The organism is Enterovibrio litoreus, from assembly GCF_045679545.1.
Taxonomy (GTDB): domain Bacteria; phylum Pseudomonadota; class Gammaproteobacteria; order Enterobacterales; family Vibrionaceae; genus Enterovibrio.
Map to the genome: position 1 here is coordinate 3055788 of NZ_CP166194.1, position 57671 is coordinate 3113458.

52 protein-coding genes and 1 other RNA gene (1 of these 53 only partly in view) are annotated in these 57671 nt (G+C 48.6%); 17 read left to right on the top strand and 36 right to left on the bottom strand.

Going from position 1 to position 57671, the window contains the following annotated elements:
• A protein-coding gene (locus tag AB8599_RS13605) for a patatin-like phospholipase family protein (protein WP_407331431.1) crosses the window boundary here: on the bottom strand, positions 1 to 987 show its 5' portion. Its footprint begins 1284 nt before the window's first position; 987 of the gene's 2271 nt are visible here — the first part of the coding sequence; it begins with the start codon at positions 985 to 987; its stop codon lies off the left edge, out of view.
• Positions 988 to 1065: 78 nt separating this feature from the next.
• Between AB8599_RS13605 and AB8599_RS13610 the strand changes: the two genes are divergently transcribed.
• Positions 1066 to 2979 (top strand): methyl-accepting chemotaxis protein, encoded by a 1914-nt coding sequence (locus AB8599_RS13610; RefSeq protein ID WP_407331432.1) that lies wholly within the window; start codon positions 1066 to 1068, stop codon positions 2977 to 2979.
• Positions 2980 to 3074: 95 nt separating this feature from the next.
• Here the strand turns inward: AB8599_RS13610 and AB8599_RS13615 are convergent, their stop codons facing one another.
• From AB8599_RS13615 to ampD, 6 genes are all read right to left on the bottom strand, one after another.
• Positions 3075 to 4718, bottom strand: coding sequence for a methyl-accepting chemotaxis protein (locus tag AB8599_RS13615; protein WP_407331433.1), 1644 nt, complete (start codon positions 4716 to 4718; stop codon positions 3075 to 3077).
• A gap of 403 nt (positions 4719 to 5121) precedes the next feature.
• Positions 5122 to 6552, bottom strand: coding sequence for a dihydrolipoyl dehydrogenase (gene lpdA, locus AB8599_RS13620; RefSeq protein WP_407331434.1), 1431 nt, complete (start codon positions 6550 to 6552; stop codon positions 5122 to 5124).
• Positions 6553 to 6793: 241 nt separating this feature from the next.
• On the bottom strand, positions 6794 to 8695 hold the full coding sequence (aceF, locus tag AB8599_RS13625) for a pyruvate dehydrogenase complex dihydrolipoyllysine-residue acetyltransferase (protein ID WP_407331435.1): 1902 nt from the start codon (positions 8693 to 8695) through the stop codon (positions 6794 to 6796).
• 13 nt (positions 8696 to 8708) lie between these two features.
• Positions 8709 to 11372 carry a pyruvate dehydrogenase (acetyl-transferring), homodimeric type gene (aceE, locus tag AB8599_RS13630; protein ID WP_407331436.1) on the bottom strand — a complete coding sequence of 888 codons (2664 nt, stop codon included), beginning with the start codon at positions 11370 to 11372 and terminating at the stop codon, positions 8709 to 8711.
• Between the two features lie 128 nt (positions 11373 to 11500).
• Entirely contained in the window at positions 11501 to 12274 is a 774-nt protein-coding gene (gene pdhR, locus AB8599_RS13635; protein WP_407331437.1) for a pyruvate dehydrogenase complex transcriptional repressor PdhR, read from the bottom strand.
• Positions 12275 to 12574: 300 nt separating this feature from the next.
• A complete protein-coding gene (gene ampD / locus AB8599_RS13640) occupies positions 12575 to 13126 on the bottom strand; it encodes a 1,6-anhydro-N-acetylmuramyl-L-alanine amidase AmpD (RefSeq protein ID WP_407331438.1) in 552 nt (183 codons plus the stop codon).
• Positions 13127 to 13320: 194 nt separating this feature from the next.
• Between ampD and nadC the strand changes: the two genes are divergently transcribed.
• From nadC to yacG, 8 genes are all read left to right on the top strand, one after another.
• Positions 13321 to 14226 carry a carboxylating nicotinate-nucleotide diphosphorylase gene (gene nadC / locus AB8599_RS13645; RefSeq protein ID WP_407331439.1) on the top strand — a complete coding sequence of 302 codons (906 nt, stop codon included), beginning with the start codon at positions 13321 to 13323 and terminating at the stop codon, positions 14224 to 14226.
• 230 nt (positions 14227 to 14456) lie between these two features.
• Positions 14457 to 14894: a prepilin-type N-terminal cleavage/methylation domain-containing protein gene (locus AB8599_RS13650; protein ID WP_407331440.1), complete on the top strand. Its 438-nt coding sequence runs from the start codon at positions 14457 to 14459 to the stop codon at positions 14892 to 14894.
• Between the two features lie 23 nt (positions 14895 to 14917).
• On the top strand, positions 14918 to 16612 hold the full coding sequence (gene pilB, locus AB8599_RS13655; protein ID WP_407331441.1) for a type IV-A pilus assembly ATPase PilB: 1695 nt from the start codon (positions 14918 to 14920) through the stop codon (positions 16610 to 16612).
• An 11-nt stretch (positions 16613 to 16623) separates the two neighbouring features.
• Complete coding sequence (locus tag AB8599_RS13660) at positions 16624 to 17847, top strand: type II secretion system F family protein (protein WP_407331442.1); 1224 nt, start codon at positions 16624 to 16626, stop codon at positions 17845 to 17847.
• Between the two features lie 139 nt (positions 17848 to 17986).
• A complete protein-coding gene (locus tag AB8599_RS13665; protein ID WP_407331443.1) occupies positions 17987 to 18859 on the top strand; it encodes a prepilin peptidase in 873 nt (290 codons plus the stop codon).
• Positions 18860 to 19480, top strand: coding sequence for a dephospho-CoA kinase (gene coaE / locus AB8599_RS13670; RefSeq protein ID WP_407331444.1), 621 nt, complete (start codon positions 18860 to 18862; stop codon positions 19478 to 19480).
• Positions 19473 to 20213, top strand: coding sequence for a cell division protein ZapD (gene zapD, locus AB8599_RS13675; RefSeq protein WP_407331445.1), 741 nt, complete (start codon positions 19473 to 19475; stop codon positions 20211 to 20213). The genes coaE and zapD overlap by 8 nt, the downstream gene beginning before the upstream one ends.
• 69 nt (positions 20214 to 20282) lie before the next feature.
• Positions 20283 to 20435 (top strand): DNA gyrase inhibitor YacG, encoded by a 153-nt coding sequence (gene yacG, locus AB8599_RS13680; RefSeq protein ID WP_407333228.1) that lies wholly within the window; start codon positions 20283 to 20285, stop codon positions 20433 to 20435.
• Between the two features lie 87 nt (positions 20436 to 20522).
• On the opposite strand, the gene mutT is transcribed toward yacG, so the two are convergent.
• The 17 genes from mutT to mraZ all read right to left on the bottom strand — a co-directional run bounded on the left by mutT (position 20523) and on the right by mraZ (position 41251).
• Positions 20523 to 20927 (bottom strand): 8-oxo-dGTP diphosphatase MutT, encoded by a 405-nt coding sequence (mutT, locus tag AB8599_RS13685; RefSeq protein WP_407331446.1) that lies wholly within the window; start codon positions 20925 to 20927, stop codon positions 20523 to 20525.
• 84 nt (positions 20928 to 21011) lie between these two features.
• Entirely contained in the window at positions 21012 to 23732 is a 2721-nt protein-coding gene (secA, locus tag AB8599_RS13690) for a preprotein translocase subunit SecA (protein WP_407331447.1), read from the bottom strand.
• Between the two features lie 526 nt (positions 23733 to 24258).
• Positions 24259 to 25176, bottom strand: coding sequence for a UDP-3-O-acyl-N-acetylglucosamine deacetylase (gene lpxC / locus AB8599_RS13695; protein ID WP_407331448.1), 918 nt, complete (start codon positions 25174 to 25176; stop codon positions 24259 to 24261).
• Between the two features lie 118 nt (positions 25177 to 25294).
• Positions 25295 to 26473, bottom strand: coding sequence for a cell division protein FtsZ (gene ftsZ, locus AB8599_RS13700; protein WP_407331449.1), 1179 nt, complete (start codon positions 26471 to 26473; stop codon positions 25295 to 25297).
• A 33-nt stretch (positions 26474 to 26506) separates the two neighbouring features.
• Entirely contained in the window at positions 26507 to 27763 is a 1257-nt protein-coding gene (gene ftsA, locus AB8599_RS13705; RefSeq protein ID WP_407331450.1) for a cell division protein FtsA, read from the bottom strand.
• A gap of 17 nt (positions 27764 to 27780) precedes the next feature.
• On the bottom strand, positions 27781 to 28551 hold the full coding sequence (locus tag AB8599_RS13710) for a cell division protein FtsQ/DivIB (RefSeq protein WP_407331451.1): 771 nt from the start codon (positions 28549 to 28551) through the stop codon (positions 27781 to 27783).
• A 207-nt stretch (positions 28552 to 28758) separates the two neighbouring features.
• Positions 28759 to 30222: a UDP-N-acetylmuramate--L-alanine ligase gene (murC, locus tag AB8599_RS13715; protein WP_407331452.1), complete on the bottom strand. Its 1464-nt coding sequence runs from the start codon at positions 30220 to 30222 to the stop codon at positions 28759 to 28761.
• 12 nt (positions 30223 to 30234) lie between these two features.
• Complete coding sequence (murG, locus tag AB8599_RS13720) at positions 30235 to 31305, bottom strand: undecaprenyldiphospho-muramoylpentapeptide beta-N-acetylglucosaminyltransferase (RefSeq protein ID WP_407331453.1); 1071 nt, start codon at positions 31303 to 31305, stop codon at positions 30235 to 30237.
• Positions 31277 to 32488 (bottom strand): cell division protein FtsW, encoded by a 1212-nt coding sequence (gene ftsW / locus AB8599_RS13725; RefSeq protein WP_407331454.1) that lies wholly within the window; start codon positions 32486 to 32488, stop codon positions 31277 to 31279. Before ftsW ends, murG begins: the two co-directional genes overlap by 29 nt.
• On the bottom strand, positions 32485 to 33843 hold the full coding sequence (murD, locus tag AB8599_RS13730) for a UDP-N-acetylmuramoyl-L-alanine--D-glutamate ligase (RefSeq protein WP_407331455.1): 1359 nt from the start codon (positions 33841 to 33843) through the stop codon (positions 32485 to 32487). The genes ftsW and murD overlap by 4 nt, the downstream gene beginning before the upstream one ends.
• Entirely contained in the window at positions 33844 to 34926 is a 1083-nt protein-coding gene (mraY, locus tag AB8599_RS13735) for a phospho-N-acetylmuramoyl-pentapeptide-transferase (protein WP_407331456.1), read from the bottom strand.
• On the bottom strand, positions 34920 to 36281 hold the full coding sequence (gene murF, locus AB8599_RS13740; protein WP_407331457.1) for a UDP-N-acetylmuramoyl-tripeptide--D-alanyl-D-alanine ligase: 1362 nt from the start codon (positions 36279 to 36281) through the stop codon (positions 34920 to 34922). Before murF ends, mraY begins: the two co-directional genes overlap by 7 nt.
• Positions 36278 to 37765: a UDP-N-acetylmuramoyl-L-alanyl-D-glutamate--2,6-diaminopimelate ligase gene (gene murE, locus AB8599_RS13745; protein WP_407331458.1), complete on the bottom strand. Its 1488-nt coding sequence runs from the start codon at positions 37763 to 37765 to the stop codon at positions 36278 to 36280. The genes murF and murE overlap by 4 nt, the downstream gene beginning before the upstream one ends.
• Positions 37765 to 39516 (bottom strand): penicillin-binding transpeptidase domain-containing protein, encoded by a 1752-nt coding sequence (locus AB8599_RS13750; protein ID WP_407331459.1) that lies wholly within the window; start codon positions 39514 to 39516, stop codon positions 37765 to 37767. Before AB8599_RS13750 ends, murE begins: the two co-directional genes overlap by 1 nt.
• Positions 39516 to 39827, bottom strand: a complete 312-nt coding sequence (ftsL, locus tag AB8599_RS13755) for a cell division protein FtsL (RefSeq protein WP_407331460.1) — start codon at positions 39825 to 39827, stop codon at positions 39516 to 39518. The genes AB8599_RS13750 and ftsL overlap by 1 nt, the downstream gene beginning before the upstream one ends.
• Entirely contained in the window at positions 39827 to 40780 is a 954-nt protein-coding gene (rsmH, locus tag AB8599_RS13760; RefSeq protein ID WP_407331461.1) for a 16S rRNA (cytosine(1402)-N(4))-methyltransferase RsmH, read from the bottom strand. The genes ftsL and rsmH overlap by 1 nt, the downstream gene beginning before the upstream one ends.
• Before the next feature lie 12 nt (positions 40781 to 40792).
• Positions 40793 to 41251 carry a division/cell wall cluster transcriptional repressor MraZ gene (gene mraZ, locus AB8599_RS13765; protein ID WP_407331462.1) on the bottom strand — a complete coding sequence of 153 codons (459 nt, stop codon included), beginning with the start codon at positions 41249 to 41251 and terminating at the stop codon, positions 40793 to 40795.
• A gap of 123 nt (positions 41252 to 41374) precedes the next feature.
• Between mraZ and AB8599_RS13770 the strand changes: the two genes are divergently transcribed.
• On the top strand, positions 41375 to 41623 hold the full coding sequence (locus AB8599_RS13770; RefSeq protein ID WP_407331463.1) for a hypothetical protein: 249 nt from the start codon (positions 41375 to 41377) through the stop codon (positions 41621 to 41623).
• Here the strand turns inward: AB8599_RS13770 and rnpB are convergent.
• Positions 41617 to 42015: RNase P RNA component class A (gene rnpB / locus AB8599_RS13775), an RNA gene on the bottom strand. The two genes, AB8599_RS13770 and rnpB, sit on opposite strands and share 7 nt — an antisense overlap.
• Before the next feature lie 52 nt (positions 42016 to 42067).
• On the bottom strand, positions 42068 to 42931 hold the full coding sequence (gene rsmI / locus AB8599_RS13780) for a 16S rRNA (cytidine(1402)-2'-O)-methyltransferase (RefSeq protein WP_407331464.1): 864 nt from the start codon (positions 42929 to 42931) through the stop codon (positions 42068 to 42070).
• Between the two features lie 55 nt (positions 42932 to 42986).
• On the opposite strand from rsmI, the gene AB8599_RS13785 reads away from it, so the two are divergent.
• From AB8599_RS13785 to AB8599_RS13800, 4 genes are read left to right on the top strand one after another with little or no spacing between them, the layout of a single operon-like run.
• The gene (locus tag AB8599_RS13785) at positions 42987 to 44828 is read left to right on the top strand and encodes a penicillin-binding protein activator (RefSeq protein WP_407331465.1); all 1842 of its coding nucleotides are present in this window, start codon (positions 42987 to 42989) and stop codon (positions 44826 to 44828) included.
• Positions 44812 to 45180, top strand: coding sequence for a YraN family protein (locus AB8599_RS13790; protein ID WP_407331466.1), 369 nt, complete (start codon positions 44812 to 44814; stop codon positions 45178 to 45180). Before AB8599_RS13785 ends, AB8599_RS13790 begins: the two co-directional genes overlap by 17 nt.
• A 3-nt stretch (positions 45181 to 45183) precedes the next feature.
• Complete coding sequence (locus AB8599_RS13795) at positions 45184 to 45774, top strand: phosphoheptose isomerase (protein ID WP_407331467.1); 591 nt, start codon at positions 45184 to 45186, stop codon at positions 45772 to 45774.
• 3 nt (positions 45775 to 45777) lie between these two features.
• Positions 45778 to 46332 carry a BON domain-containing protein gene (locus AB8599_RS13800; protein WP_407331468.1) on the top strand — a complete coding sequence of 185 codons (555 nt, stop codon included), beginning with the start codon at positions 45778 to 45780 and terminating at the stop codon, positions 46330 to 46332.
• A 47-nt stretch (positions 46333 to 46379) separates the two neighbouring features.
• On the opposite strand, the gene sspB is transcribed toward AB8599_RS13800, so the two are convergent.
• From sspB to zapE, 8 genes are all read right to left on the bottom strand, one after another.
• Positions 46380 to 46874 carry a ClpXP protease specificity-enhancing factor gene (sspB, locus tag AB8599_RS13805; RefSeq protein ID WP_407331469.1) on the bottom strand — a complete coding sequence of 165 codons (495 nt, stop codon included), beginning with the start codon at positions 46872 to 46874 and terminating at the stop codon, positions 46380 to 46382.
• Complete coding sequence (gene sspA, locus AB8599_RS13810; protein ID WP_407331470.1) at positions 46874 to 47509, bottom strand: stringent starvation protein SspA; 636 nt, start codon at positions 47507 to 47509, stop codon at positions 46874 to 46876. The genes sspB and sspA overlap by 1 nt, the downstream gene beginning before the upstream one ends.
• An 86-nt stretch (positions 47510 to 47595) precedes the next feature.
• The gene (locus AB8599_RS13815) at positions 47596 to 48333 is read right to left on the bottom strand and encodes a cytochrome c1 (protein ID WP_407331471.1); all 738 of its coding nucleotides are present in this window, start codon (positions 48331 to 48333) and stop codon (positions 47596 to 47598) included.
• Entirely contained in the window at positions 48333 to 49595 is a 1263-nt protein-coding gene (locus AB8599_RS13820; RefSeq protein WP_407331472.1) for a cytochrome bc complex cytochrome b subunit, read from the bottom strand. The genes AB8599_RS13815 and AB8599_RS13820 overlap by 1 nt, the downstream gene beginning before the upstream one ends.
• A complete protein-coding gene (gene petA, locus AB8599_RS13825; protein WP_407331473.1) occupies positions 49595 to 50185 on the bottom strand; it encodes a ubiquinol-cytochrome c reductase iron-sulfur subunit in 591 nt (196 codons plus the stop codon). The genes AB8599_RS13820 and petA overlap by 1 nt, the downstream gene beginning before the upstream one ends.
• A gap of 407 nt (positions 50186 to 50592) precedes the next feature.
• Positions 50593 to 50982: a 30S ribosomal protein S9 gene (gene rpsI, locus AB8599_RS13830; protein ID WP_407331474.1), complete on the bottom strand. Its 390-nt coding sequence runs from the start codon at positions 50980 to 50982 to the stop codon at positions 50593 to 50595.
• A 12-nt stretch (positions 50983 to 50994) separates the two neighbouring features.
• Positions 50995 to 51423, bottom strand: a complete 429-nt coding sequence (gene rplM, locus AB8599_RS13835; RefSeq protein ID WP_407331475.1) for a 50S ribosomal protein L13 — start codon at positions 51421 to 51423, stop codon at positions 50995 to 50997.
• Between the two features lie 233 nt (positions 51424 to 51656).
• Positions 51657 to 52760 carry a cell division protein ZapE gene (zapE, locus tag AB8599_RS13840; RefSeq protein WP_407331476.1) on the bottom strand — a complete coding sequence of 368 codons (1104 nt, stop codon included), beginning with the start codon at positions 52758 to 52760 and terminating at the stop codon, positions 51657 to 51659.
• A gap of 183 nt (positions 52761 to 52943) precedes the next feature.
• Between zapE and zapG the strand changes: the two genes are divergently transcribed.
• The 3 genes from zapG to degS all read left to right on the top strand — a co-directional run bounded on the left by zapG (position 52944) and on the right by degS (position 56008).
• Positions 52944 to 53360 carry a Z-ring associated protein ZapG gene (gene zapG / locus AB8599_RS13845; RefSeq protein WP_407331477.1) on the top strand — a complete coding sequence of 139 codons (417 nt, stop codon included), beginning with the start codon at positions 52944 to 52946 and terminating at the stop codon, positions 53358 to 53360.
• A gap of 86 nt (positions 53361 to 53446) precedes the next feature.
• Positions 53447 to 54814, top strand: a complete 1368-nt coding sequence (locus tag AB8599_RS13850; protein ID WP_407331478.1) for a Do family serine endopeptidase — start codon at positions 53447 to 53449, stop codon at positions 54812 to 54814.
• Between the two features lie 129 nt (positions 54815 to 54943).
• A complete protein-coding gene (gene degS / locus AB8599_RS13855; RefSeq protein WP_407331479.1) occupies positions 54944 to 56008 on the top strand; it encodes an outer membrane-stress sensor serine endopeptidase DegS in 1065 nt (354 codons plus the stop codon).
• Between the two features lie 130 nt (positions 56009 to 56138).
• Here degS and murA read toward each other — a convergent pair whose 3' ends face one another.
• Both murA and AB8599_RS13865 read right to left on the bottom strand, forming a co-directional pair.
• Positions 56139 to 57395: a UDP-N-acetylglucosamine 1-carboxyvinyltransferase gene (gene murA, locus AB8599_RS13860; protein WP_407331480.1), complete on the bottom strand. Its 1257-nt coding sequence runs from the start codon at positions 57393 to 57395 to the stop codon at positions 56139 to 56141.
• Positions 57396 to 57411: 16 nt separating this feature from the next.
• Positions 57412 to 57645 (bottom strand): BolA family protein, encoded by a 234-nt coding sequence (locus tag AB8599_RS13865; protein ID WP_407333229.1) that lies wholly within the window; start codon positions 57643 to 57645, stop codon positions 57412 to 57414.
• Positions 57646 to 57671 lie beyond the last annotated feature (26 nt).

Genomic DNA, 57671 nt, shown 5'->3' on the forward strand with positions numbered 1-57671 from the left:
GTATTGGCCCGAGGTTAACCCCAACTGTTTTAGGGCGTCTTTATGTTCAAATGCCACTAAATAGCCTTTCTCGTAGGCTTCCGGCATACGGTCAAATTCAGTGGTTTCCATGTCTCCGACTTGGGGAGTCAGCAGAATGTCCTCATCACTCATATTGGCAATCTGCTGCTCGGTGCTATTGCGCACCATGTAATTGACCAGCTGATTCATAACAGAAAGATAAGACCCTAGCTCTGCGGCTGGGCTGTAATCGGTGCTGATATCGACGGCGATAACGATGTCAGCCCCCAACGCTTTCGCAACGTCAACAGGCATGTTATTCACCGAGCCACCATCAACGAGATACCGCCCTTCCAGTTCGACTGGTGGCAACGCCCCCGGCACGGCCATACTCGCCAACATGGCTTCGGTGAGCTGGCCATCACCAATCACAACCGGAACAAGTCTTTCGATATCCGTAGCAACTGCACGGTAAGGCACGACCATTTGGTCGAAAGACTCAAAAGAAGGAAGGTTACCCGTAGACTCGCGCAGAATACGGATCATATTCTGCCCCTGAACAATGCCTTGTGGGGTTTTTAAGCTTTTAAAGTCAAAACCAAAGTTAGTGGAGAGGTTATAGCGATCTTCATGCTCTTTATCACGGGTACGGCGATCGCCGCGATAAACGCGATCTTGGTAGCCAGCATTCCAATCGGTGGACTCCATCAGCACCGTGATTTCATCCGCCGTCATGCCAATGGCATATAGCCCACCAACATACGCCCCCATGCTCGTCCCCGCGATATAGTCCACCGGAATACGCATTTCTTCGAGCGCTTTGAGCACGCCAACATGAGCTGCACCCTTCGCACCGCCACCGCCAAGCACCAAACCAACGGTTGGTCTTTGAGAATTTTCTTCTCCAAAAGCTAAAGATGCAGACAACATGGCCGACAACAGCACACCTGCAGTAACCAACCTGCCCTTTAAAAACCTAACTAACATTTTTGCTGCCTTGCAATTTTAATGTTCCATTTACACCAATGATGACGCCGAAGGATAATCGGCACCACGGAGAAAAGCATGTATTTCACGCGGTTAACGATAAAACAAAAACTCATTCTTGCGATGATCACAGCAGTTATTGCTTCAACATCCCTCGTCAGCTTCCTTAGCCTTACCAAAGCCCACGAAATGGTAGAGACCCGTTTGCTCGATAACGAGCTGCCGCTGCTACTCACAAACATCCGCGAAGAAGTGGAGCAAAGTGTCCATCAACTGACGTCTGCTGCTGAACAGCTCGCAGGCATGCCAATGTTGGCATCTGCTGTACAGGCTGCGGGTGACCCTCGAAATAAATCAGATATTATTGAAACGCTTCAGTCTCTGAAACAACAATACCAACTAACCGATGCCTCTGTCGCTAACCGAAGCAACGGAGACTATTGGAACCAGGATGGATTCCTCCGCCAGTTGAAACCAGACGACAGCTCATGGTTCTTCAAATTGGTCAGTAGTGGCAAAGCACGTACCACCAGCGTATACCGTGAAGACAATGGAGACCTAAAACTGTTCGTTAACTACCAACAGCTTAACGGAACATTGCTGGCAGGTCTGTCACGTTCGATGGATAACATGGTCAGATTGATGAACCAATTTACAATCGAACAAAGCGGCTTTGTCTTTATGGTCTCACGAGACGGTCAAGTGCAGTTACACCGAGATTCTTCTCACATGGGCCGCAATAACATCGCTCAAATGTATCAGGGAAATGTTCGTGACCTGTTAAATCAGCGTGACTTTAATCTGGTGTCCACATCGAATGGCGAGCGCGACGTATTGCTAGCGTCGAGCTACATCCCAGACTTAGATTGGTTTGTTGTCGCTGAAGTACCTACTGGCGAAGTCTACGACGAACTCACGAGCACTGCGCAACAAATCATCCTGCTTTCCGTCTTGGTCTGTGCATTAATTGCGGTGGCAGCCGTTTTCTTGGCGTCGACGATTACCCGCCCAATTTCCGACCTTGCCAAAGTATTCCGTGACATTGGCGAAGGAGAAGGCGATCTTCGCCAGCGCCTTGAGGTTAAGGGGAATGATGAAATTGGTCAGCTTGCACAAGGCTTCAATGGTTTCGTCAGTAAAATTCATCAAGTGGTGGGCGATGTCGCTACTACCAGTCAGTCTCTGAACAACTCCGCATCGTTGGTTGCCCAGCAAGCACAGATGACGCAAGACCAGAGCCAAAGTCAGCGTGATCGCACCATGTTGGTGGTCACCGCCATCAATCAAATGGGAGCAACCGTCAATGAGATCGCGGCAAGTGCCGCGCATGCTGCAGATTCTGCCAACAATGCCGCCAATGAAACCACAACGGGTCAAAGCGTGGTGATGTCTGCGCAAGAGAGCATTCAACAACTGGCGAGTGACATGGATAACATGGCCGAAGTGATCCGTAAGTTGGCGGGAAACACTCAGCAGATCGGCGGTATTCTTGATGTGATCCGCGGCGTGTCTGAGCAAACAAACTTGTTGGCACTAAACGCAGCCATTGAAGCTGCACGGGCGGGCGAACAAGGTCGCGGGTTTGCCGTAGTTGCCGACGAAGTCAGAAGCCTTGCTAGCCGTACGGCAGAATCAACCAACGAAATTCAAACCATGATTGATGAGTTGCAGCAAGAAGCGCAGTCTGCGGTGAATGCGATGGAAAGCAGCCAACACCTCACCTCTCAGGGTGCAGAAGCGTCGCAGAATGCGTCCTCCGCTTTGATGCAGATTAACGAGCAGATTGTGCTGATCTCAGACATCAATACGCAGGTGGCAACGGCGACCGAAGAGCAGTCCATCGTGGTTGCGGACATCAACCGCAACATTGAGGATATTAACGTCACAACTCAACAAACGGCAGAAACGGCTGAGCAAATGGCCCAAGCCAGCGATGAACTTCGTGATCTTTCGCACACGCTTGATGAATTGGTGCGTCGCTTTAAGCTTTAAATCGACCGTCATCGACAGATCATAAAACGTAAAAAACGCCGCTATTGCGGCGTTTTTATTGTCTTAAACAACTAATTTAATGTGGAAAAAAGGTTTTATACGCGAAACCCGCTCACCACTTTATCTAATTGACGACTCTTATCAGTCAGCTCACTACAGGCTTTTTCTACGCTCCGCAGGTTTAAAGAAACACGCTGGCCATTTTCAACAATACCGTGGATATTTCTATCTATGTCTTCTGATACTGCCCTTTGTTGAGACGACGCCGTCGCGACTTGGGCGTTTTGGTCATTGATTGTGATGATCATAGAGGAAACAGTATCAAGGTATTCAGACGTTTGCTGAATATGCGACACGGTATCGTTGCTTGCTTCGCTGCTTTCATTCATGGATGAAACCGCATTTTTGGTGCCAGTTTCCAGGCGCTCAATCATATTGCGGATCTCTTCTGTGCTTTGCTGCGTTTTATTCGCCAAGTTACGCACTTCATCGGCAACAACTGCAAATCCACGGCCTTGCTCCCCTGCACGCGCCGCTTCAATGGCTGCATTGAGTGCCAACAGGTTGGTCTGCTCCGCAATACCGCGAATAACATCCACGATTGACGCAATGCTGTCCACATCATGGTTCAGCGAAGTGATCATCACTTGCGATTGTTCAATGCGACTACGTAGCGAAGACATTGCCCCCACTGTACCCGCCACGCTGCTCTGTGCTGCGCCAATTTCTTGTGTGGCGATGCCCGTTGCATCTGCTGCGTCCGACGCATTCTGGCTGATTTGCGTGCTACTCGCGCTCATTTCCTGCACTGCAGCGGCAATCATGTCACTTTCGCGCTGCTGATTTTCCGTTTCCGTCACACTATTTCGAATAGCGGTTTCGATCTGATCAGTATGCTCACGAAGTTGACTCGATGCATCGACGACTTCTTTAATGCTCGCTTGGATTTTTGCGACAAAACGGTTGAATGATTCGCCAAGTTGGCCGATTTCATCCGCTGAACACACAGTCAAACGCTGTGTAAGATCGCCATCGCCTGAGGCGATATTGTCCAATGCTTCACCCATTTCTTTCACGGGTTTAAGAAGTATGTTCGATAGCAAAAGGCTGCCAAGTACCGCGAGAATCAAAGCTCCGATGGTGCCACCAACAATCAAACGCTCAGCTTGAACCGTCGATGCATCAATATCTTGCCTGATGTCAGATGACGCCTGGTTGATCGCTTTCAACAGTCCCTTGAGATCGCGGCGAAGCCCTTCAAATACCTGCTCGATCTCTTGGTAATTATTGGCATATTCTTGAGCTATCGTTTCTGGCTTCAAAATCAAAGCTTCTAAGGCTTCCCCCCACTCTTGGGTATCGTCGACGAGTTGATTCAACATAACTTGATGGCGTGCATCAATCACACCCGCATCAATCACAGTTTGAATCGCCTTCAGTCTCGGAATGGCCTTAGGGGCATTGTCATAAAATTCGAATTTCTGTTTTTCAATCGTTTCTTGAGTCACCCCTTTGGCTAACAACCCTTCAACGCTTCCTAGCATTTGATACAAGTCTCGATAAGCATCATCGATACTTTCAATCGTTGGTTGGATTTTTTCATTCAAGATGGTGTTCAGCGCAACTTGACGTTCAAACGTTTGAAACGTCATCGTCAACACAATAGTGAAAATGGCCGAAACAAAACCAAGGGGGATAAACAACTTGGTACGAAATGACAACTGGTTAACTGACAACATGATTTCCTCGCAGAGCGAATACTTAACGATAATAAAAAGATGATTAAGAAGTGCTTTAGCGTCGATTCGCAAAAATTCGCAAAAGAAGGTGTAGGTCTGCCTTTTCGAACATAGATGTGCGCTTATTTAAGCTGAAGAGGCTTTAAAAACGGGGGTTACACTTAATCACTTACATTTCGCAATGATATCAATTCCGCTCACTGACAAGAAACACAATATGAATAAACGTTGATACAACGCCTAAAAGTACAGTGTACTCTTGGGTATTTTGATACCTTCATTCCTAATTTATTTAGTATGCTCCGTACGCATTTTTACGAGCGCTACGAAAAAAGGAAGATGCTGAATGCTAACCAAAAAAAACGCCTCGAAGAGGCGTTTTCTATTCAATGCGCAGAAAAAGTTACTTTTTCTTTTTCATTGCTTTTGCGTTTGGCAGGTCAGTGATTGAACCTTCAAATACTTCCGCAGCCAAGCCAACAGACTCGTGCAGCGTTGGGTGAGCGTGGATAGTCAGTGCGATGTCTTCTGCATCACAGCCCATCTCAATCGCCAGACCAATTTCGCCCAGCAGCTCGCCACCGTTAGTACCAACAACAGCACCACCGATAACACGGTGTGTGTCTTTGTCGAAGATCATCTTGGTCATACCGTCTGAACAATCAGAGGCGATTGCACGACCAGAAGCAGCCCAAGGGAAAGTAGCAACTTCGTAGTTGATGCCTTCCGCTTTCGCTTCTTTCTCGGTCTTACCTACCCAAGCAACTTCTGGCTCAGTGTACGCAATTGAAGGAATCACTTTCGGGTCAAAGTAGTGTTTCTTACCAGAAATCACTTCTGCCGCTACGTGACCTTCGTGCACACCTTTGTGTGCCAACATTGGCTGGCCAACAACATCACCAATCGCATGGATGTGAGCAACGTTAGTACGCAGTTGCTTGTCTACATTGATGAAACCACGCTCATCAACTTCAATGCCTGCTTTTTCTGCATCAATCAGCTTACCGTTTGGTACGCGACCGATAGCCACCAGCACTGCATCATAACGCGTAGGCTCTGCTGGGGCTTTTTTGCCTTCCATTGAAACGTAAATGCCGTCTTCTTTTGCTTCAACCGCAGTCACTTTGGTTTCAAGCATCAGGTCAAACTTCTTGCTGATACGTTTAGTGAAGACTTTGATGATGTCTTTATCCGCAGCAGGGATAACTTGGTCGAACATTTCAACCACATCAACTTTAGAACCCAGCGCGTGGTATACGGTACCCATTTCTAGACCGATGATACCGCCGCCCATGACCAACAGCTTTCCAGGTACTTCTTTCAGTTCCAGCGCGTCAGTTGAGTCCCAAATGCGTGGGTCTTCATGCGGAATAAATGGCAATTCGATTGGACGAGAGCCCGCCGCGATGATCGCGTTATCGAATTTGATGGTGGTTGCACCATCCGCGCCTTCAACCACGATGGTGTTAGGATCGGTAAATTTACCGTAACCATTGACCACGTTAACTTTACGCATCTTAGCCATACCGCCAAGACCGCCAGTCAGTTGATTAACAACTTTTTCTTTCCAAACGCGGATCTTGTTAATGTCGGTTTGCGGCTCGCCGAAAACAACGCCATGCTCAGACATTGCTTTGGCTTCTTCAATCACTTTTGCTACGTGTAGCAACGCTTTTGAAGGGATACAGCCCACGTTAAGACAAACACCGCCCAGCGTGCTGTATTTTTCTACCAGAACAGTTTCCAGACCCAAGTCCGCGCAACGGAATGCGGCTGAATAACCAGCAGGACCTGAACCCAGTACCACGACTTGGGTTTTGATTTCTTTACTCATTCTGACCTCGTTGTAGTCTTATATCCCTGACAGGCTAAGAGATTAATTTATTTTTCTATGACGGACTGTTATGTAGGAACAGTGTTATTTCACTGCGAGCAGCAAGCCATTGGAAGATGCTCGTTTTGGCTCCACATTTTACAGCCGTGTTAACAAGCTGAAAAATAAAAACCCATAGCCTGTGAGCTATACATCAAATCAGCGTTCGCCATATGCAGACGAACGCTGATTGGGTGTCGTATTACAGTACCAAACGGCGAATATCAGACAGACACTCGTTCAAGTACGTTACGAAACGTGCACCTTCTGCACCATCGATCACACGGTGATCGTATGACAGTGACAGAGGCAACATTAGGCGAGGAACGAAGTCCTTACCATTCCAAACCGGCTTCATTTCCGATTTAGAAACACCCAGGATGCCAACTTCTGGCGCGTTAACAATTGGGGTAAACGCCGTACCACCCAAGCCACCAAGGCTAGAGATAGTAAAGCAACCGCCTTGCATGTCAGACGCAGTCAACTTGCCTGAACGTGCCTTTTTAGACACTTCCATTAGCTCAGCAGACAGCTCGTAAATGCCTTTCTTGTTAACGTCACGGAATACAGGAACAACCAAGCCATTTGGCGTGTCCACCGCGATACCGATGTTTACGTATTTCTTCAGAATCAAGCTTTCGCCGTCGTCAGACAGAGAAGAGTTGAATGAAGGAAACGCTTCCAGTGCTTTCGCAGCCGCTTTCATGATGAACACCAATGGGGTGATCTTCATGCCAGTGTCTTTCTTCGCTTCTACGGCATTCTGCTCTTTACGGAATGCTTCTAGCTCAGTGATGTCTGCGTTATCCCACTGTGTAACGTGCGGGATCATGACCCAGTTACGGTGCAGGTTAGCGCCAGAGATCTTCTTGATGCGAGACAGCGGTTTGATTTCAGTGTCACCAAACTTGCTGAAATCAACTTTCGGCCAAGGCAGAAGACCCAGTGCTGCGCCATCGCCTTTGCCAGATGCAGAGGCTGCTGCGCCAGATTCCAGACGCTTAAGCGCATCTTTCACGTAGCTCTGAACGTCTTCTTTCAGGATGCGGCTCTTACGGCCAGAACCCTTCACTTTCGACAAGTTAACGCCAAACTCACGCGCTAGACGACGAACCACTGGCGATGCATGTGCATATTCGTCGTTATCAACGAAATCTGCTGATGCTGCAGGAGCTGGCGCAGAAGCAGCTTGAGTTGCTGGTGCTGCTGCCGGAGCAGAAGCAACAGGTGCCGCCGCTGCAGGTGCTGGAGCAGCGCCCGCTGCGCCAACGGTCTCAAATACCATGATCAATGAACCGGTAGAGACTTTGTCGCCCGCTGCGATTTTGATTTCTTTCAGTACGCCAGCGAATGGAGCAGGGACTTCCATAGAAGCCTTGTCACCTTCAACAGTGATCAGAGATTGCTCTTCTTCAATGCTGTCGCCAACCGCTACCATGATCTCGGTCACTTCTACTTCGTCACCGCCGATATCAGGAACGTGCACTTCTTTCAGCTCAGCCGCCGCTGGTGCTGCAACAGGAGCCGCTGCCACTGGTGCTGCTGCAACTGCTGCACCAGAACCTGCTGTTTCGAAGATCATGATCAACGAACCGGTAGACACTTTGTCACCCGCGTTCACTTTGATTTCTTTCAGCACACCCGCGAAAGGCGCTGGCACTTCCATTGATGCTTTGTCGCCTTCAACAGTCAGAAGAGATTGCTCTTCTTCAATGCTGTCGCCAACCGCTACCATGATCTCAGTAACTTCAACTTCGTCGCCGCCGATATCTGGCACATGAACTTCTTTCAGTTCAGCGGCCGCAGGTGCTGCTGCAACAGGTGCCGCTGCTGGCGCTTCTGCCGCAGGAGCTGGAGCAGCAGCCGCTGCACCTTCAGCCTCAAAGATCATGATCAGAGAGCCGGTAGAAACCGTGTCGCCTACGACGATTTTGATTTCTTTGACAATACCTGCTTGAGACGCAGGAACTTCCATTGACGCCTTGTCACCTTCAACAGTGATCAGCGACTGCTCTTCTTCAACTTTGTCACCGACGCTAACGAGGATTTCTGTAACTTCAACCTCATCGGCACCGATGTCTGGTACGTTAATTTCGATTGCCATTGATATATGCCTCTTACGCGTACAGTGGGTTGACTTTCTGAGTGTCGATACCGAACTTGGTGATTGCTTCAGCAACCACAGATTTCTCGATATCACCACGCTTAGCCAGTTCAGTCAGCGCAGCAACAACAACGTAGCCTGCGTTAACTTCGAAGTGACGGCGCAAGTTTTCGCGGCTGTCTGAACGACCGAAGCCATCCGTACCCAGCACTTTGAAAGACTCAGAAGGCATGAACGCACGTACTTGCTCTGCGTAGTTTTTCATGTAATCCGTTGCTGCAATCGCTGGTTCAGAGCCCATCACTTGCGTGATGTATGGCACTTTCTGCTCTGCAGTTGGGTTTAGCATGTTGAAACGCTCTGCATCTTGACCTTCACGGGTTAGCTCATTGAATGAGGTAACAGAGTAAACGTCAGACGCTACGCCGTAATCGTCGCTCAAGATCTGCGCCGCTTTACGTACTTCGTTCATGATGGTGCCAGAGCTCATCAATTGAACTTTGTTCGCACCCGCATAAGACTCAAGCTTGTAGATACCTTTGCGAATACCTTCTTCCGCGCCTTCTGGCATGGCTGGCATTGCGTAGTTCTCGTTCATCAGCGTCAGGTAGTAGAACACGTTTTCTTGGTTCTCACCGTACATGCGACGGATACCGTCTTGCATGATCACCGCTAGCTCGTACGCGAACGTTGGATCGTAAGAGATACAGTTAGGGATGGTGTTCGCCTGAATGTGGCTGTGACCATCTTCGTGCTGTAGACCTTCACCGTTCAAGGTAGTACGACCTGCCGTTGCGCCCAGAAGGAAGCCACGTGCTTGTTGGTCACCAGCCATCCACGCCATGTCGCCAACACGTTGGAAGCCGAACATTGAGTAGTAGATGTAGAACGGGATCATTGGCAAATCGTTGGTGCTGTAAGAGGTTGCTGCAGCGACCCATGAAGACATGGCGCCCAGTTCGTTGATACCTTCTTGCAGAACCTGACCAGAGGTTGCTTCTTTATAGTAAGAAACTACGCTGCGGTCTTCAGGCGTATATTCTTGGCCTGATGGGTTGTAAATACCAATTTGACGGAACAGACCTTCCATACCGAAAGTACGTGCTTCGTCGGCAATGATAGGAACGATGTTCTTACCAATACCTTTGTTTTTCAGCAGGATGTTCAGAGTACGAACAAACGCCATAGTGGTTGAGATTTCACGCTTCTGCTCATCAAGCAGTGGTTTGAATTCTTCCACTTCTGGAATAACAAGTGCTTCAGAGAACTTAGGCAGACGCTTAGGCGTATAACCGTGCAGCGCGTTACGACGTGCATGCATGTATTCGTACTCTGCTGAACCTTCTTCCAATTTCAAGTAAGGAAGTGATTTCATGTCTTCATCAGACACAAGCTCTTGCAGGCCCAGACGATCGCGAAGGTGTTGAACATGGGTCATGTCCATTTTCTTCACGCCGTGTGCAATGTTTTTGCCTTCTGCCGCTTCACCCATGCCGTAACCTTTAACGGTTTTCGCAAGGATAACGGTTGGGCGATCAGAGGTTTGCTCGGCATTTTTAAATGCAGCAAATAACTTAGACGGCTCATGACCACCACGCTTCAGCGCGAAGATCTCTTCGTCAGTCATGTCTGCAACCAATGCCAACGTCTCAGGGTATTTACCGAAGAAGTTCGCACGAACGTACGCGCCATCTTTAGACTTAAACGTCTGGTAATCACCATCGATGGTTTCGTTCATCAACTGAAGCAGTTTACCTGTGGTGTCTTTCGCCAGCAGTTTGTCCCAGCCGCTGCCCCAAACAACCTTGATAACGTTCCAGCCAGCGCCTTTAAATAGGCCTTCTAGCTCTTGGATGATCTTGCCGTTACCCATAACTGGGCCGTCAAGACGCTGCAAGTTACAGTTGATCAGGAAACATAGGTTGCCCAGTTTTTCACGAGAAGCGAATGAAATCGCGCCACGTGATTCTGGCTCATCCATCTCGCCGTCACCCAAGAATGCGTAAACGCGTTGAGCACCGGTTTGCTTCAGGCCACGACCTTCCAGATATTTCAGGAAGCGCGCTTGGTAGATAGCAGAGATTGGACCCAGACCCATAGAAACGGTCGGGAACTGCCAGAATTCAGGCATCAGTTTCGGGTGCGGGTAAGAAGGCAGACCGTTACCATCAACTTCTTGACGGAAGTTATCCAGTTGCTCTTCAGTCAAGCGGCCTTCAACAAAGGCGCGAGAGTAGATACCCGGAGAGATGTGACCTTGGTAGTAAACCAAATCACCACCATCCACCTCGTTAGGGGCACGGAAGAAATGGTTGAAACATACTTCGTAGAATGCAGATGCAGACTGGTAAGAAGCCATGTGGCCGCCCAAATCCAAGTCTTTTTTCGATGCACGCAACACGATCATGATCGCGTTCCAACGAATGATAGAACGAATACGACGCTCCAGGTTTACGTCACCTGGATATGCTGGTTCTTTATCCGCAGGGATGGTATTCACATAGTTGGTGGTGATGCCTGTTGGCATATCAACACCATCAAGGCGTGCCTTTTCCATTACTTGCTCAAGTAGGAACTGGGCACGTTCTACACCTTCTTCACGAACGACTGATGCTAGAGCTTCTAACCACTCTTGCGTTTCAAGTGCGTCCACGTCATTTTTCATGACTTCAGACATGGCGATTCTATCCTTTCGTTGATTGACTCGTACAAAACTAATGTTATCGCAGCTGAAAAAACGCATCCTGACAGCTACTTCGGCGTTGTCCTACTGGACACATACACTGACAAAGCTTTCAGGACGCGTTATTCCGACTCGTCCTTGCGTTGTTGAATTCGGCGAAGAGAGCGCTCACGACGACTTTCTTCTCTGCCAAGATCCAACAGGGTTTCTTCTATAAATGCTAAATGCGCATGCGATGCCTGACGGGCTTTTTCTGGCTCACCCGCCGTAATCGCTTCCACAATGTTTGCTCTGTGTTTGCTGACTTTCTCAACGACATCATCACGTCGATTCAGCAATTCAAAATTCTGTAAAATGTTGTGCTCTAGCAACGGTGCCAAACTGCGCATAATGTGCAGTAATACTACGTTGTGTGACGCTTCAGTGACCGCAATAAGGTATTGCATCACGGCTGCGGCTTCAGCTTTGATATCACCAAGTTGCTGAGCTTCGCGAATGTTATCGTGGCAATGACATACGCGTGTTAAATCTTCTTCTGTGCCTCGTAATGCCGCAAAGTACGAGGAAACCCCTTCGAGTGCGTGACGAGATTCCAGCAAATCAAGCTGGCTTTCTGGATGTTCTGCGAGCAAATCAATCAGTGGCTCGGAAAAACGCTGCCACAATCGCTCGCTCACAAAGGTGCCACCACCTTGTTTTCGAGTCAGTAACTTCTTGGCTTCTAAGCGCTGAATGGCTTCTCGCACAGAGGGGCGCGAAACGTCAAATTGTTTCGCTAGTTCTCGCTCTGGTGGCAGTTTCTGCCCCGGCGATAGCGTCCCTTCTAGAATCAGGCTTTCAAGTTCTTTCTCAATAACATCTGACAGTTTGGGTTGACGAATCCGTTGTATAGCCATCGTTCTTCTTCGTTATTTGGCGCCGGAGTGCCTGCGCGTCCTTTCCCATTTATCGACCTTGTCAATTGGTAAGACCAATTACAAAGCAGGTAAAAAGTTACCAGAATGTGGTTGTACTGTCCACCGTAAACTTGATTTGCGTCATAGAAATTACAAATAGGCACTGAAGAGATATTAATCAACAAACTGACAATGGTCAGACCAATTTATTTGGCAAGGCCACTAAAAATAGGCTACTGATTTAGAGATGGTTTCACTTATGAGGCATTACCGTACATCTCGCGTGACGGCATCGGCATATTATGCCTTCTGTAACTGCGAATGAAGCGTCTTCCAGTTAAACGACATGCCTGGGTCTGTTTTTCTTCCGGGCGCAATGTCTTGATGCCCAGTGATACGCGCCGGCGTGATGGAAGGATAATGTTGCATAACCGCATTCGCGACATGGCCGAGCCTTTGATACTGCGCATCGGTATAAGGCAAGTCGTCAGTCCCCTCAAGCTCAATGCCAATAGAGAAATCATTGCATTGCTCTCGCCCTTCAAACACGGATACACCAGCATGCCAAGCTCGTCGATTAAACGGAACAAATTGCACCACGCTGCCATCTCGCTTGATTAAGCAATGCGCGGAGACTTTCATATCGCGAATTTCATCAAAATACGGATGCGTGTTACAGGTTAGTTCACCTTGAAAAAATTGCTCAATGTAAGGCCCACCAAACTCACCGGGCGGCAAGCTAATATTGTGCACCACAAGCAATGACACATCGTCAGGATCGGGCCTGTCGTTGCAGTGTGGGGAAGGCAGATAGGAAGCGCTATCCAATAGGTGGTCGGTAATCGTCAACATGAAGAGGTTCTTTGTTTTTTCCGTATCAACAAGTGCTTTGTATTTTAGCCTATTCAAGCCAAATCCCTAGCGATTAAACATCGTCGTTTCAAAAAGGCATGACTCGCAATCTCATTCCCTCGCAGGTAAACTTGCACACAACACGCTCAGGCCTTGCCTGTCTTTATTCTGTATTTACCAGTGATGGAACCACCATGTCAGAACACGATAACGCGTCTCGCGTTCATGATAGCCAAAGCCGATTGGCTTACCTCAAAGAACACCTGCACGACGACATTGTTCGCTGTGTCACCGATACGTTAAAAGAAGACTTGGGCGGCAGCGTTGATGTAACGCAAGATATCACGGCCAGCTTGATCCCAGCCAGCACCCTTGCTGACGCCACCATTATTACCCGCGAACACGGTGTATTTTGTGGTCGAGCATTTGCTGATGAAGTTTTTCGCCAGTTAGGCGGTGAAGTCAGCATCACGTGGAAAGTAGAAGATGGCGACAAGGTTGAGCCTAACCAAGTGCTGTGTGAATTAAGCGGCCCTGCCCGCACCCTGCTCACTGGCGAGCGCAACGCCATGAACTTCATTCAAACCCTTTCAGGCTGCGCCACAGAAACCGCGCGTTATGTTGAAAAACTGGCTGGCACTAAAACTCGCCTGTTAGATACCCGCAAAACCATTCCCGGCCTACGCAATGCGCTGAAATATGCCGTGACCTGTGGTGGCGGTTTTAATCACCGTATTGGTGTTTATGATGCCTACCTTATTAAAGAGAACCACATCATTGCGTGTGGTGGCATTCAAGGCGCAGTCAGCACTGCCAAGCAACTGAACCCCGGCAAACCCGTTGAAGTAGAAACCGAAAGCTTAGAAGAGCTGCAACAAGCCATTGATGCAGGCGCAGACATTGTGATGCTGGATAACTTCACCACTGACATGATGCGTGAAGCGGTTGCGCTAAACCAAGGTCGCGTCGCGTTAGAGGTGTCCGGCAACGTAACGTTAGATACCCTTCGAGAGTTTGCTGAGACGGGCGTGGATTACATTTCTGTGGGCGCACTGACGAAGCACATTCGCGCAATGGATTTGTCGATGCGTTTAAAATAACACGCCTAAATTATTGAACAAAAAACACGCTAAATTATTAATAATGCAGACATTACGTCTGCATTTTTCATCCCCTAATCACACTGCCGCAACTGACAAACATCTCAGTTACAAAAAAGACAACTCATCCCTCGAAAATCGCTTTTTATCCGCTGTTTTAGCCACTTAATCCGCCGTATTGTGAGCCCACTACAGCACTTTGCTGCACATAAAAACGGAGAGAAAAGGCAATGAAAAAACAAAAAGGTTTTAGCTTGATAGAGCTTTTGATTGTGGTAGGGATTATTGGTGCGTTGACGGCGATTGCTGTGCCTGCGTATTCCAACTACAAGGAAAAAAGTGAGTTAGTCTCTGCTATCGCTAGTTTGAAATCGATGAGAACTGCAATTGACATCGAAATCACAGAAAACAGCAATAACTTCCCTGCAAACAATTCTGCATTGAACGATCTGGGAGATAGGGGTGGTGTAGATATAACAGCAGCGGCAACGACAGGAGGCAGTTTAGCTTCGTTTGCAGATAGCCTCGTACATGCTACCTACACTAGAAATGCGACTACTGGTGCTTGGAGCTGCAAATACAACAATAAGACAGCTACCATTACTGTTGATTTCTGCGAAAAAGATACAGGTCTGTCGTTGTCAACCGCTCCTACCCCTAAATCGTAAATCAAATTCCGATAGGCTAACTGTTGGCTAGTAGTTTAGTTCAGTTATTGAAATCTCACGGTTTCCTGAATGCTGAATTAGAAAGCATCCTAAACCGTGAGGTGATAGAAGCTGGAGAGTCTCCAGCTTCTTTTATAATTCGTTCAGGAGTATACTCATCATCAGAATTAGCAAATTTGTTAAGTTCCATTTTTAGCGAACCAATTCTAAATTTGCAAAGTGTATCCAAACTACCATTAAATTTGGCAGCAATCAGCCATAGCCTGGTACTCAGTACGGATTCTCTTCCGATTGAAGTTAATGGCAAAGAGCTAATTCTTGCTATTAGCGACCCGACAAACCTTGAAGCTCAAGATGAATTCCGCTTCGCTACTGGCCTGCAAATCAAACCCGTTCTGGTAGACCACCAACAACTGGTGGGCGCGATTCGCAAACTTTATGGTAAGCAGATAGCATCAGGCCAAGGCGATGCAAAATCCGTCAGTGATTCGGAACTCGCTGATCTTGCCGAGTTCGATGACGATGCGAATTCCGATGACCTGGCCACCGACGAAGCCCCGGTTAGCCGCTATATTCAACAAGTGCTAATGGACGCTGTGCGCAAGCAAGCGTCAGATATTCATTTCGAACCTTTTGAGCAACGCTACCAAATTCGTTTTCGTTTAGACGGTATATTGCAAACCCACGGTACGCCCCCAGTGGGCATTTCACGTCGCCTTTCGACTCGTTTGAAAATCCTCGCCAAGCTCAATATTGCTGAGCGCCGATTGCCACAAGATGGGCGGATTAAACTAACGCTGGCGGACGGCAAATCTATCGACATGCGCGTATCCACTTTACCAACCTTGTTTGGTGAAAAGGTGGTGCTGCGAATTTTGGATGGCGGCAGTGTCGCGCTGGACATTGATTCGCTGGGTTATAGCGAAATACAAAAACAAGATTACCTAACGGCGCTGGATAAACCCCAAGGGCTGATCTTAATGACTGGCCCAACCGGTAGCGGCAAAACCGTGTCGCTGTACACCGGCCTGAAGTATCTCAACACTGCCGAACGCAACATATCCACAGCGGAAGATCCGGTAGAAATCAACTTGCCCGGCATCAATCAGGTCAATATCAATAACGACATCAAGCTCGATTTCGCCACGGCGCTTCGTGCTTTTTTACGACAAGATCCTGACGTGGTGATGGTCGGTGAGATGCGCGATCTTGAAACCGCTGAAATTGGCATCAAGGCCGCACAAACTGGGCACTTGGTGTTATCAACGCTGCATACTAACTCGGCGGCAGAAAGCATTACCCGCCTAGCGAATATGGGCGTCGCACCTTATAACCTCGCGGCATCACTGACATTGATCATCGCCCAGCGTCTGGCGCGTCGTTTATGCCAACACTGTAAAGTGCCTCACGAAGTCGATGATCACCAACTGACCGCTTTGGCGCCGCTCTACCCCAGCTTAGTGTTGAATCACGTTTCTCAAGCTAACTCGGAAGGATGTGACCATTGCAATAATGGCTATATTGGCCGAGTGGGCATTTACGAGGTGATGCGTATCGATCGCACGCTATCGGAAGCCATTGGTAACGGCGCATCGGCTTCGCAACTTGAAAATATTGCCCGCAATAATGGCATGCTCACGCTCTCGCTTTCCGGTATTGAAAAACTCAATCAAGGCATCACCAGCCTCGCAGAACTTCAACGCGTTATTAGTCTGTAAAGGGAATTACCATGGCCTCAAAACCCCGCAAGCTTTATGCATTCCAGTGGCGCGGCACTACCGCCAAAGGCGTCAAAATCAAAGGCCAATTACTTGCTTACCATGAACAAGATGCCCGACATTCATTAACCGAGCAGCGGGTTCGCATCATCAAAATCAAGCGTCGCTCTCCATCTTCATGGGCAAAGCGTCGCAATACGGCTAATGCCAAAGATATCACGCTATTTACGCGACAAATGGCCACCATGTTAGAAGCAGGTGTACCACTGGGTGAAACCCTACAACTGCTGAAAACAGGATCAAAGAAGGCTGAAATGAAGTTGATCATCGGCCAAATTTATAGCCATATTGAAGCAGGTTCTTCTTTGGCACAGGCAATGAAATCTAGCTCAATCCTATTTGATCAGTTCTACTGCGATCTGGTGGCAACGGGTGAGCAAACCGGTCGCTTAGAACAAATATTTGCGCGCATCTGCGTGTATCGTGAAAAGAGTGAGGATACCCGCTCCAAAGTCATTAAAGCCATGATCTACCCGAGCATTGTCTGTTCAATCGCTATTTTGGTGACCATCGGCATGCTCTTGTTTGTCATCCCAACCTTTAAAGATATTTTCTCGTCGTTCAACGCTGAACTGCCTTGGTTTACACAAAAAGTTCTCGGTGTGTCTGATGCTATTCATGATTATGGCGTGTACATGCTGATTGGCATAATATTGGCTGCATTGGCGTTCAAAACCAGCTATCAAAAAAGCTATAAATTTCGCCTCAAAGCCAGTCGACTTTCCCTGCGTATCCCTATTCTTGGTGACGTACTCACAAAAGCCACCCTCTCACGCTTTACTCGCACATTGGCGACCACTTTCAGTGCCGGTATCCCACTGCTCAATGGTTTGTCGGCAGCAGGGAAAACAGCGAACAACACCTACTTCAAACAGGTGATTGAAGAGGTTCACAAGCAAACCTCTGGCGGCCGCCCTTTGCATCGCGCCATCCGAGAAACTGATGCCTTCCCTGACATGATGATCCAAATGGTGATGATCGGCGAAGAGTCCGGTGCATTGGATGATATGTTGAACAAAGTCGCGGGGCTTTATGAAGCCGATGTCGATAACACGGTCGACAACCTTGGCAAGATCCTTGAGCCGATGATCATTGTACTGCTTGGCGTATTGATTGGATCCTTGGTCGTGGCCATGTATTTACCCATGTTTGATCTCATGAGTGTTATGGGTTAAACACCCTTTATCTTCTTTCCTCTTATTTCACTGATTGGCATACGTCGTTCGATAGATGTTTACGTTCAGGGCATAAGAGGATAGAGGCAAGCCAAACAACCCGTTATCATGTCGCCATTAACTCGCACTGGATTTTAAGATGAATTGGCTGTTCGACTCTCCGAGTCTGTATGTATTTCTCGCGTCTGTGTTTGGGCTTATCGTAGGTAGCTTTCTCAACGTCGTGATTTATCGCTTTCCGAAAATGATGGAAGCGCAATGGCGCGAGGAATGCCACGAATGCTTTCCAAGCGAAATGTCGGCTCCCAAAGCCACAGAAGTATTTAACCTCAGCCTCCCCCGTTCACATTGCCCTTCTTGCCAAGCGCCCGTTAAAGCGATTGATAACGTTCCCGTATTGAGCTGGCTGATCCTTGGCGGTAAGTGCCGACACTGCAAAACTCCGATTAGCATTCGCTACCCCTTTGTGGAATTGCTGACCGCACTGCTTGTGGGCACCACGGCGTATTTTCTGCCGGGTTCCTATTGGTCACTCGCCGTGATTGCCGCCACCTTTGTGTTGGTCGCTCTGTGCTTTATCGATATCGACACCATGCTGTTGCCAGATCAAATGACGCTGCCTTTGATGTGGGCGGGTATTCTTCTGGCGGTGATTGGTATATCACCGGTTTCACTGCAAGATGCGGTGATTGGCGCCATGGCAGGCTATTTGTCGCTTTGGAGCGTGTTCCAATTGTTTAGATTGCTGACTGGCAAAGAAGGCATGGGATACGGTGATTTCAAATTACTTGCCGCGCTTGGCGCGTGGCTTGGCTGGCAACCGCTCCCTATGGTGATCCTTATTGCGTCGTTTGCGGGTGCAATCATTGGCATCATCTTGATGCGCATAAAAGGCACAGGGAAAGAGACCCCGTTCTCGTTTGGGCCATACCTTGCTATGGCGGGCTGGATTAGTCTGCTGTGGGGTAATAACATCATGGATTGGTATTTAACGTCATATTTGGGTTATTAAATGGCTTTTGTTGTGGGTGTCACGGGCGGCATTGGTAGCGGAAAAACGACCGTTGCCAATCTGTTTGCGGATAAAAGCATTGAAGTGATCGATGCAGATATCATTGCGCGTCAGGTCGTCGAACCCGGCTCTGAGGGGCTAAACGCCATTGCAGCCAAGTTTGGTGATTCGATGCTATCCGAAGACGGGTCACTGGATCGTGCAGCGCTTCGTGAGCACATTTTTTCCCACCCAGAAGACAAAGACTGGCTCAATGGTTTGCTTCATCCGAAGATCCGCCAAGAGATGATTCGCCAAACGACTCAAGCGCGTTCGCCGTATTGTTTGCTCGTTATCCCCCTTCTCGTTGAGAATGAACTTCAAAGCTTGTGTGATCGCGTTTTGGTGGTGGATGTATCAGCGCAAACACAAGTTGAACGTGCATCACGAAGAGACAGCGTCTCAAATGAGCAGGTTAAGCGCATTTTGGCGGCTCAAGCGACGCGTGAGGATAGACTTGCCCTTGCCGATGACGTTATCGTAAACGAGTGTACGCAAGAAGAGCTCAACAAACATGTTGATGCCCTGCACTTGCAATACCTCACATTGGCCGAACAAGACACTGAGAATCAACATGATTAGCGATACCCTTTACGAGCACCCTTTGACTGAGCAGGTTCGCGTTTATCTGCGGCTCGAGTATCTACTGAATCAAATCACTGACTCGGCAACGCTGACAGACGACTCACAATGGCGCGTTTTCTTCAGCAGCTTATTTGATTTAGCTGAAATTCTTGAACAGGTGCAAGTGAAAGGCGATCTGGCAAAAGATCTGGAAAAGCAGCGCGCTAAGCTAGAGGCGTGGTTGAATGTGCCTAACGTCGACACGGAACAACTGACTAGCCTGCTGCGCGAAAGTCGTCAGTTGCAACAAACCTTGCTGCAATCACCGCGACTGGGGCAACAATTGAGAGAAGACAAGTTTCTTTCTTCTATTCGTCAGCGTTTCTCGATCCCAGGCGGCACCTGCAGTTTTGATCTGCCTTCGCTGCATCATTGGCTGAACTTGCCCTTAGCACATCGCCAGTCTGATGCCAAAACATGGTGTGATACGCTTCATCCGCTCAACAACGCACTGACATTCTGGCTGCAACTAACACGTGGCAGTGCCACCATGCAAGCTTGCTCAGTGAACAACGGCTTTTTCCAGCAAGAAGTCGATGGCGCGAGTTTATTGCGCATGAAAATATCCCCCGAATACAACGCATACCCAACGGTGTCTGGTCATAAATCTCGGTTTGCTATACGCTTCATGCCGTTTGATGAAAACCACGCTGTTGCGGAGAAAATGACGCTCTCGCTAGCGGTATGCTGATCAGTTAGAAGAAATGAGGTTTCTGTGAGCCAAGATAAACCTATCGTCGTAAAATGCCCGCAATGTAAAATGCCCGTTGTTTGGGGCGAAGTCAGTCCTTACAGACCGTTTTGCAGCAAACGCTGCCAGCTTATTGACCTCGGTGAGTGGGCCGAAGAAGAAAAGCGTATTCCGGGTGCACCGGATATGTCAGACAGTGATGGATGGTCGGAAGAAAGTTAAAAACTAAAAGCGGCCCTGAAACCTAGGAAAAGCAAAGCGCTTTCACTGTTTCGTCTTCTGTATTTTCTTAGAGCCTAGGGCCTGCTCTTACCCCAACACATCAACAATCTTCGCCAATACAGGCTCATTCGCTTCAGGGAACGTAAAGTTCGGCAATGCGCTAATTGCTACCCACTGTCCCGGTTGCCCCTCTTTGCCATACGGCACGCCATCAAAAGCTTTGATTAGAAAGAAATCAAACGTCAGCGCTTTGTCAGGGTAATCATGCGTCATCGACATAAACGCTTCGATGTCGGTTGCGGCAATACCAACCTCTTCTTCAAGTTCTCGGATCACCGCTTGTTCCGCTGTTTCACCATGCTCGACTTGCCCACCTGCAAACTCCCAAAAGCCGCCTTTATGGGCCTTGGCTGGGCGCTGGGTGATGAATATCTGACTGCGATCAGGATTGAGGATGATCCCGACAGCGATATGTATGCGTTTCTTATCCATATTAAGCCTACTCTCGTGCCATAAAAAAGGCCGCTAAGCGGCCTTTTAGGTTTCGTTATTGATGCCCTAGGTCAGCGAATTGAATTAGCTCATTTTACCGTGGCATTGCTTGTATTTTTTGCCTGAACCACAAGGGCAAGGATCGTTGCGGCCTACCTTGCGACCATCACGAACCACAGAATCAGAAACGGGCTCTTGATTGTCTTCTAGCTGGCTGCTTGCTTCTGCATGGCTCACCTGTTGACGACGTGCAGCCGCTTCTGCTTGTGCACGACGTTGCTCTTCCATACGGTCAACTTCTTCTGGTTGTTGAACACGTACACGGCTCAGTGTCATCACAACATCTGATTTCAGTGAGTCCAACATGCCTTCAAACAGTTCAAACGACTCACGCTTGTATTCCTGTTTCGGGTTCTTCTGCGCATAGCCACGCAGGTGAATACCTTGACGAAGGTGATCCATGGCTGCCAGGTGTTCTTTCCACAAGGTATCAAGCGTTTGCAGCATGACGGCTTTTTCGAAGTTACGAAGGGTTTCAGCACCCACCGCCGCTTCTTTCGATTTGTAAATCTCAATGACGCTACTTAGAATGCGCTCACGCAGCTGCTCTTCATACAGTTTATCGTCGTTCTCAAGCCATTCACGCAATGGAAGATCGGCATCAAAGTCCGCTTTCAGGCGAGTTTCAAGACCTTCAACATCCCACATTTCAGCCAGTGATTGTGGCGGGATATACTGGTCAACCAAGTCACCCAACACATCTTCGCGGTTATGCTCGATCATTTCGCTGATATCCGTGCTGTTCATCAACTCGTCACGCAGTTCGTAAACCACTTTACGTTGATCGTTAGCAACATCATCAAATTCAAGAAGCTGTTTGCGAATATCGAAGTTACGACCTTCAACTTTGCGTTGCGCGTTTTCGATAGCTTTGTTCACCCATGGGTGCTCAATCGCTTCGCCTTCTTCCATGCCTAGCTTCTTCATCATGTTCGTCACACGATCAGAGGCGAAAATACGCATCAATGAATCTTCCATCGACAAGTAGAAACGGCTAGAACCCGGGTCACCCTGACGGCCAGAACGACCTCGTAGCTGGTTATCAATACGGCGAGATTCGTGACGCTCGGTACCAATGATGTGTAAACCACCCGCTGCTTTTACAGCATCGTGCGTTTCACGCCACTTGGCTTTAATATCCGCGATTTGCTGCTCGGTTGGGTTCTCCAGCTTGGAGATATCTGATTGCCAGCTACCACCTAGCACGATATCCGTACCACGACCGGCCATGTTGGTTGCGATGGTAACTGCACCCGGTGAACCAGCATCTGCAACAATATCTGCTTCCTGAGCATGGAACTTGGCGTTCAACACGGCGTGTTTTACACCCGCCTTTTTCAGCGCTTCTGACAAGAGTTCAGATTTTTCAATCGACACTGTACCCACCAAGCTTGGTTGGCCTTTTGCGCTGCGGGTTTTGATGTCTTCAATGATGGCGTTGAATTTTTCACGCTCAGTCATGTAAACCTGATCCGCCATGTCGTCACGAATCATCGGTTTGTTGGTTGGAATAACAACCGTATCCAAACCATAAATAGACTGGAATTCGAACGCTTCGGTATCAGCCGTACCTGTCATGCCTGACAGTTTGTCGTACAAACGGAAGAAGTTCTGGAAAGTGATTGATGCCAGTGTTTGGTTTTCGTTTTGGATCTTAACGCCTTCTTTTGCCTCAACGGCTTGATGAAGACCTTCAGACCAACGACGACCCGGCATAGTACGGCCGGTATGTTCATCAACAATGATCACTTCGTCGTCTTTCACGATGTAATCAACGTCTTTCTCAAACAGCACATGGGCACGTAAAGCGGCGTTAATATGGTGAAGCAATGAAATGTTAGCTGGCGAGTACAAGGTATCATTCTCGTCCATCAGTTCATTTTTCTTGAGCATATCTTCCACAAACTCTTGACCATTTTCAGTCAGGTGAGCTTGTTTAGATTTCTCATCCACCGTGAAGTGGCCTTCGCCGCGGTACTCTTCGCTGTCTTCTTTGTCCTGACGGATAAGTTGTGGGATCAGCGCATTAATACGTGCGTACATCTCAGAACTGTCTTCCGCAGGGCCGGAAATAATCAGCGGTGTACGCGCTTCATCGATCAAGATGGAGTCAACTTCATCCACCACGGCAAAATAGCGCTCACGTTGAACACGATCTTCCGGGCGGAAGGCCATGTTGTCACGCAGGTAATCGAAACCAAACTCGTTGTTGGTTCCGTAAAGGATGTCAGCGAGATACGCCGCTTTTTTCTCAGGGGGTGCCATGTTTGGCACATTGATACCCACTGTCATATCAAGAAATTCAAACAATGCGCGGTTGGTTTCAGCATCACGCTTAGCCAAGTAGTCATTCACGGTAACAATGTGAACACCTTTGCCAGTCAGTGCATGCAAATAGGCAGGCAATGTTGCAGTCAGGGTTTTACCTTCACCAGTACGCATCTCTGCGATCTGGCCATTGTTCAACACCATGCCGCCAATCAACTGAACGTCGAAGTGACGCATACCAAAGACACGCTTTGAGGCTTCACGTACCGTTGCAAACGCTTCTGGCAGGATCAAATCTAGCGATTCACCTTGCTCGATACGCTGGCGATATTCAGCGGTTTTCGCTTTCAGATCATCATCGGTGAGGGCTTCGAATTGAGGCTCTAGATTATTGATTTCATTTACGACTTTGCGAAGGCGGCGCAGTGTACGGTCATTGCGGCTTCCGATTACTTTTGTGATTAATTTCGATAACATGGCTTTGCCGTTTCTCTCATTTTGTCGCTTTAGCGTCGGGGCCAAAGCCTGGATACTGCACGGCAGAGAAATTCAGCACATCCCTCTGCCCAAAATTCTTTTCGGAAAAATTAGCGAATATTAAGAAGCATTATTCTTTTCGTCGCATTGATCTTGTGCCTTAAAACGATGTTTTCAAGGGCAATGATTCATTTAATCAAGCTAGCTTAGCACTAAGGCCACTTATAATAAGCCATATCCGCGGTGCATCCCACCTGTAATGCGGGTCGCGCCAAGTTAGATGGTAAAAATTAGAACCTGTTCATTCAACAGAACCAAGTTAGTGCATTTTATGTTCAGCTTTGGTGCATTTTTAGTTCGCGACCGCCGAAGGGCATGAGTCTATACCCAAGCAACCTCTGGTGGAGGATTCAGAGCATCTTAAGGTGGGTTGGGTATATGCTTGCTCAGTAACTCAATTGGCAATATATGACAGGCATAAAAAAACCGGAGTGAATCACTCCGGTTTTTTATATTCATGACTTGCTTAGGCGAGAACCATACCCGGTTCTGCAAATCTAACGGGCAGTGTCTGCTCGCTATCAAATGTTGCCCATTCCCAAGCTTCTTGGTCAGCAAGTACTGCGCGAAGTAGTTGATTATTCAGCGCATGGCCTGACTTAAACGCGCGCATTTCACCAATGATGTTATGACCACACATGTAAAGGTCGCCAATGGCGTCCAGCACTTTGTGTTTGACGAGTTCATTGTCAAAACGCAGACCGTCTTCGTTCAATATGCGGTAATCATCAAGGACAATGGCACAATCGAAGCTACCACCCAGACACAAGTTACGTGACTGAAGGTATTCGATATCGCGCATGAAACCAAAAGTTCGTGCACGGCTAATGTCTTTGATAAACGCTTGTGAAGAAAAATCCATCACTAAACTTTGCTGCTCTGACTCAATCGCAGGGTGATTGAAATCGATGGCGAAGTCTAAGCGGAAGCCGTCATATGGCAGCAACTCAGCCCATTTGTCGCCGTCTTCTATGCGAACAGGTTTCTTAATGCGCACAAAACGTTTTGGAGCATTAAGGGTTTCAATACCCGCAGATTGCAGCAAATAAATGAATGGGCTTGCGCTACCATCCATAATTGGAATTTCTGGTGCGTCTACTTCAACGATAACGTTGTCGATACCCATTCCCGCCAACGCAGCATTGAGGTGCTCAACGGTAGAAATACGAACGCCATCATCGTTAACCAGTGCAGTACACAGCATGGTATCGCGAACTGAAGCCGGATCTGCTGGAAAATCCACAGGAGGATTCAGGTCAGTACGACGATAGATAACGCCCGTGTTAGCTGCAGCTGGGCGCAGGATCAACGTGACCTTACGTCCAGAGTGCAATCCCACCCCAGTCGTTTGAACAATAGTCTTTAATGTTCGTTGTCTAATCATCTGCCATTCCCAACTGAAAATCTCTTTTTGCGCCCCAAGTCACTCATTACGGTGTCACAACGAGGCAAAACGGGCAGCATAATATCATGCTGCTGTACACAAACCAAGCACTGGCTGATTAATCCGCTTGCTTACGCAAAAACGCCGGAATATCCAGATAGTCTTGCTCTTGCTTTGGCTTAGGCGCAACGTTCGTGGTCTGTGGTTGCACAGACGATTCGACTGCATGTCCGCTAGAGACATTCGTTGCCGCTTTAGTCGCTTCTTGCAAAGGTTGTGCCTTGTTTTCCACTGGCGCTGGTTTTTGTGTACCAGGAACCAAGGTGATATCAGGCTTACGCTCGTTACCGATGCCGGTTGCAACAACCGTAACGCGAAGCTCATCACTCATCTCAGGATCCATCGACGAACCGATAACCACAGTGGCATTATCTGAGGCAAATGCCTTAACAGTGTTGCCTACAGTTTCGAATTCATCCAGTCGCATATCGAATCCAGCTGTAATATTTACAAGAACACCTCGTGCTCCAGCCAAATCGATGTCTTCTAGCAGTGGGCTCGAAATCGCCATTTCAGCGGCTTCTTCTGCACGGTTTTCACCGGTTGCAATCCCACTACCCATCATGGCATGACCCATTTCCGACATCACGGTACGTACATCCGCAAAGTCGACGTTGATCAAGCCAGGACGCGTGATTAACTCAGCAATACCTTGGACCGCATTTCGCAGCACATCGTTCGCTTTTGCAAAAGCATCAAGCAGTGTAATACCACGACCCAATACTTTCAGTAGCTTCTCATTCGGGATGGTGATCAGTGAATCGACGTGCTTAGATAGCTCTTCAATTCCCTGCTCAGCAAACGCAAGACGCTTCTTACCTTCAAAGCTAAATGGCTTAGTCACAACGGCTACGGTAAGAATACCCAGCTCTTTTGCGATTTCAGCGATAACCGGAGCAGCACCTGTACCTGTACCACCGCCCATTCCCGCTGCGATAAATACCATATCGGCACCTTCAAGCTCAGCTTTAATCGCTTCACGATCTTCAAGCGCTGACTCACGACCTACTTGTGGATTTGCACCCGCACCTAAGCCTTTTGTGATATCGCCACCGATTTGAATTACCGTGCTAACTGCCGTCTTACGAAGCGCCTGAGCATCGGTATTGATGGTGATGAACTCCACCCCTTCAATTGACTCACGCACCATGTGTTCGACTGCATTACCACCGCCGCCGCCAACACCAACGACTTTAATTACCGCGTCATTGGACATTTCCATCATCGGTTCAAACATGTGTTCTCTCCGTCATTCCTGTTCGCATCAGGTTTAAAATTCTTTCTTGAGCCAGCCACTAAACTTACTGAACATTCCTGATACAGTTCGTTTAGGCTCTGGCTCGCTCGTTTCATTCAATAGGTTGTCTTTGCCATAGTGCAGCAAACCCACCGCGGTAGCGTGATAAGGGGCATTGACGTAATCCGTCAAACCCGTCACGCCAGAAGGAAGACCGACGCGGACTTGGTTTTGGAATACGCGTTCTGCACACTCCACCAGCCCTTGCATTTGTGCCGCACCACCAGTCAGGACGATACCTGCGGCCAATTGATGCTTCACGCCCTGCGTGCGTAGACGTTCCTGAACACGCTCCAATTCATGCTGCACCAACCCCAGCAATTCACTGCAACGTGGCTCAATGACTTCAGCCAATGTTTGACGTTGTAGGCTTCGCGAAGGACGCCCACCCACACTCGGAACATTAACCTTGGCATCTTTGTTCACCAGCTCACCTAACGCGCACCCATGTTTCACTTTGATTTTCTCAGCGTCACTTAAAGGTGTACCGAATGCATAAGCAATATCACTGGTGATTACATTACCTGCGTATGGGATCACCGCTGCATGTCGCAGCGCACCACCTGTCCATACCGCAATGTCCATGGTTCCGCCGCCAATATCGACGACGCAAACTCCTAATTCTCTTTCGTCTGCTGTGATCACCGCATGACTTGCCGCCAAGCCGGAGAAAATTAACTGATCAACTTTCAGGCCACAACGCTCAACGGCTTTTTCAATGTTGCGCGCGGTATCAGTGTGGCAAGTAATCAGGTGCACGCTGGCTTCCATGCGCACACCGGATAAGCCCACTGGATTTTTGATCCCTTCTTGATAGTCAATTTTATATTCTTGGGGGATCACGTGCAGCACACGCTGTTCATCACTGATTTTGACAGACTTCGCGGTGTGAATAACCATCTCCACGTCATCTTGCGTCACTTCTTCATCAGAAATCGTCCCCATGCCACGCTCGGTCAAGCAATGTATGTGCTTTCCTGACAGTGACAAAAATACGGAGCGAATTTTACAGTCAGACATCATTTCTGCGCCGTTGACTGCTCGTTCAACCGATTTCACGACAGATTCAAGGTCGTTAACGCCGCCTTTATCCATACCCTGAGACGGGGTTGTGCCCACGCCCAAGATATTGACAGCACCGTCAGGTAATATCTCACTGACTAACACAGAGACTTTTGATGTCCCGATGTCTAATCCAACAATTAGCGGTCTGTCAGTTGCTTGTTTCATTCCATCTACTCTTAGGCTTACTTTTCACTGAGTGCTTCATCAGGGGCTTTCCAACCCACTGCAGCACCAGTGTCATAGCGCAAATCTACGTATTGAATATCTCGCCCTGTTGCGTTCATGTCATCAAACAAGTCCACAAAGCGATGTAATCTCTCATTTCTCGACTCTCGTCCTAACTCGATACGGACGCCATCTCGAGTGACGATTCGCCATGAACGACGTTCATTAAGCGCCAGTGCAGCAATGCGTAACTTCGTCGGCGCTAAAATGTTGTGCATTTCACGCCACGCTGCTAAAACTTCTTTTTCGCTGCCTTCGGGGCCGTGTAAAGAGACTAAGCCTTTCTCTTTCACTTCTTCGGGGCTTGCGCTAAATACCGTACCACTCACATCCAGTAACAGAGATCCATTCCAGACTGCTTCAGGTTGGTATTCAGTCACATCAACTTTGATGGTATCTGGCCATTGCTTTCGCACTGCTACATTGGCAACCCAAGGCAACGCCGAGATTGCACCGTGGATATCATCCACATCTTGCAACATAAAGCTGTGCAACGGACCGATATTCAGCACAGCATTTCGTACTTCAACCGTCGACAAATGTGCCAGTTCACCTTGCACAACAATCTGCGACAAAGGCAGTTGCTTTTCGTCACCCATCCAAGTCAACACTCGAAGCAACAACCAAAGAATCGCAAGAATGACAAATACCAAAAATGCCAGCCCCCCCCAATGCGCTTTTAGCATTGAAGGTTGAGCCGGTATATCATTCGCGGTCACATTTGTCATATCAGGCTATTGCCTCGCCTCTCTTGGGCAACCTGTCGCTTTGCTGTGTACAAAGTCGACCGGATTATAACGGTCAGTTTGACAGGTCACCAAGCCTTGTTGGCTCATAAGTGATAAAGCTGAGATCAAATACATGCAAAACGCGCAAAATCAGGTTAAAAATTAGACACAACTCTTTCATCTACCCTGTAACGCATGAAATTGCTTTTATATCTGCGCACTCAGCGCTTTCTTATCCAGTTTCAATTCGGCCAGTTTTCTCGCCACTTTACCGATATCACCCGCCCCTTGGGTTAGCACCAAATCACCCGGTTTCAGCACAGCTGCTAATGCGGCAGGCAGAGATTCAACCTCAGGAACAAAGATGGGATCGATTTTTCCACGACCTCGAAGCGTGCGGCAAAGACTACGTCCATCTGCCCCTGCGATTGGCGCTTCACCCGCAGAATACACATCCAACATCAGCAGAACGTCAACATGCTCCAGCACATTGGCAAAATCATCATATAAATCGCGGGTTCGGCTATAACGGTGCGGCTGGAAAATCATCACCAAACGGTTATCTGGCCAACCTGCTCGCGCCGCTTGAATCGTCACATCCACTTCGCTCGGGTGGTGACCGTAGTCGTCCACCAGCAACGCTTCGCCATCGTCGACAGGGAACAAGCCCAATTGGTCGAAACGACGACCTGTGCCTTCAAAGTTCACCAATGCGCGCCAAATCGCATCATCTTCCACGCCATCTTCTGTTGCCACTGCGACTGCCGCAGCGGCATTCAGTGCGTTGTGACGACCAGGAATATTCAGCTCAATGTTCAGCGCTGGTTTATCTTTGCGTAAAATCGTGAAAATACCTTTTTGGCCTTCTTGGCGGTAATTTTCCAATTTCACATCAGCATCATCAGAGAAGCCGTAGGTAATGACTTGGCGGCCAATGGATGGAATAACTTCGCGCACCACAGGATCGTCAATACACATCACTGCCTGTCCGTAGAACGGCAACTGATGCAGAAAATCAATAAATGTCTGCTTCAGGACCTCGAAGTCTCCGCCATAGGTATCCATATGGTCGGCTTCGATGTTGGTGACGATAGCGACCATAGGCTGCAAATGTAGGAAAGATGCATCACTTTCATCTGCTTCTGCAATCAGGTAACGGCTACAACCCAAACGTGCGTTAGTGCCAGCACTCTTGACGAGCCCACCATTAACAAACGTTGGGTCAAGTCCTGCTTCTTGATAAATCAGTGTCGTTAGGGCTGTCGTGGTGGTTTTTCCATGCGTGCCTGCTACTGCAATACCATGACGATAACGCATCAACTCTGCCAGCATTTCAGCACGGCGAACCACAGGGATACGCGCGGCTTTTGCTGCAACCAACTCAGGGTTGTTTTGCTGAATAGCGGTCGATACCACCACCACGCTGGCACCGTTCACGTTGCTCTCTGCATGACCGAAAAAGACCGTCGCACCTTTGCTCACAAGACGCTGCGTGACTGGGTTCTCTGACAAATCAGACCCCGACACTTCGTATCCTTCGTTTAACAATACTTCGGCGATGCCACACATTCCTGCACCGCCAATGCCGACAAAGTGAATGCGTTTCACACGGCGCATTTCGGGCACCATGGTTCGGATTTTTTCTAACTGATGACTATCAAACTTGCCCATCACTTTGTTCTCTTATTTCGCTACATCTTTTATGACAGCAGCAACGCGTGCTGCAGCATCGGTAATCGCGGCATTTTTTGCCGCACGTGCCATTGTCATCAACGACTGTGAATCTAGATTTTCTAATACCGTCGCCAGCTTTTCAGCGGTCAATTCCGGCTGCTCAATCATGATGGCTGCGCCACCTTGGACTAAATGCTCTGCGTTCAATGCCTGTTGGCGATCTTGGTGCTGAAACGGCACAAAAATCGCAGGGACACCCGCTACGGCCACTTCAGAAACCGTCAATGCCCCAGAGCGGCAAATCAACACATCCGCCCAACCATACGCTTCTGCGACGTCATCAATAAATTCGGTAACATCAGCGTCGGCAACACTTGCATGGCTAAATCGCTCGGCGGTGTCCGCTTGATTGCCTTTGCCGGCTTGATGGCGAACAATCACATCGCGTTTTAATAATGCCAGCGCTTCGGGCACAGTGTGATTCAAAATACGTGCGCCTTGGCTGCCGCCCATCACCAACACCTTCAGTGGTGCGCCATCTTGATAAGGCTCGGAGACTGGCAATTCACACACGTCTTTCCTTACCGGATTCCCAACCACTTCCTGATCAGGAAATGCCCCAGGAAAAGCCTGCAATACACGTTTGGCAATTTTTGCTAGCCATTGGTTGGTTAACCCTGCCACTGCATTTTGCTCATGCAGTACTACCGGAATCCCACTCAACCACGCGGCCAAACCGCCAGGGCCACTCACATATCCACCCATACCGAGTACGGCATCAGGCTGAAATTGTTGAATATGTTTACGCGCTTGCAGTACGGCATTGATGACCATCCAGGGGGCAAGAAGTTTACGCGCAAAGCCTGAACCACGCAGCCCCTTTACTTCAATAAAGTCGATCTCGATACCATGTTTAGGCACCAGATCCGCTTCCATTCTATCCGCCGTACCTAACCAGCGGATTTCCCAACCTTGTTGCTGCAATTCATTGGCAACCGCAAGCCCAGGGAATACATGACCGCCGGTACCACCAGCCATCACTAACAATCGTTTATGCTTTTGTTCGTTTTCGTTTTTCATGAGTCACAATTCGTTGGTGCGCTTGGGATGTCTCTAACCGGTATTCATGATCAATGCGAAGAAGAATGGCTACCGCTGTCGACATAATAAATAAACTGGAACCGCCATAACTGACCAATGGCAAGGTCAAACCTTTGGTTGGCACAATACCCGCCGCAGCCCCGACATTGACTAATGCTTGAAACGCAAACCAGATCCCAATGCCAAAGGCGAGAAAGCCACCAAAAAGCTGATTACTTTCAAGGCAACGTTTACCAATAAACAAGGCGCGAAAAACTAGCCCAAACACCATCAAAAGCACGGCCACTACACCTACCAAACCTAGCTCTTCAGCCAAAACGGCAATCACAAAGTCGGTGTGCGCTTCGGGCAAGTATTCTAATTTTTGAATCGAGTTCCCCAGCCCTTGTCCCCACCAATCACCGCGACCAAAGGCCATCAAAGATTGAGTCAGCTGGTAGCCGCTGCCAAAGGGATCTTGCCACGGGTCAAGAAAAGACGTGACACGCGCAACGCGGTAAGGCTCTGCGATGATAAGCAGCCCGACCAGCCCTAGGCCAGAAAAGAGCAGGACGCCAAATTGCCATAGCTTAGCGCCGGCAATGAACAACATGCCAACGGTGGTGACAAACATCACCACCACGGAGCCTAAATCAGGCTGAAGCAGCAGCAGGCCAGCAATAATGACCATCACTGCCAGTGGTTTAAGAAAGCCCATAACACTTTCTCGCACTTCGCCATGACGACGAACCAGATAGCCTGCCATAAACAGGAACAGTGACAGTTTTGCAACTTCCGCCGGTTGTAAGTTGATCACACCCAGTGGCAGCCAACGTACTGCACCGTTCACAGAGCGGCCGACCACCAATACCGCCACCAGCAATACCAATGAGATAAACAACATCGGGACGCTAAGCTGCTGCCAGCGAGCTAGCGGAATTTGCAAGGCGAACGACGCTAGAATCAAGGCGCCGACTAAATAAAACCCTTGGCGCATCGCAAAGTAGAAAGGCTGATCAACTAGGCGAGTTGAAACAGGAATTGAGGCAGACGAGACCATGATCAGGCCTACCATCATAAGACCAAACGAGAGCCAGACAATGTATCTGTCATACAAAGCAGTGGGCGTCGGTCGAGAGAACCAACGCAAGACATTCATGTCTTCCCACTTCATGCTCATCATTCTGTCGCCAGCTCCTTGGCACCTTGTTCTGTGATGGTTTTGGCATAGGCGGCGAATGTCTCTCCGCGCACCATAAAATTGGTAAATTGATCGAAGCTCGCACACGCAGGTGACAGTAACACCATGTCTCCCGCCATCGCGGTTTGTGCAGCAATGTCCATGGCTTGTTGCATGGTTTCAACCATCACTGGCGCATCAACCAAGCCTGCAAACGCATGGCCGTCACGTCCATAGCAATACAAGGTAACATCCAGTGCAGCCAGCACGGGTTTCAACGCAGAAAACTCAGCGCCTTTACCATCACCACCAACGAGCAGGTGAAGCTTGCCCGCAAGCTTAAGTCCATCCAATGCGGCCAATGTACTGGCTGGATTGGTGGCCTTTGAGTCGTTGACCCATAAAATGCCATTACGTTCCAATACCTGCTGACAACGGTGAGGCAGGCCGCAGTATTCACGCATCGCCTGACATTGGGCTTCGCGCGCGATACCCACAGAGTCCGCCAATGCCATCGCGGCTAAGCAATTCGCCACATTGTGTCGCCCCACCAAAGCAATGTCAGACACTGCCATCACAGGATCACCTTTCGCGGTTAACCATTCGTTGCCATCGCTCAACGTAAGGGTGTAATCCCCTTGCGAGAAGCCAAAACTCTCAGCATGTTTACCTTCGGGTGCTTTGGTTTGCAGATCGTCTTGATTCCAAACCGCAAGTTGGGTTTGGTCAAAAATACGTAGCTTGGCCTGTCGATAATCTTCCATGCCGTCATAGCGGTCCATGTGATCTTCTGACAGGTTCAAAAACACGGCAGACGCCATTTCTAACGACGAGGTGGTTTCCAACTGGAAGCTGGATAGCTCAAGCACATACAGTGCGTGGTCATACGCCAACATATCGAGCGCTGCGAAACCAATGTTACCGCCCACCCCCACGTCAATTCCCGCCGCCTTGGCCATTTCACCCAAAAGACTCGTGACCGTGCTTTTTCCGTTTGAACCGGTGATACCGATCACTGGTGCAGCAACATCACGCGCAAACAGCTCGATATCACCGACAATCTCGATGCCTTGTTGCGCAGCGGCTTTCAGCTCAGGGGTTGCTAACGCAATGCCCGGACTGGCAACAATCAGATCGGCACTTAACAGCCATTCCATGTTCCAGCCCCCCGCATGAAGCGCCACATTGTTTGGCAATTTGTCTGCGCCCGGCGGGGTTGCACGCGTATCAATCACGCTGACCTTTGCACCATCATCTTTAGCGACAAGATGATTGACAACAGAGAGCCCTGTCATGCCAAGCCCAATCACCACAATGTGCTTGTTCGCAACCTTCATGCTCGCGGCGTCTGTCTTCATTTAACGCACCTTCAGTGTTGCAAGGCCAATCAGGACTAGCATCAAGGTGATAATCCAAAAACGCACAATCACGCGCGGTTCAGGCCAGCCTTTCAGTTCGTAGTGATGGTGGATCGGTGCCATGCGGAAAATACGTTGTCCGCGCAATTTGTAAGAGCCAACTTGCAAAATCACAGACAAGGTTTCCATCACAAACACACCGCCCATGATCACCAGCAAGAATTCTTGACGTACCAACACGGCAATCGTGCCTAATGCACCGCCCAATGCCAATGAGCCGACATCACCCATGAAAACTTGTGCTGGATAAGTGTTAAACCATAAGAAGCCAAGACCTGCCCCGACAATGGCAGCACACACCACCACCAGTTCGCCCGCATCTTTGATATAAGGAATATGCAAATATTCGGCAAAGTTAACGTTACCGGTAGCCCAGGCAATGAACGCGAAACCACTTGCTACCATCACCGTTGGCATGATGGCAAGACCATCCAATCCATCAGTGAGGTTGACAGCATTACTGGTGCCAACAATCACAAAGTAAGTGAACACGACATAGAACAAGCCAAGCTGAGGCATGATGTCTTTGAAGAAAGGCACCACCAATTGTGTGGCGGCAGTGTCTTGACCGTGAGCATACAGCGCAAACGCCACAATTAACGCGATGGCGGATTGCCAAAAATATTTCCAACGCGCGATAAGCCCATCGGTGTTCTTGCGCACCACTTTGCGGTAATCATCAACAAAGCCAATTGCGCCGTAACCCAAGGTAACAAACAGCACAGCCCACACATAAGGGTTGGATAAATCAGCCCAAAGCAGCACCGTCACGGTAATGGCGGTTAAGATCATTAAACCACCCATGGTCGGGGTGCCGCGTTTGCTGAAGTGCGATTCAGGCCCTTCGTTACGAACAACCTGACCGATTTGAAGCATCTGCAAGCGGGCAATCAAGCGTGGTCCCATCCAAAGCGAGAGCACCAAAGCAGTTAACACGCTCAAAATGGCGCGAAACGTCAGGTAATCAAACAGTCGGAAAAACGGAATGTGCTGGGCAAGAATGTCCGATAGCCAATCTAGCATGACGCTGTCTCCTCAATGGCGGCGACGACTTCTGACATTTTCATTCCGTTGGCCCCTTTGACCAAAACGGATACTTCACGTTTTGTTTTCATGAGTTCTACTACATGCGCAATCAGCGCGTTTTTATTATCGAAGTGCAGACCACCACAATGCGCACTAATTGCTGCACTGGCTGGCCCGTAAGTAAGTAAGGTTTGAATCGACGCCTGACTGAGATGATCAGCCACCTCCTGATGCACAGCATCAGAGTGCTCACCCATCTCCCCCATATCTGCCAATACAATGACTTTGTCGCCATCGAAACCGTCGAGCAAATCAACGGCCGCTTTCATCGCAGCAAGGCTGGCGTTGTAGCTGTCATCAATTAGGCGAAGCCCCGGGCGCGGGAAGCTTATCGCGCCACGCCCCTTAACAGGCGACACAGATGCGAGACCGTGCGCCACATCGTCCATGGTCACGCCATCGACATTCAGCGCGGCGATTGTCGCCAAAATCGCATTCGCGACGTTGTGCTCACCGGGCAAGTTCACCAACAGTGGGTAACGTCCGTCTGACGACACTAAATCAAACTGATAACAGCCGTTTTCAGCTTGTTGAATATTCTCCGCTCGATAGTCAGCATCTTTGTCCATCACTGACATGGTAAGTACTTGCTTACTTTGTAGTACGGCGTCCCAACGCTGTCCGCCGCAACTATCAAGGTTGACGATAGCCAGTCCGCCATCTGCCAAGCCTTCAAAAATTTCGCCCTTGGCTTGTGCCACACCTTCCAAGGAACCAAACCCTTCAAGGTGGGCGGCCGCAAGGTTTGTGACCATAGCAATATCCGGCTTCACCAGTTGCGTGGTGTAGGCGATTTCACCAATGTGGTTCGCCCCTAATTCCATCACCGCAAAATCGTCAGACGGTGTAAGGCGAAGTAGGGTCAATGGCACGCCGATATCGTTGTTGAAATTACCTGCGGTATAAAGGGTTTTCCCCTTTTGCGACAAAATGGCCGCCAGCATTTCTTTGACAGTGGTTTTACCGCAACTGCCTGTCAATGCGATAGTTTTGACATTGCACTGGGCTTTTACCCATGCGCCAATCTGGCCTAACGCCAACTTGGTGTCCTTCACGATGAGTTGCGGTAAATCTGACTCAACAGATTTAGAAACCAGCAGTGCTGAGGCTCCATTTTCTTTTGCCGTGTCGACAAAATCATGGGCATCGAAACGCTCACCCGCCAGTGCCACAAACAGCGCGCCTTGGCCCAGTGTGCGCGTATCGGTTGATACGGCATTGATGATGACGTCTTCACCTTTTCGATCAGCCTGTAAAATGGACTGCAATGTATTAAGCGAAACCGAGATCATCCCTTTGCCTCCAAAAGATCGCGAACCGTTTCACGATCAGAATAATGAACCGTGCCTGATGCCAGAACTTGATAGTCTTCATGCCCTTTTCCCGCGACCAAAACCACATCATCTTTTGATGCGTTTTCAAAGGCATAGTGACAGGCTTTTGCGCGATCATGGAGGATAACAGCTTTCTCTGGCGAGACCATGCCCTTGAGCATGTCAGCAACGATGGTTTCAGGTGATTCTGAGCGAGGATTGTCATCCGTTAATATCGCGATATCAGCGAGGCGTTCTGCAATCTCAGCCATCATAGGGCGTTTGCCTGTATCACGATCACCACCGCAACCGAAGATGCACCACAACTGACCATCACAATGACGGCGCAAAGCATGCAGTGCTTTTTCCAGCGCATCGGGAGTGTGAGCATAATCAACCACTAACATAGGTTTGTCAGGGTGATGAAAAACTTCCATACGGCCGATAACGGCTTGAAGTTGTGGGGCTACGTCCAAAAGCGTGGCTTTGTCATACCCCAGACCGAGCAATGTTGCCAAGCTAAGCAACAGATTCATCACGTTGAATTCACCCACCAATGGTGCGGTAAATTCTCCCTCCCCCCATGATGAAGAGAACGTAATGGTCACGCCGCTGGTTGCATAGTCTACTGAGGTTAACCAAAGCTTTCGCCCTTGATGCGCATGCACACCAGCATCTGACATGGATACGGCAACCGCTTCTGGCATATTCACCAGCCAGCTAGCCCCAACATCGTCATCAGCATTGATCACAGATACCGGAGAACCGTAATGAGTAAACAGGCGCAACTTAGCTTCTGCATACGCTTCCATAGTGCCATGATAATCAAGGTGATCACGACTTAGATTGGTAAAGATAGCCGCGTCAAACGTGACGGCCTTTACCCTGTCTTGAACCAGACCATGAGAAGACACTTCCATCGCAACATGTGTAGCGCCTTGTTGCTTAAACTTGGCGAGTTGATGTTGAATATCTAACGCACTACCTGTGGTGTTTAACGCAGGCTCAAGTGATGCCAGAAAGCCATTCCCGGTGGTTCCCATTACCGCTGCTTTGCCACCAAGTAAATCAATCCACTGCGCGATAAGCTGGCTAATCGTGGTTTTACCGTTGGTTCCCGTAATGCCAATCGTCGTCAGGCCATCACAAGGCGTTTGATAAAAGCGCGCTGAAACTTCAGAAAGCGTGGATTTGATATGCGGAAATGCCACAACAGGCACATTGCCATGTAGCGTCACGCCAAACTGGCCATTAGTATCGCCGTCATCAGCGATCACAGCTACCGCACCAGCGGCAATGGCATCGGGAATATATCGACGTGCATCTAAGCTGTGACCTTGCACCGCCACAAACACGTCACCGGGTTTGATCTGGCGATTGTCCAGTTTCAAGCCGGTAATCTCAATGTCTGGCGCAGCGTCAAACCACGGCGCCAATAGTTCTTTAAAGCTGGTAATAGACATCAGTTTTGCTTGTCCGTTTTAGCAATATGTAACGAGGGTTGCTGAGCGTCCGGTGCAATATTTAATATCTGCAACGCACTCTTCATTACGTCAGAAAACACAGGGGCCGCAACCTGACCACCGTAGTATTTATCGCCTTGCGGCTCATTGATCACCACCACCAAGGCAATGCGTGGGTCGCTGATAGGTGCGATCCCCGCGGTATATCCGATATATTCGTCGCCGTAGCCACCGGCAATCGCGACTTTTGCAGTACCTGTTTTCGCCCCCACACGATATCCATCAACCGCCGCGCGCCGAGCACTGCCACCTTCTTGGGTGACCGCTTCCAACATGTCTAATACTTTTCGGGTATTTTCACGCGAGGCAACTTGCTTGCCTGGCACAACAGATTCGGTTTTCAAGATCGATAAGGGGCGATTGACGCCGACGCTTCCCAGCACAGCATAAGCACGCGCTAACTGAGCAGGCGTAATAGACAGGCCATAGCCAAATGACAAAGTGGCACGTTCGAAATCAGACCATCGACGACGATTTGGAAATAACCCGAAGGATTCACCCACCAGATTCACACCAGTCGCGTCGCCCATGCCGAAGCTGCTGTACATACCTAGCAAGGCTTCGACAGGCATAGATAGGGAGAGTTTACTCACACCGATGTTACTGGATTTTTGCAGAATTTTTCGAAGATCAGCCTTGCCCGCTTTGGACACATCACGCACTCGTGCCCCGCCAATGGACATCACACCGTTGCCCGTATCAATGATGGTATTTTCATCTGCCACACCGTTTTCCAGTGCAGCCAGTACCACCAGTGGCTTGATGGTTGAACCGGGTTCAAAGACATCGGTAATCGCGCGGTTGCGCATTTTAAAGCTTTTGAGATCGGCACGATTGTTTGGATTGTAGGAAGGGGCATTGACCATCGCCAATACCTCACCCGTGCGAACATCTACCATCACCAAAGATCCGGATGTGGCGCGGTAGTCTGCAACCGCTTGCTTGATAGCGCGATAAGAAATGGCTTGAAGACGTTGGTCGATACTCAACTGCAACGGCTTGCCTTCCTCTTTGGCTTCCAAAGAAATGTTTTCCACCACGCGACCGTAGCGATCTTTGCGCACAGTTCGACGCCCCGCTTCACCGCTTAACCAACCGTCGTAGCCGCGTTCAATACCTTCAAGGCCGCGTCCATCAATACCTGTCACGCCAACCAAGTGGGCACTCACCTCACCCGCAGGATAAAAACGGCGAGATTCATCATTCATACCAATGCCGGGTAATTTGAGCTCGGCTATGTAGTTTGCCATCGCTGGGCCAACCTGACGCTGAAGGTAGATGAAGCGCTTGTTGCGGTTTTTTTCGATGCGAGCCAGCATTTGCTTTCGGTCGAGACCCAAAACATCCGCCAAGGCGTACCAACGGTCTTTTTCTACTAGCCCACCATTTTTAAACACGGTGACGGGATCAACATACACGGCTTCAACAGGCACACTCACGGCGAGTGACTCGTCATTTCTGTCGGTGATCATGCCACGTGCGGAAGGAAGCGCTTTGACGCGTACTGAACGTAAATCGCCTTCATAACGAAGGCGATCTGGCTCTATCACTTGAATAAAAGCAGCACGAGCAATCAGCGCAAATAAGGCGAGAGAAATACACGCGCAAACCGTAACAAAACGCCACTTAATTAGCGTCGGCGCTTGCTTCTTGGCGCGCTGGTTGCTCGGTTTGCTTTTTCCCTTATACACTATTGGCTCACTATGATTTCACGTCTGCTATCAGGACGAATCATGTCCTGATCATTGCGTGCCATGGACTCGACACGGCTGTGTTCTGATAATGCATGCTCTTCTAAGATCTGGTTTCGCCACTCAACTTCTAGCCTTTCTCGCTCCATCAACAATTGATCTTGATGTGCAATGGCTGTCCGTGTTTGTTGAGTGACAAATACCACAGATAACGCTGAAATGAGCACCAACACCAGTAATATCAAAGGTGTCTTACCAACAGAGGTAAGATCCTGAAAAATTTGTCTGGTTAGTCCCGGCGCTCGCTCCATTAGTCACCCAGTTTTTCGGCAATGCGCAACACAGAACTGCGAGAGCGCGTGTTGTCTGAAACTTCATTGTCTGTTGGTTTCAGTGCCTTACCAATCGGCTTCATTTTGGCACTGCCCAACGCACGGATTTGATCTTCCGTCAGTGGCAAACCATGAGGCACTGATGGCCCTTTGCTCTGCTTACGAATGAATTGCTTCACCAAACGATCTTCCAATGAATGGAAACTGATCACAGACAAGCGTCCGCCTGGAGCTAGTACGTTTAGTGCACCTTGCAGCGCCGTTTCAATTTCGTCTAATTCACTGTTGATATAAATACGAATCGCTTGGAAGCTGCGCGTAGCAGGGTGCTTCTTTCTGTCGCGAGACGGCGCGACGTTGGCGATAAGTTTCGCCAGCTGCAATGTGCGTGTTAGCGGCTCTTTCTCTTCGTCTTCGCGATGCTCAACAATGGCGCGAGCGATACGCTTTGCAAAGCGCTCTTCACCGAAGACTTTCAGTACCCATGCAATATCATCGGCATCGGCTTCTTGAAGCCACTGCGCAGCTGAAACGCCTGACGTTGGGTCCATGCGCATGTCCAGCGGGCCATCACGCATAAAGCTAAAGCCACGTTCTGCATCATCAAGCTGAGGTGATGACACACCCAGATCAAGCAGTACGCCGTTTATCTGGCCGCTCAAACCGAGATCTTCGATATAGGTTTGAATGCCTGAAAAAGGGCCTTGGATAATGGTAAAGCGCGGATCATCAATCTTGCCTGCTTCTTCAATTGCTTGAGGATCGCGGTCAATACTGTATAGGCGCGCATTCTCGCCAAGTCGCGACAAAATTTCGCGCGTGTGCCCACCACGTCCAAATGTGCCATCGACGTAGATACCGTCGGGCTTAAGGGCTAAACCCTCGATGGATTCGTGAAGAAGGACGGAAATATGTGAAAACTGCTCTGACATAATCTTGGGTACCTAAAGCGAGAAATTGCTGAGCCTGTCACTCAACGCTTCCGCTGACTCGGCTTGAATTTGAATATCTTGGTCAATCTGTTCTTGCCATTTATCGCTGTTCCACAACTCAAATTTGTTGAGTTGCCCAACCAGCATGGCTTTCCCATTTAACCCCGCATATTCGCGAAGTGTAGGGGCAATCAGTATTCGACCCTGACCGTCCATCTCGCACTCAAAAGCATGCCCGAGCAACAAACGTTGCAATCGACGCTCTGCCGGGTTGAGGCTGGATAAACGGGAAAGTTTGGCTTCAATCCGCTCCCATTCGGGCAACGGATAAAGCAGCAGGCATGGTAACTGATGATCAATGGTGCACACAAACACGCCATCGCAAAGCGCATCGAGCTCTTCTCGATATCGCTTCGGCAATGCCACCCGACCTTTTGCGTCGGGAGAAATGGCGCTCACCCCTCTCAACATGTCACTTAATTCCCTTTCCCACCAGAATAACCCACTTTCTTCCACAATTTCCCACTTAGAAGTGTAAGTATCAGGCAAAAAGAAAGTCAAGCAACCCTATAGGGAGACCATGATCACAGTTTCGTGAACCGCATTCTATTTCAACAGCTTGCCATGCTTTTTGATGGTGCTGTTTTTTTAACCGCACGTCATACCGACGACGATATTGCTGTTTTAGCAATCACTAAAGCAAGTTTTACGGCTTTTAAAACCATTGGTCCGATCAAAAAATGGCTTCCGATCTTCAAGCTTGTTTTTGCGATCTTTAAAATTTTTGCAATCTTTAAAACTAAAGAAGGCGAGCTAATGCTCGCCTTCTGGGATATTAAGTGAGTCGGCCTGTAAGCCGGGTTCTGTACCGTAAAAAACGGTGGTAACCATTCGTCTAGGCCTGCAATCGCTCACAGGCTCAAGCAACCTACCCGTCCCCAACGCGGGCCGCGCCAATAGGGACCTATTTGGTCTTGCTCCGGGTGGAGTTTACCGTGCCACGAACTGTTGCCAGCCGCGCGGTGCGCTCTTACCGCACCCTTTCACCCTTACCTGTGCACTTTATCTCCTTGCGGAACATAAAGGCCATCGGCGGTTTGCTCTCTGTTGCACTGGTCGTAGGCTTGCGCCCCCCAGGCGTTACCTGGCACCCTGCCCTGTGGAGCCCGGACTTTCCTCCCCCCCGTCAGTCTCCCAAAGGACATCAACGAAGCAGCGGTTACCCAGCCAACTCAGGCCGCGGATTATATAGAACTCACCACGACTAATCTAGCGTTTAGTCAGTTCTTATTGCTCAAGATTGTCCAATCCCCACTTATAGAGGGCATTTTTTTTCACCTTGTATAGTTCTGCTGCAATCGCTGCCGCTTTTTTCAACGGCAATTCTTTTGCAATCAAGGCAACGGCATTGGTTGCTTCAACCGGTAAATCGTCTTTCTCAGCTCGATGACCCGCAATCAGTAAGACCATTTCACCACGAATGCGATTGCTATCTTGATTCAACCATTCAATCAACTCACCAAGCGGTGCACCATGAATAGTTTCATAAGTTTTCGTCAATTCACGAGCCAACACCACTTGGCGTTCTGGCCCCAGTACGGCCAACATATCGTCCAAGGTATCTGTAATACGGTGAGGCGATTCGTAGAAAATCATGGTGCGCGGATCTTGCGCAACTTCAGTAAATTTGTCCCGTCTTCCTTTGCTCTTTGGTGGCAAGAAGCCTTCGAAGCTGAAACGATCAGAAGGTAAACCCGACGCACTTAACGCCGTGATCACCGCACAAGGGCCCGGCAAGGGCACAACTTTGACACCAGCCTGACGACAACGCGTGACCAAGTGATAACCTGGATCAGAGATCAACGGCGTGCCTGCATCTGAAACCAACGCAATTGTCTGCCCACTGACCAATTTTTCTATCAGAAAATCCGCTTTTTGTTGTTCATTATGGTCATGAAGAGCAAAAGTTCGGGTCGTGATACCAAAATGGGACAGCAGTCGGCCAGTATGGCGGGTATCCTCGGCAGCGATGATGTCAACTTGCTGCAAAATTTCCAGTGCACGCTGGGTGATATCTCCCAGGTTTCCGATCGGTGTCGGCACGATATACAAAGTTGAGACGTCAACCATGGTTGAAGTTTCATCAGTCATTTGTTTCACAACCCTTCGGCGATTAATATAGAGGGCAACAAGTTACGGACAGAAGATGTTCATGCGTAAAATAACCCATAAGTGCAAAAGTGTATCACGACTTCTCTCTCCAATCGCGCTGGCATTGGTGCTTTCGGCCTGTCAGACCACGCCGCCTGTTGAGCAAGGCCCCCAATATGACATCACTGCGCCTGCGCGTGAGTCATCGACATTCTATCTGTTGAAAGCTGAAACCAGCGAAGCGGATGAAAAAGCAGATTGGTATCTATTAGCATTAAAAGCACTGATTGCCGAAAAACAATACGCGCAAGCAGATGTTTTAGTGGGTAGATTGGCAAAAATGCCGCTTACCCCATTACAACTTTCTGAATGGCAGCTCGGCCGAGCGCAGCTTCTTCAGCAAAAAGGAAACGCGCAAGCCGCCGTTGATAGCTTAAACTTTTTGCCAGCTTGGCAGTTACCCGCCATTCAATATCAACGTTATTACACACTCAAAGGCGAACTCTACGCGCAACTGGGTAATCAGCCTGGTGCCGTTTTGTCCTATGCAGAAGCGTCCCCTTACCTCACTGATAGCTACGAAAAACAGCAAAATTGGAATCGCGTTTGGGATGCGCTGGTGAAAATGCCACAATCCGAGCTCAACACCCTGTCTGCTAGTGGCAATCAAGTTTTGGCGGGCTGGGTAGAGTTGGTCAATTTACTGCGTCGCTATTCAGGCAACCCGGCCAAACAACAAGAAGCGCTTAATCAATGGCTTGTGGCCAATCCGGCACACCCAGCCAATCGATACCTTCCAGAAAATTTGGCCACACTGCAATCAATGGAAATTGTGCGCCCTGAGCGCATTGGTGTCATGTTGCCGCTTAGCGACAAATTCTCAGCACAAGGCGAAGCGATTCGTAACGGTTTAGTTCAAGCATTACTAGACGATGATTCTGGAAACGCTTCACCTTCTGTGATGTTTTACGACACCAATGCCATGCCGATGACTGAGATCGTCAGCACGATGCGTAATGATGGTATTCAGTTCGTCGTGGGCCCGCTGCAAAAAGACAAAGTTGAAACTTTCCTCACCGTCAGCCAGAACAGCTTCCCGACCTTGGCCCTCAATATTCCTAAGAACGAAGACGGCGAAGCCAACACCTGCTTCTTTACCCTGTCGCCAGAACAAGAAGCAGAGCAAGCCGCATTGCATATTGCGCAAAACAAACATGAGTTCCCCTTGGTGATTGCGCCTGACAACGGTTTTGGTCGTCGTGTCAGCGAAGCGTTCTATAAGCAGTGGGAAGCCGAAACTGGCGAACCGGCGGAAGTGGAATTCTTTAAAAATCGCGCAGCCATGCAGAAAACGGTTCAACAAGTGTTTGGTTTAACCGAAAGTCAGGCTCGTATCCAGCAAATGAACCAATTGCTAGGTCTGGATATGGAGTCAGAGCAACGCAGCCGTCGCGATGTCGATGCGGTTTATCTTGTTGCGAACGCTGGCGAATTGACGCTGCTTAAGCCGTTCATTGAGGTAGCAATCAACCCAGATGTTAAGCCACCAAAACTCTATGCCAGCTCTCGCAGCAACAATCGTGTTAATGGTGTGGGTGAAATTGGCGAGTTACGCGGCATCGAGTTTAGTGATGTTCCTCTTCTGATCGACGTAAACAATCCGACAGCTGCAAGGTTCAATCAACTGTGGCCAGATCTCGATAATGGCATGACGCGACTTTATGCTCTGGGGATGGATGCGTACGCGCTGATTGAAGCACTGCCGCAGATGCAAGCATTGCCACAGTATCGCTATGAAGGTCACTCAGGCGAGTTATCACTGGGCGATGACTGCACGGTAAACCGCTCCGTGTCTTGGGCGATGTTCGGGGACCAAGGGATTGTTTCCATTAAATAAGAAACAAACCGGCGATCACTATGAACAACAGGCTTGTCGCTTCTTGGAGCGACAAGGCCTGACATTGCTCGATAAAAACGCCCGATTCAAAGTGGGCGAATTAGATCTTGTCATGCGACAGGGTAGTTGTATCGTCTTTGTTGAGGTCAAATTTCGAAAACAATCCGGTTTCGGTGGCGCATCCGCCACAATCTCGCACCAAAAACAACGCCGTTTACTTAAATCCGCTTACCTCTGGCTCGCGAAACAGGGGCTTTCCGCGACCCATACAGAGTTTCGCTTTGACGCTGTCGCTTTTGAAGGGGGGATAAACGCTGTAAACTGGATGAAGAATATTTTTATTGAAGGGTAGTCAATGCTAGACAGCATCAAAGAGAGCTTCACCGAAAGCATCCAAACACAGATAGCCGCAGCTGAAGCCCTGCCAGAGCAGATTTCAAAAGCCTCGATGGTGATGGTTCAGTGTTTGTTAAACGGCAATAAAATCCTTTGCTGCGGTAACGGTGGCTCAGCTGCTAACGCCCAACACTTTGCTTCTTGCCTGCTTAACCGCTTTGAAACTGAGCGCCCTAGCCTGCCTGCTTTAGCTTTAACCGCAGACACAGTCACCCTTACCGCTGTTGCCAATGATTATCACCACGACGAAGTTTTCTCAAAACAAGTGCGGGCATTTGGTCAAGCTGGTGATGTTTTGTTAGCCCTCTCTACCAGCGGTAACAGTAAAGACGTCATCAAAGCCATGGAAGCCGCCGTAACACGAGACATGACTATCGTGGCATTCACAGGCAAAGATGGCGGTGAAATGGCGGGTTTACTGGGTGAACTTGATGTGGAAATTCGTGTGCCTTCTCAACGCACCGCACGTATACAAGAAGTCCACCTTGTTACGCTTCATACGCTCTGTGATTTAATCGACCAATTCCTCTTCCCAACACACGGAGAATAAGTGATGAAAAAGGCGCTTTTGCTTGCAGTAGTTTTCGCCTTAAGTGCCTGTTCCGCCATTTATGAGCAGGACACACGAAACGCTAAAACGGAATGGACGGATACACAAATTTCAATGCAAGTGGCAGGCATTGCCAATAAAGCGCCTTATTTGGGCGAGACTCGCATCAATGCAGTGTCCTACGATGGGAAATTGTTATTGATTGGTCAGGCCAAAACCGATGCTTTAAAGAAAACTTTGGTGGAAAAAGCTCGTGAGTTAGATGGTGTTGAGACCGTTTACGATCAAATACGCGTAAAAGAGCCGCTATCGCTCGCTGACGTGAGCAAAGACACCTGGCTAACCACCAAGGTTAAGTCGGCACTAATTGGCAGCAAGAAGCTTAGAAACGTCAATATCAAGGTGTTGTCTGAAGATGGGGAGGTCTTTTTGCTAGGCTATGTCACTCGACAACAAGCAGAAGAAGCAACAGAGATTGCACGTAATTTGAGTGGCGTGAAGCAGGTCATTAAAGGCTTTCAATACTATGAGCCGCAAGCCGCTGAAACTGAACAGTAAACGGTTGACACGCTAGAGAAGAAAAAAGCAGCCATTGGCTGCTTTTTTTATTTCACGACCGTCAGTGTAGGACGGCCTTTGAATTTATTGTCTGATTCGCTATCCACCACAGGGGCATCATCACGTGAGGTGTCATCACCTTTAATGATGCTGACATCAGTGGCTTCAGGCTTGGCTTCAGGTTCTAGTTCGATTCTCTCAAGCTCAGCTTCATAAGCAGGCTCTGGATCAAACATGGTGCCCGCACCGTTTTCGCGCGCATAGATAGCAAGTACTGCATAAAGCGGTACAGAAACCAGCATTGGACGACCACCAAATCGCGCGTTAAAACAAACTTCATCATTACCAAGATCAAGATTGCCCACCGCTCTTGGTGCAACGTTCAACACGATTTGGCCATCCTGAACATACTCAGTCGGTACGTTCACGTATGGCAGTGTTGCGTCTACAACCAAGTGTGGTGTGAGATCGTTGTCTATCAACCATTCGTAAAACGCCCGCAATAAATACGGGCGACGAGGCTTCAAAGTCGCTTCAGTCATTACTGGGCCAGTCGCATCTCGCGCTCAGCTTCAGTCAATGAAGCCAAGAATGAATCACGTTCAAATACGCGAGCCATGTAAGTCTTCACTTCTTTCGAACCTGGTCCGCTTAGCTCAATACCCATGACAGGCAGGCGCCAAAGCAACGGTGCCAAGTAGCAATCTACCAAGCTAAACTCTTCGCTCATAAAGAACGGGTACTCTGCAAAAACAGGCGCTAGAGCCAAAAGCTCTTCACGCAGCTGACGACGTGCTTTGTCAGCTTCTTCAGCATTGCCTTTCTCAACTTTCTCAGCCAATGTGTACCAGTTACGTTCGATACGGTACATCATCAGACGGCTGTTACCGCGGGCAACAGGATAAACCGGCATTAGCGGTGGGTGAGGGAAACGCTCATCCAGGTATTCCATGATGATGTTCGCGTTATACAACGCCAATTCACGGTCAACCAAAGTCGGTACCGAGTTATACGGATTTAGATCGAGTAAATCCTCTGGCAGGTTATTAGGATCAACAAGCTCAATCTCATAGGTCACACCTTTCTCAGCAAGAACGATACGAACCTGATGGCTATACATGTCTGATGCGTCTGAATACAACGTCATCACCGAGCGTTTATTGGCAGCAACAGCCATTAACCCCTCCAGAATATTTCATCTATAGAAAAAACAATGGGAGCACCTGCCCCCATTGTGGATCAGCAACTCACTAGATTAACCGATCAGTGAACGTCACGCCAATACTCTTTCTTGAGCAGAATGGTCAAGATGAGCAAAATCACAAGGAAACCAATGACCCAGTAACCCATTTGCTGACGTTCCAGTTTATTTGGCTCGCCCGAATACTCGAGGAAGTTCACCAAATCACGGACAGCATCGTTGTACTCTTCTGGGCTCAACTCGCCATTACCCAGCGATTCAATACCAACAAATTCTTCCACTTGCTGACCATCAACCATTACAGATTTATACTGCTTGATTGGCGTGCCCTGAAGCTCTTCCAACACATGCGGCATGCCCACGCTAGGGAACACTGTGTTGTTAACACCAAATGGACGTGATGGGTCGGCATAGAAAGAACGCAGATAGGTGTATATCCAATCTGTACCGCGAACACGAGCAACTAGCGTCAAGTCAGGCGCAGGACCACCAAAGAAGGTCGCAGCGTCTTCAACAGTAATGGCATTGGTGACCAAATCGCCAATCTTTGCATTCTCGTCAAAGACCAAATTTTCCATCATCAGCTCTTTAGGAATATCGAGATCATCCGCGATACGCTCATAACGCTGATATTGAGTAGCATGACAGCCAAAGCAGTAGTTCATAAACAGCTTAGCGCCATTCTGCAGCGATGCCTTGTCTGACAAATCATTGTTCGCCGGATCCAAGTGCACGTTTGCACCTGCTGCCATCGCAAGAGAAGGCAACAGCGCGAACAAAATTACAATCCACTTCTTCATTAGTAGTTCACCCTCTCCGGTAATGGTTTCGTCACTTCGTTTTTACTGTAAACAAACAGCAGAACGAAGAACATGAAATAACCAAAGCTAAAGATCTGAGCCAATAATGTGTAAAGGCCAGTTGCAGGTAATGTACCCAACACACCTAAAGCAATGAAGGAGATAACGAACTGAACAATGTTTGCAAGGTGCAATTTGCTACGATAGCGATAAGAACGCACTTTACAGCGATCCAACCATGGCAACACGAATAGCACCGCAATCGACAAGCCCATTAAAACAACACCCGTCAATTTATCAGGAACCGCTCGTAAGATGGCGTAGAACGGTGTGAAGTACCATACAGGTGCGATGTGATCAGGCGTTTTGATCGGGTTAGCCGCTTCAAAGTTAGGTGGCTCAAGGAAATAGCCGCCCATCTCTGGATTAAAGAAAATCACGTACGCAAACAAAATACCAAAACCAGCAACACCGATGAGATCCTTCACTGTTCCATAAGGATGGAAAGGAACGGCATCAATAATGTCGTATTTCTTGGTGTAGTACTTATGGAAAGGGAATTGGGTCTCGTACCCTTCGCCCTTAGTACCTTTTGGCAACTTGGTTTCGATGCCATCTGGGTTATTCGAACCGACTTCGTGCAGTGCCAGAATGTGCAGCACGACGAGCAGCAAGATAACGATTGGCAAAGCAACAACGTGCAACGCAAAGAAACGGTTCAGCGTTGCCCCCGAAAGAACAAAGTCACCGCGAATCCAAAGGGTTAAATCATCACCAATGACAGGAATCGCACCAAACAGTGAAATGATTACCTGAGCGCCCCAGTAGGACATTTGTCCCCATGGCAGCAAATAGCCCATAAAGGCTTCAGCCATTAACGCTAGGAATATCAGCATACCGAACACCCACAGCAGCTCACGTGGCTTCTGATATGAACCGTAAATAAGGCCACGGAACATGTGCAGGTAAATCACAACAAAAAACGCTGATGCCCCCGTAGAGTGCATATAACGTAACAGCCAGCCGTATTCCACATCACGCATGATGTATTCAATAGATGCAAACGCCCCTTCGGCAGAAGGGTTATAACTCATGGTCAACCAAATACCGGTCAGCAGCTGGTTTACCAGCACCAACATGGCGAGTGAGCCAAACAGATACCAGAAGTTAAAGTTTTTCGGCATTGGGTATTCTGACAAATGCTTCTTGTAAGCATTCATCACAGGTAGGCGTTTCTCAATCCAGTTAAGCAAGTTTTCCATTACGCAGCTCCCTCATCGGCACCGACCAGAATACGTTTATCATTAAGATACGTATAAGGCGGTATCACCAGATTAAGTGGCGCCGGTACACTTTGGAATACACGACCCGCCATATCAAACTTCGACCCGTGACACGGACAGAAGAAGCCTGATGCCACACCTTCAACTTGTTCACCAAAACTGTCAGGTAGATAGGTGGGCGAACAACCTAGGTGCGTACACAAACCAACTGCGACAAAAAGCTCAGGCTTAATGGAACGGTAGGTACCCGTAATGTATTCAGGCTGCTGTGGTTCAAGAGATTCAGGATCGCGAAGCTTATCGCCGATCTCATTCAACGTCTCCAAGGTTTGTTCGCTTCGACGAACAATCCATACAGGCTTGCCCTGCCAAATCACCCTGATTAACTGGCCTTCTTCAACTTTACTCACATCGACTTCAACCGGGGCACCGGCAGCCTTTGCTTTGGCGCTAGGGTTCCAAGACTTGATAAAAGGTACAGCGACTGCTGCTGCACCCACACCACCAACCACAGCGGTTGATAGAGTCAGGAAACGGCGTCGGCCGGAATTCACTGGCGCATTGCTCATCCAACATTCTCCCATGTGCTCCCGCATGGATTTTTAAAAACTGTCCTTATGCGTCCCTGGAGCGTACGGCTAACTCAAAAAGTAATTTATTCTTACGCAAACAGCCTATTGATTATCTTACGATAGCACAGACATACGTGGGCTAAATGATAAGGAAAACCCTACTTTTTGACAAGATAAAGCTACTTTTTTGTAACAAATGTGAGGTATGCACCGTTTTTTTAACTAACTGCCAAAAAAGAAAAAAATCGAAAAAATAACAAAAAGCGGAAATAGCGGATCAGAGAGGAACAAAACAGATAGGACGTTAATTAAACAGGTGATTTACATAAAATCTTGGCAATAAAAAGCCTGGCAATATGCCAGGCTTTTTTTGACCATAATTCCCGAATAAATTCGGAAGCGAATTAACGCTTAGAGAATTGTGGACGACGACGTGCTTTACGTAGACCAACTTTCTTACGTTCAACTTTACGCGCGTCACGAGTAACGAAGCCAGCTGCACGAAGTGCAGGACGCAAAGTTTCATCGTATTCCATCAGTGCACGGGTGATACCGTGACGGATAGCGCCAGCTTGACCAGAGATACCACCACCAGAAACGGTGACGTATAGGTCTAGCTTGTCTAGCATTTCAACTAGTTCAAGCGGCTGACGAACAACCATGCAAGCGGTAGGACGACCGAAGTACTGCTCCAGTTCACGCTTGTTGATTACGATGTTACCGCTGCCCGGCTTGATGAACACACGAGCTGTTGAGCTTTTGCGACGACCAGTGCCGTAGTATTGTTCTGCCATTGTTATATCCCCTTAGATGTCCAGTACTTGCGGCTGTTGTGCCGCGTGCTTGTGCTCAGCGCCCGCGTAAACTTTCAGTTTACGGAACATTGCACGACCTAGAGGACCACGTGGCAACATACCTTTAACGGCAAGTTCGATGATCATTTCTGGTTTTTTCACTTGCAGCTTATCAAAGCTGATTGACTTGATGCCACCAATGTAGCCAGAGTGGCTGTAGTACATCTTGTCAGTGAATTTCGCACCAGTTACGGTAACTTTGTCCGCGTTGATAACTACGATGTAGTCACCAGTGTCAACGTGCGGAGTGTATTCTGGCTTGTGCTTACCACGCAGACGAGATGCGATCTCAGTTGCGATACGGCCCAGAGTTTTACCTTCTGCGTCTACAATATACCAGTCGCGTTTTACACTTTCTGGTTTAGCAACGAAAGTTTTCATGCTAATAAATACCCGATAATTAAAAATTTCACTTAAGGAGCTTTCGCTCCCACTGTATAAGAGCCCATTCAGCACCCCTTCGAGTGGTGTTCCCTCGGCGTTAGCCTTTCAACAGTAACGGTGGGTCGCAGGATTATAAGGAAGGGTGGAGAAAAAATCACCTTTTTTTAAAAAAAAGTCGCGACTTTTTCTCCGGCTCTGCAGTGTAGATAATGTCAATAAATGGGATAACGCTAAGGAAGGTGCTCTAAGGCCAAGTAATCATGGCTCTGCATCTCTTTTAAACGCGAACAACAGCGCTTGAATTCAAAAGACAACCTGTCGCCAACATACAGTGATGACAGGGCGACCTCAGCAGAAATGATCAGTTTTACATGCCTTTCGTAAAATTCGTCGATCATGGCAATAAAACGCCTCGCTGCATCATCTTTTGACGCATCCATTTGTGGAACATTTGCCAAAAGTACCGTGTGATAAAGACGCGCAAGCTCTATATAGTCAGATTGGCTTCGTGGGCTGTCACATAGCGTCACAAAGTCAAAATGCACCACCCCTTCGGCTTCTCTCACCGCATGTAACTGCCGATGATTTATCTCAATATCATGAGCATCGAAACATGGCTCAGTCGCCAACTGATAGAAGTAGTTCTTCAAATTGGCCTCAGCCGCATCATCTAATGGGGAGTGATAGATCTCCGCCTGCTCTAATGTTCGTAACCGATAATCGGTGCCCGCATCCACATTAACCACATCGCAATGCTGATTAATCAATGCAATTGCAGGAAGAAAACGAGCACGCTGCAAGCCATTGCGATAAAGCTCATTAGGAATGATGTTTGACGTAGCAACCAGGCATATACCGCGCTCGAACAGGGCTTCAAGCAACGTGCCAAGGATCATGGCATCGGTAATGTCTGAGACGAAGAACTCATCAAAGCAGAGAATATGGGCTTCACCCGACAACTTGTCGGCGATTTTGAGTAGCGGGTCTTGCTCACCGTCGAGCGTTTTCAATTCATCATGTATGCGATGCATAAAACGGTGGAAGTGCATGCGCAGCTTTTTCTCAAACGGTAAACTTTCAAAGAAGGTATCAACCAGATAGGTTTTCCCGCGCCCAACACCGCCCCAAAAATACAAGCCTCGCTCTGGAGTCGGCTTTTTGTCTGTCTTTTTGAAAAAGGACTGCAGAAAACTGGGCGTTGGCGTAGGGGCATTCGCTCGCGCAACAAGCCGATGATACAAATCATCCAACATGGTGACGGCCTGCTTTTGCGACGCGTCTTCGAAAAAGTCCGGTCGAAGTAAATCTTTGCTGTATTGCTCTAAAGGCGTCATTCCCTGAACCTAATCCGTACTGGTTACAATAAGAGTGTTCTCAAAATCAATAGTACCATGCGTAACTTTTGCCATGTATAGTAAATCCTTGGCATTTAGGGGAATGCTACTTCCTAATTCCTCACCGTATTTCGGCGAGAATAGCCTTATATTCAATTTGTTATGGAAAATTAAGGAGCGCTTATGGCTTGGATAAACACACTTGTATTTGTGATCATCGGTGTCGTCATTGGCTTCATCATCGCCCGTTTAACTATGCGCGAAAACACTCAGCAAAAAGATTTAAAGAAAGAGCTAGAAAAATCACGTTATGAGCTTGAGCAGTATCGCCAAGAGCTGGTTGATCACTTTGCTCAAAGCGCTGAGTTACTCGACAACATTTCCCGTGATTACAGCAAGCTCTATCAGCACATGGCCACCACTTCAACAGAATTGATGCCTAACTTGCCAGAGCAAGACAACCCCTTTGCCAAGCGTATCAGTAAATTGTCAGAAGTGACCGAGGACACTTATTCTCCGACACAAGAACCGCCTCGGGACTACTCAGAGGGCGCTTCTGGTCTGCTCAAAAATGCTGAAAAAACAAGCAAAGCGAGTTAACTTGATCACAAATCTGCGATACAAAGGCATTGAACTTTTTTGAACCAACCCCACTCTTAACACGTACCTATTAGGGGAGTGTGGATATGAAAAAAACATCTTTGCTTACGTTAAGTGCTCTAGCACTAGCGATCAGTACAACGTTTACTATCTCGCCAGCAACGGCTGCATTACCTGCTGCTGTTGCTGGTGAGAGCCTGCCAAGCCTTGCGCCCATGCTGGAAACTGTCAGCCCTGCTGTTGTCAGTATTTCCGTCGAAGGCAGCCATGTGACAAAACAACGCATCCCTGAATCATTTCGCTTTTTCTTTGGCCCTGAGTTCGATCCAGAACAAACCAGAGAAAGACCTTTTCGCGGTTTAGGTTCGGGCGTCATTATTGATGCCGACAAAGGGTATGTGATCACTAACCATCACGTTATCGATGGTGCCAATAAAATTCTTGTGCAACTTCATGACGGACGCGAATACGATGCTGAACTTATTGGCAGCGATAGCATGTCAGACGTTGCGCTGTTAAAACTCGAAAAAGCAGAAAAGCTGACAGAAATAAAGCTATCTGATTCCGATAACCTTCGTGTTGGCGATTTTGCCATCGCAATTGGTAACCCATTCGGACTTGGGCAAACTGTCACTTCAGGGATTATCTCGGCGCTAGGTCGCAGCGGCTTAAACCTCGAGAATTTTGAAAACTTCATCCAAACCGATGCGGCGATCAATAGCGGTAACTCTGGCGGCGCACTGGTCAACCTCAACGGTGAGTTGATTGGTATTAACACGGCGATCCTTGGTCCAAACGGCGGCAACGTAGGTATCGGTTTTGCAATCCCAGTCAATATGGTGAAAAACCTCTCTGAGCAAATCCTTGAGTTTGGTGAAGTCAAACGCGGTGTTCTTGGCGTTCAGGGTGGAGAGCTCACGTCTGAACTTGCAGAAGCGTTTGGGTATGAAACCAACCATGGCGCTTTTGTAAGTCAGGTAGTGCCTGACTCTGCAGCAGACAAGGCGGGTATTGAAGCAGGCGATATCATTGTTTCGGTAAACGGCAAAGACATTCGCACCTTCGGTGAACTACGTGCGAAAGTTGCCACTCTGGGTGCGGGTAAAAAAGTAAAACTGGGCATCATTCGTGACGGCAAAGAAAAGACGGTCACTGCTGAGCTAAAAGAAGCCACACTTGCTAAGGCCAATGCAGAAACACTGCATGAAGCATTGAAAGGCGCCAAGCTTGAAAATTATTCAGAAGGCAAAATCAATGGCGTACGCGTTGCCAGTGTTGAAAAAGATTCTGTCGCGGCACGCTATGGCATGAAAGAGGGTGACGTCATTGTTGGCCTAAATCGCGACAAAGTGAAAAACCTTGGCGATCTGCGTAAACAGCTTGAAGGCAAACCTAACGTTCTCGCGTTAAATATAGTACGTGATGGCTCAACCATGTATCTGGTTATCCGTTAAGTAATTCATCACAAAAACAGGAGCCTGTCTCATTAAGGCTCCTGCTTCTTCCCCCATCGCATTCCTACTCTTATTAACGTTTCAATGGTATGCTCGTCGTTTTTCAATGATCGACATTTGGGGAGTAGCATGCTGGCTTTTCTGGCACGTTCTTTGGTTTACGGCACTTTAGTCGCCGTCGTTTTGCTGCTTGCCCTTCCGTCATTGCGAACTGGTCAATTGGTCTCTGATGTTTCCTTGCCACAGTTCGAACCCGACACCTCACTGCTTTCCTATAACTATGCCGTCCGACGCGCCTCTCCCGCTGTCGTCAATATTTACACTCGCCGCTATAGCAGTGAAAACAGACTTCAGCTCAACGCAGAGGGTTTAGGCTCTGGCGTGATCATGAGTGATAAAGGTTATATCGTCACCAACTACCACGTCGTCGCTCGCGCCGATCAGATAATCGTAGCGCTACAAGATGGACGAATTAGCACAGCACAGTTAGTCGGCAAAGATCAACGTACCGATCTTGCAGTGGTTAAAATCGAACTAGACAGCGTACCTGTTATTCCATTTAACGAAACTTACGATCCCGCCGTCGGTGATGTGGTTCTCGCCATTGGCAACCCTTACAACCTCGGCCAAACAACCACTTTTGGCATAATCTCTGCCACGGGGCGCCCGGGCATGAGCTTTAACCGTCAGCAAGATTTCCTGCAAACTGATGCGGCGATTAACAAAGGAAACTCAGGTGGCGCCTTGGTCAATAGCCGAGGAGAATTAGTTGGGATCAATACTGCCTCTTTCCAACAAGCCACTGATATAGATACTTATGGTATCTCGTTTGCCATTCCTTACTCGCTGACCGTAAAGATCATGCAAAAACTGATTGCTGATGGCCGCGTGATCCGTGGCTACATTGGTGTTGAAGGAAGAGAAGTCAACCCAGTGATGGCTAGACTTTTAGATGCAGAACAATTGCAGGGAGTCCTTGTCGCCAGCACCGAGCCAAACGGCCCAGCAGATCGCTCCGGACTTAGGGTTAATGATTTGATCATTGAAATCGATAATCAACCTATCGGCAGTTTTCGCAGCGCCCTCGATGTTGTTGCCGACAACCGCCCGGGTACCAAAGTCCCGTTTAAGGTTATTAGAGAAGGCCAACCGCAAGAAATCATGGTCACTATCGGTGAAGAACCAACGCAATAGCTCTTTTGCCTCAAGACCTCTGTTTGGCCTCTACTTGAAGCTAAACAGGATACGCAGAAACAAAAAAGGTCACCTCTCGGTGACCTTTTAACGTTTAATCGGTTAGCACATTGCCATTGATAAGAAATGGTTAGTCGCTAAATCGCTCAATTTGAACACCCAGCTTCTGCAGCTTGTCTTCAATGTGCTCATAGCCACGATCGATATGGTAGATACGATCAACAACCGTTTCACCTTTCGCAATCGCACCAGCAATAACCAAACTGGCGGATGCTCGAAGATCGGTTGCCATCACTTGTGCACCACTTAAACCATCGCAATCACCACACACTACCGTATTACCTTCGATCTCTGCGTGTGCTCCCATGCGCTGCAATTCAGGGACATGCATAAAGCGGTTTTCAAAGATGGTTTCAGTAATAATACCTGTTCCTTTTGCTATCAGGTTGAGCAAAGTGAACTGTGCTTGCATATCGGTTGGGAAACCAGGGTGCGGCGCTGTGCGGATATTTACCGCTTTCAGTTCGCGACCCGTCATATCAAGCGAGATCCAATCGTCGCCCGTTTCCACCAGCGCACCAGATTCTTCGAGCTTTGCCAATACCGCTTCAAGCAACTTAGGCGAGGTATTGCGGCACAAGATTTTGCCACCTGAAACCGCTGCACCCACGAGGAAAGTGCCGGTCTCAATACGATCCGCAACCACTTCGTGATAACCACCACCTAGACGTTCAACGCCTTCAATGGTAATCGCATCAGTACCAGCGCCTGTAATTTTTGCACCCAAGGTGTTCAAGAATTTCGCGCAGTCGACGATTTCAGGCTCACGCGCTGCATTTTCGATAACGGTCGTACCTTCAGCCAGCGTTGCTGCTGACATAATGGTTACGGTTGCGCCAACACTGACTTTATCCATCACGATGTGCGCGCCTTTCAGGCGACCATCAACGTGCGCTTTGACATAGCCCTCATCAAGGGTGATCGTTGCACCCAGTTGCTCGAGGCCATGAATGTGCAGATCAACCGGACGTGCACCAATGGCGCACCCACCAGGCAAGGACACTTGGCCTTGACCAAATCGCGCAACCAATGGCCCGAGCGCCCAAATAGATGCGCGCATGGTTTTAACCAAATCATACGGCGCGCAGTATTCAGTAATATTGCCAGCATCAACATGGACTGAACCATTACGTGATACTTTTGCACCCAAACGAGATAGCAATTCCATCGAGGTATCGATATCGCGCAATTTAGGGACATTGGCGACTTCTACCGGCTCTTCAGCCAATAGAGCAGCAAATAAAATAGGCAATGCGGCGTTTTTAGCACCTGAGATTGTGACTTCACCACGCAGTGGGCCACCACCGTGGACACGGAATTTTTGCATGCTGTTCCTCGTGGATTTATAGCGGTTGCATCAGCTTCTTGTCGCGCGCCCACTCAGCAGGGGTCAGCGCCTTGATGCTAAGAGCATGGATAGCGTTCGTTCTAATGTGCTCCATCAACGGACCATAGATAGTCTGTTGTTTTTTGACGCGTGACATACCGTCAAAAATGTCACCGACTGCAATAACTTCGAAGTGACTTCCATCGCCTTTTACATGCAATTCATCTAACGTTAAGGCGTCTTCGAGCATTGCTTTAATTTCTGTTGGTTCCACAA

Bases quoted from the DNA above. Each gene is read 5' to 3' on its own strand.
- AB8599_RS13610 (WP_407331432.1), top strand. From the start codon at position 1,066: ATGTATTTCACGCGGTTAACGATAAAACAAAAACTCATTCTTGCGATG.
- AB8599_RS13615 (WP_407331433.1), bottom strand. From the start codon at position 4,718: ATGTTGTCAGTTAACCAGTTGTCATTTCGTACCAAGTTGTTTATCCCC.
- lpdA (WP_407331434.1), bottom strand. From the start codon at position 6,552: ATGAGTAAAGAAATCAAAACCCAAGTCGTGGTACTGGGTTCAGGTCCT.
- aceF (WP_407331435.1), bottom strand. From the start codon at position 8,695: ATGGCAATCGAAATTAACGTACCAGACATCGGTGCCGATGAGGTTGAA.
- aceE (WP_407331436.1), bottom strand. From the start codon at position 11,372: ATGTCTGAAGTCATGAAAAATGACGTGGACGCACTTGAAACGCAAGAG.
- pdhR (WP_407331437.1), bottom strand. From the start codon at position 12,274: ATGGCTATACAACGGATTCGTCAACCCAAACTGTCAGATGTTATTGAG.
- ampD (WP_407331438.1), bottom strand. From the start codon at position 13,126: ATGTTGACGATTACCGACCACCTATTGGATAGCGCTTCCTATCTGCCT.
- nadC (WP_407331439.1), top strand. From the start codon at position 13,321: ATGTCAGAACACGATAACGCGTCTCGCGTTCATGATAGCCAAAGCCGA.
- AB8599_RS13650 (WP_407331440.1), top strand. From the start codon at position 14,457: ATGAAAAAACAAAAAGGTTTTAGCTTGATAGAGCTTTTGATTGTGGTA.
- AB8599_RS13660 (WP_407331442.1), top strand. From the start codon at position 16,624: ATGGCCTCAAAACCCCGCAAGCTTTATGCATTCCAGTGGCGCGGCACT.
- AB8599_RS13665 (WP_407331443.1), top strand. From the start codon at position 17,987: ATGAATTGGCTGTTCGACTCTCCGAGTCTGTATGTATTTCTCGCGTCT.
- coaE (WP_407331444.1), top strand. From the start codon at position 18,860: ATGGCTTTTGTTGTGGGTGTCACGGGCGGCATTGGTAGCGGAAAAACG.
- zapD (WP_407331445.1), top strand. From the start codon at position 19,473: ATGATTAGCGATACCCTTTACGAGCACCCTTTGACTGAGCAGGTTCGC.
- yacG (WP_407333228.1), top strand. From the start codon at position 20,283: ATGCCCGTTGTTTGGGGCGAAGTCAGTCCTTACAGACCGTTTTGCAGC.
- mutT (WP_407331446.1), bottom strand. From the start codon at position 20,927: ATGGATAAGAAACGCATACATATCGCTGTCGGGATCATCCTCAATCCT.
- secA (WP_407331447.1), bottom strand. From the start codon at position 23,732: ATGTTATCGAAATTAATCACAAAAGTAATCGGAAGCCGCAATGACCGT.
- lpxC (WP_407331448.1), bottom strand. From the start codon at position 25,176: ATGATTAGACAACGAACATTAAAGACTATTGTTCAAACGACTGGGGTG.
- ftsZ (WP_407331449.1), bottom strand. From the start codon at position 26,473: ATGTTTGAACCGATGATGGAAATGTCCAATGACGCGGTAATTAAAGTC.
- ftsA (WP_407331450.1), bottom strand. From the start codon at position 27,763: ATGAAACAAGCAACTGACAGACCGCTAATTGTTGGATTAGACATCGGG.
- AB8599_RS13710 (WP_407331451.1), bottom strand. From the start codon at position 28,551: ATGACAAATGTGACCGCGAATGATATACCGGCTCAACCTTCAATGCTA.
- murC (WP_407331452.1), bottom strand. From the start codon at position 30,222: ATGGGCAAGTTTGATAGTCATCAGTTAGAAAAAATCCGAACCATGGTG.
- murG (WP_407331453.1), bottom strand. From the start codon at position 31,305: ATGAAAAACGAAAACGAACAAAAGCATAAACGATTGTTAGTGATGGCT.
- ftsW (WP_407331454.1), bottom strand. From the start codon at position 32,488: ATGATGAGCATGAAGTGGGAAGACATGAATGTCTTGCGTTGGTTCTCT.
- murD (WP_407331455.1), bottom strand. From the start codon at position 33,843: ATGAAGACAGACGCCGCGAGCATGAAGGTTGCGAACAAGCACATTGTG.
- mraY (WP_407331456.1), bottom strand. From the start codon at position 34,926: ATGCTAGATTGGCTATCGGACATTCTTGCCCAGCACATTCCGTTTTTC.
- murF (WP_407331457.1), bottom strand. From the start codon at position 36,281: ATGATCTCGGTTTCGCTTAATACATTGCAGTCCATTTTACAGGCTGAT.
- murE (WP_407331458.1), bottom strand. From the start codon at position 37,765: ATGTCTATTACCAGCTTTAAAGAACTATTGGCGCCGTGGTTTGACGCT.
- ftsL (WP_407331460.1), bottom strand. From the start codon at position 39,827: ATGGAGCGAGCGCCGGGACTAACCAGACAAATTTTTCAGGATCTTACC.
- rsmH (WP_407331461.1), bottom strand. From the start codon at position 40,780: ATGTCAGAGCAGTTTTCACATATTTCCGTCCTTCTTCACGAATCCATC.
- mraZ (WP_407331462.1), bottom strand. From the start codon at position 41,251: ATGTTGAGAGGGGTGAGCGCCATTTCTCCCGACGCAAAAGGTCGGGTG.
- rsmI (WP_407331464.1), bottom strand. From the start codon at position 42,931: ATGACTGATGAAACTTCAACCATGGTTGACGTCTCAACTTTGTATATC.
- AB8599_RS13785 (WP_407331465.1), top strand. From the start codon at position 42,987: ATGTTCATGCGTAAAATAACCCATAAGTGCAAAAGTGTATCACGACTT.
- AB8599_RS13795 (WP_407331467.1), top strand. From the start codon at position 45,184: ATGCTAGACAGCATCAAAGAGAGCTTCACCGAAAGCATCCAAACACAG.
- AB8599_RS13800 (WP_407331468.1), top strand. From the start codon at position 45,778: ATGAAAAAGGCGCTTTTGCTTGCAGTAGTTTTCGCCTTAAGTGCCTGT.
- sspB (WP_407331469.1), bottom strand. From the start codon at position 46,874: ATGACTGAAGCGACTTTGAAGCCTCGTCGCCCGTATTTATTGCGGGCG.
- sspA (WP_407331470.1), bottom strand. From the start codon at position 47,509: ATGGCTGTTGCTGCCAATAAACGCTCGGTGATGACGTTGTATTCAGAC.
- AB8599_RS13815 (WP_407331471.1), bottom strand. From the start codon at position 48,333: ATGAAGAAGTGGATTGTAATTTTGTTCGCGCTGTTGCCTTCTCTTGCG.
- AB8599_RS13820 (WP_407331472.1), bottom strand. From the start codon at position 49,595: ATGGAAAACTTGCTTAACTGGATTGAGAAACGCCTACCTGTGATGAAT.
- petA (WP_407331473.1), bottom strand. From the start codon at position 50,185: ATGAGCAATGCGCCAGTGAATTCCGGCCGACGCCGTTTCCTGACTCTA.
- rpsI (WP_407331474.1), bottom strand. From the start codon at position 50,982: ATGGCAGAACAATACTACGGCACTGGTCGTCGCAAAAGCTCAACAGCT.
- rplM (WP_407331475.1), bottom strand. From the start codon at position 51,423: ATGAAAACTTTCGTTGCTAAACCAGAAAGTGTAAAACGCGACTGGTAT.
- zapE (WP_407331476.1), bottom strand. From the start codon at position 52,760: ATGACGCCTTTAGAGCAATACAGCAAAGATTTACTTCGACCGGACTTT.
- zapG (WP_407331477.1), top strand. From the start codon at position 52,944: ATGGCTTGGATAAACACACTTGTATTTGTGATCATCGGTGTCGTCATT.
- AB8599_RS13850 (WP_407331478.1), top strand. From the start codon at position 53,447: ATGAAAAAAACATCTTTGCTTACGTTAAGTGCTCTAGCACTAGCGATC.
- degS (WP_407331479.1), top strand. From the start codon at position 54,944: ATGCTGGCTTTTCTGGCACGTTCTTTGGTTTACGGCACTTTAGTCGCC.
- murA (WP_407331480.1), bottom strand. From the start codon at position 57,395: ATGCAAAAATTCCGTGTCCACGGTGGTGGCCCACTGCGTGGTGAAGTC.
- AB8599_RS13865 (WP_407333229.1), bottom strand. From the start codon at position 57,645: ATGCTCGAAGACGCCTTAACGTTAGATGAATTGCATGTAAAAGGCGAT.